Source organism: Microvirga sp. 2YAF29 (assembly GCF_052114605.1).
In the GTDB taxonomy this organism is placed as follows: Bacteria; Pseudomonadota; Alphaproteobacteria; order Rhizobiales; family Beijerinckiaceae; genus Microvirga.
In genome coordinates, this window is the sequence record NZ_JBFRFB010000002.1 from 388,769 (window position 1) to 446,439 (window position 57,671).

General features: G+C 58.3%; 46 protein-coding genes and 1 pseudogene (2 of these 47 running past the window's edge). 9 read left to right on the plus strand and 38 right to left on the minus strand.

From position 1 onward, the window contains the following. The 15 genes from AB4Y85_RS04245 to AB4Y85_RS04315 form a co-directional block, all read right to left on the minus strand. A protein-coding gene (locus tag AB4Y85_RS04245) for a peptide ABC transporter substrate-binding protein (protein WP_441983598.1) crosses the window boundary here: on the minus strand, positions 1 to 331 show its beginning. 1,355 nt of this gene lie to the left of the window's left edge; 331 of the gene's 1,686 nt are visible here — the first part of the coding sequence; its start codon is at positions 329 to 331; its stop codon lies beyond the left edge, outside the window. After that, entirely contained in the window at positions 331 to 540 is a 210-nt protein-coding gene (locus AB4Y85_RS04250; protein ID WP_441983599.1) for a hypothetical protein, read from the minus strand. The genes AB4Y85_RS04245 and AB4Y85_RS04250 overlap by 1 nt, the downstream gene beginning before the upstream one ends. A gap of 1,150 nt (positions 541 to 1,690) precedes the next feature. After that, entirely contained in the window at positions 1,691 to 2,938 is a 1,248-nt protein-coding gene (locus AB4Y85_RS04255; protein WP_441983600.1) for a D-amino acid dehydrogenase, read from the minus strand. 74 nt (positions 2,939 to 3,012) lie between these two features. Further along, the gene (locus AB4Y85_RS04260; RefSeq protein ID WP_441983601.1) at positions 3,013 to 3,759 is read right to left on the minus strand and encodes an amino acid ABC transporter ATP-binding protein; all 747 of its coding nucleotides are present in this window, start codon (positions 3,757 to 3,759) and stop codon (positions 3,013 to 3,015) included. A 74-nt stretch (positions 3,760 to 3,833) separates the two neighbouring features. Then, positions 3,834 to 4,583 carry an amino acid ABC transporter permease gene (locus tag AB4Y85_RS04265; protein ID WP_441983602.1) on the minus strand — a complete coding sequence of 250 codons (750 nt, stop codon included), beginning with the start codon at positions 4,581 to 4,583 and terminating at the stop codon, positions 3,834 to 3,836. Positions 4,584 to 4,613: 30 nt separating this feature from the next. Continuing rightward, positions 4,614 to 5,597: an ABC transporter substrate-binding protein gene (locus AB4Y85_RS04270; RefSeq protein WP_441983603.1), complete on the minus strand. Its 984-nt coding sequence runs from the start codon at positions 5,595 to 5,597 to the stop codon at positions 4,614 to 4,616. Between the two features lie 90 nt (positions 5,598 to 5,687). Continuing rightward, the gene (locus AB4Y85_RS04275) at positions 5,688 to 6,551 is read right to left on the minus strand and encodes a substrate-binding periplasmic protein (protein WP_441983604.1); all 864 of its coding nucleotides are present in this window, start codon (positions 6,549 to 6,551) and stop codon (positions 5,688 to 5,690) included. Between the two features lie 386 nt (positions 6,552 to 6,937). Further along, positions 6,938 to 7,999 (minus strand): ABC transporter ATP-binding protein, encoded by a 1,062-nt coding sequence (locus tag AB4Y85_RS04280; protein WP_441983605.1) that lies wholly within the window; start codon positions 7,997 to 7,999, stop codon positions 6,938 to 6,940. Continuing rightward, positions 7,996 to 9,003, minus strand: coding sequence for an ABC transporter ATP-binding protein (locus AB4Y85_RS04285; protein WP_441983606.1), 1,008 nt, complete (start codon positions 9,001 to 9,003; stop codon positions 7,996 to 7,998). The genes AB4Y85_RS04280 and AB4Y85_RS04285 overlap by 4 nt, the downstream gene beginning before the upstream one ends. Continuing rightward, complete coding sequence (locus AB4Y85_RS04290) at positions 9,000 to 9,830, minus strand: ABC transporter permease (protein ID WP_441983607.1); 831 nt, start codon at positions 9,828 to 9,830, stop codon at positions 9,000 to 9,002. Before AB4Y85_RS04290 ends, AB4Y85_RS04285 begins: the two co-directional genes overlap by 4 nt. An 11-nt stretch (positions 9,831 to 9,841) precedes the next feature. Continuing rightward, a complete protein-coding gene (locus tag AB4Y85_RS04295) occupies positions 9,842 to 10,759 on the minus strand; it encodes an ABC transporter permease (protein WP_441983608.1) in 918 nt (305 codons plus the stop codon). Next, on the minus strand, positions 10,753 to 12,183 hold the full coding sequence (locus AB4Y85_RS04300) for a M20/M25/M40 family metallo-hydrolase (protein WP_441983609.1): 1,431 nt from the start codon (positions 12,181 to 12,183) through the stop codon (positions 10,753 to 10,755). Before AB4Y85_RS04300 ends, AB4Y85_RS04295 begins: the two co-directional genes overlap by 7 nt. After that, positions 12,180 to 13,703, minus strand: a complete 1,524-nt coding sequence (locus AB4Y85_RS04305; RefSeq protein WP_441983610.1) for an ABC transporter substrate-binding protein — start codon at positions 13,701 to 13,703, stop codon at positions 12,180 to 12,182. Before AB4Y85_RS04305 ends, AB4Y85_RS04300 begins: the two co-directional genes overlap by 4 nt. Before the next feature lie 162 nt (positions 13,704 to 13,865). After that, positions 13,866 to 14,660: an HpcH/HpaI aldolase family protein gene (locus AB4Y85_RS04310; protein ID WP_441983611.1), complete on the minus strand. Its 795-nt coding sequence runs from the start codon at positions 14,658 to 14,660 to the stop codon at positions 13,866 to 13,868. A gap of 108 nt (positions 14,661 to 14,768) precedes the next feature. Beyond that, positions 14,769 to 15,938 carry a M20 aminoacylase family protein gene (locus AB4Y85_RS04315; protein ID WP_441983612.1) on the minus strand — a complete coding sequence of 390 codons (1,170 nt, stop codon included), beginning with the start codon at positions 15,936 to 15,938 and terminating at the stop codon, positions 14,769 to 14,771. Between the two features lie 294 nt (positions 15,939 to 16,232). Between AB4Y85_RS04315 and AB4Y85_RS04320 the strand changes: the two genes are divergently transcribed. Next, positions 16,233 to 17,144 (plus strand): LysR family transcriptional regulator, encoded by a 912-nt coding sequence (locus AB4Y85_RS04320; RefSeq protein WP_441983613.1) that lies wholly within the window; start codon positions 16,233 to 16,235, stop codon positions 17,142 to 17,144. A 761-nt stretch (positions 17,145 to 17,905) separates the two neighbouring features. On the opposite strand, the pseudogene AB4Y85_RS04325 reads toward AB4Y85_RS04320, so the two are convergent. Next, a pseudogene (locus AB4Y85_RS04325) lies at positions 17,906 to 18,649 on the minus strand (hypothetical protein). Positions 18,650 to 18,824: 175 nt separating this feature from the next. Here AB4Y85_RS04325 and AB4Y85_RS04330 point away from each other — a divergent pair. Then, entirely contained in the window at positions 18,825 to 19,832 is a 1,008-nt protein-coding gene (locus AB4Y85_RS04330; RefSeq protein WP_441983614.1) for a 3'-5' exonuclease, read from the plus strand. Between the two features lie 127 nt (positions 19,833 to 19,959). Here AB4Y85_RS04330 and AB4Y85_RS04335 read toward each other — a convergent pair whose 3' ends face one another. Then, a complete protein-coding gene (locus AB4Y85_RS04335) occupies positions 19,960 to 20,202 on the minus strand; it encodes a hypothetical protein (RefSeq protein ID WP_441983615.1) in 243 nt (80 codons plus the stop codon). Positions 20,203 to 20,307: 105 nt separating this feature from the next. Between AB4Y85_RS04335 and AB4Y85_RS04340 the strand changes: the two genes are divergently transcribed. Beyond that, positions 20,308 to 20,625: a hypothetical protein gene (locus AB4Y85_RS04340; protein ID WP_441983616.1), complete on the plus strand. Its 318-nt coding sequence runs from the start codon at positions 20,308 to 20,310 to the stop codon at positions 20,623 to 20,625. Between the two features lie 10 nt (positions 20,626 to 20,635). On the opposite strand, the gene AB4Y85_RS04345 is transcribed toward AB4Y85_RS04340, so the two are convergent. From AB4Y85_RS04345 to AB4Y85_RS04365, 5 genes are all read right to left on the minus strand, one after another. Continuing rightward, on the minus strand, positions 20,636 to 24,682 hold the full coding sequence (locus AB4Y85_RS04345; protein ID WP_441983617.1) for a PIN domain-containing protein: 4,047 nt from the start codon (positions 24,680 to 24,682) through the stop codon (positions 20,636 to 20,638). Positions 24,683 to 24,901: 219 nt separating this feature from the next. Beyond that, on the minus strand, positions 24,902 to 25,714 hold the full coding sequence (locus AB4Y85_RS04350) for a hypothetical protein (protein ID WP_441983618.1): 813 nt from the start codon (positions 25,712 to 25,714) through the stop codon (positions 24,902 to 24,904). 357 nt (positions 25,715 to 26,071) lie between these two features. Further along, positions 26,072 to 26,413, minus strand: coding sequence for a DUF6527 family protein (locus AB4Y85_RS04355; protein WP_441983619.1), 342 nt, complete (start codon positions 26,411 to 26,413; stop codon positions 26,072 to 26,074). Further along, the gene (locus AB4Y85_RS04360; RefSeq protein ID WP_441983620.1) at positions 26,410 to 27,801 is read right to left on the minus strand and encodes a ThiF family adenylyltransferase; all 1,392 of its coding nucleotides are present in this window, start codon (positions 27,799 to 27,801) and stop codon (positions 26,410 to 26,412) included. Before AB4Y85_RS04360 ends, AB4Y85_RS04355 begins: the two co-directional genes overlap by 4 nt. A 4-nt stretch (positions 27,802 to 27,805) precedes the next feature. Then, positions 27,806 to 28,525 carry a multiubiquitin domain-containing protein gene (locus tag AB4Y85_RS04365; RefSeq protein ID WP_441983621.1) on the minus strand — a complete coding sequence of 240 codons (720 nt, stop codon included), beginning with the start codon at positions 28,523 to 28,525 and terminating at the stop codon, positions 27,806 to 27,808. Between the two features lie 209 nt (positions 28,526 to 28,734). Here AB4Y85_RS04365 and AB4Y85_RS04370 point away from each other — a divergent pair, with 209 nt between their 5' ends. The 3 genes from AB4Y85_RS04370 to AB4Y85_RS04380 are packed head-to-tail and all read left to right on the plus strand — an operon-like array spanning position 28,735 to position 30,535. After that, positions 28,735 to 29,301 (plus strand): hypothetical protein, encoded by a 567-nt coding sequence (locus AB4Y85_RS04370; RefSeq protein ID WP_441983622.1) that lies wholly within the window; start codon positions 28,735 to 28,737, stop codon positions 29,299 to 29,301. Then, a complete protein-coding gene (locus AB4Y85_RS04375; protein WP_441983623.1) occupies positions 29,298 to 29,741 on the plus strand; it encodes a hypothetical protein in 444 nt (147 codons plus the stop codon). Before AB4Y85_RS04370 ends, AB4Y85_RS04375 begins: the two co-directional genes overlap by 4 nt. Continuing rightward, positions 29,738 to 30,535, plus strand: coding sequence for an ImmA/IrrE family metallo-endopeptidase (locus tag AB4Y85_RS04380; RefSeq protein WP_441983624.1), 798 nt, complete (start codon positions 29,738 to 29,740; stop codon positions 30,533 to 30,535). The genes AB4Y85_RS04375 and AB4Y85_RS04380 overlap by 4 nt, the downstream gene beginning before the upstream one ends. Before the next feature lie 258 nt (positions 30,536 to 30,793). Here the strand turns inward: AB4Y85_RS04380 and AB4Y85_RS04385 are convergent, their stop codons facing one another. From AB4Y85_RS04385 to AB4Y85_RS04400, 4 genes are all read right to left on the minus strand, one after another. Next, positions 30,794 to 32,527: a recombinase family protein gene (locus AB4Y85_RS04385; protein ID WP_441983625.1), complete on the minus strand. Its 1,734-nt coding sequence runs from the start codon at positions 32,525 to 32,527 to the stop codon at positions 30,794 to 30,796. Further along, positions 32,517 to 33,062, minus strand: coding sequence for a DUF2924 domain-containing protein (locus tag AB4Y85_RS04390; RefSeq protein WP_441983626.1), 546 nt, complete (start codon positions 33,060 to 33,062; stop codon positions 32,517 to 32,519). Before AB4Y85_RS04390 ends, AB4Y85_RS04385 begins: the two co-directional genes overlap by 11 nt. 2 nt (positions 33,063 to 33,064) lie before the next feature. Then, positions 33,065 to 33,661, minus strand: coding sequence for a DUF3489 domain-containing protein (locus AB4Y85_RS04395; protein ID WP_441983627.1), 597 nt, complete (start codon positions 33,659 to 33,661; stop codon positions 33,065 to 33,067). 108 nt (positions 33,662 to 33,769) lie between these two features. Continuing rightward, the gene (locus tag AB4Y85_RS04400; protein ID WP_441983628.1) at positions 33,770 to 34,012 is read right to left on the minus strand and encodes a hypothetical protein; all 243 of its coding nucleotides are present in this window, start codon (positions 34,010 to 34,012) and stop codon (positions 33,770 to 33,772) included. Positions 34,013 to 34,760: 748 nt separating this feature from the next. Between AB4Y85_RS04400 and AB4Y85_RS04405 the strand changes: the two genes are divergently transcribed. After that, positions 34,761 to 36,323: a calcium-binding protein gene (locus AB4Y85_RS04405; RefSeq protein ID WP_441983629.1), complete on the plus strand. Its 1,563-nt coding sequence runs from the start codon at positions 34,761 to 34,763 to the stop codon at positions 36,321 to 36,323. Between the two features lie 359 nt (positions 36,324 to 36,682). Here AB4Y85_RS04405 and AB4Y85_RS04410 read toward each other — a convergent pair whose 3' ends face one another. Next, on the minus strand, positions 36,683 to 37,081 hold the full coding sequence (locus tag AB4Y85_RS04410; protein ID WP_441983630.1) for a helix-turn-helix domain-containing protein: 399 nt from the start codon (positions 37,079 to 37,081) through the stop codon (positions 36,683 to 36,685). Between the two features lie 335 nt (positions 37,082 to 37,416). Here AB4Y85_RS04410 and AB4Y85_RS04415 point away from each other — a divergent pair, with 335 nt between their 5' ends. Beyond that, positions 37,417 to 37,998 carry a hypothetical protein gene (locus tag AB4Y85_RS04415; RefSeq protein ID WP_441983631.1) on the plus strand — a complete coding sequence of 194 codons (582 nt, stop codon included), beginning with the start codon at positions 37,417 to 37,419 and terminating at the stop codon, positions 37,996 to 37,998. Between the two features lie 236 nt (positions 37,999 to 38,234). Here AB4Y85_RS04415 and AB4Y85_RS04420 read toward each other — a convergent pair whose 3' ends face one another. The 5 genes from AB4Y85_RS04420 to AB4Y85_RS04440 all read right to left on the minus strand — a co-directional run bounded on the left by AB4Y85_RS04420 (position 38,235) and on the right by AB4Y85_RS04440 (position 48,483). Beyond that, positions 38,235 to 39,248 carry a LysR family transcriptional regulator gene (locus AB4Y85_RS04420; protein ID WP_441983632.1) on the minus strand — a complete coding sequence of 338 codons (1,014 nt, stop codon included), beginning with the start codon at positions 39,246 to 39,248 and terminating at the stop codon, positions 38,235 to 38,237. A gap of 382 nt (positions 39,249 to 39,630) precedes the next feature. Continuing rightward, positions 39,631 to 45,048, minus strand: coding sequence for a calcium-binding protein (locus tag AB4Y85_RS04425; protein ID WP_441983633.1), 5,418 nt, complete (start codon positions 45,046 to 45,048; stop codon positions 39,631 to 39,633). 20 nt (positions 45,049 to 45,068) lie between these two features. Next, positions 45,069 to 45,611, minus strand: coding sequence for a hypothetical protein (locus AB4Y85_RS04430; RefSeq protein ID WP_441983634.1), 543 nt, complete (start codon positions 45,609 to 45,611; stop codon positions 45,069 to 45,071). Positions 45,612 to 45,621: 10 nt separating this feature from the next. Further along, a complete protein-coding gene (locus AB4Y85_RS04435; RefSeq protein WP_441983635.1) occupies positions 45,622 to 47,385 on the minus strand; it encodes a hypothetical protein in 1,764 nt (587 codons plus the stop codon). Between the two features lie 723 nt (positions 47,386 to 48,108). Next, positions 48,109 to 48,483 carry a helix-turn-helix domain-containing protein gene (locus AB4Y85_RS04440; protein ID WP_441983636.1) on the minus strand — a complete coding sequence of 125 codons (375 nt, stop codon included), beginning with the start codon at positions 48,481 to 48,483 and terminating at the stop codon, positions 48,109 to 48,111. A gap of 534 nt (positions 48,484 to 49,017) precedes the next feature. Between AB4Y85_RS04440 and AB4Y85_RS04445 the strand changes: the two genes are divergently transcribed. Beyond that, positions 49,018 to 49,353 (plus strand): hypothetical protein, encoded by a 336-nt coding sequence (locus tag AB4Y85_RS04445; protein ID WP_441983637.1) that lies wholly within the window; start codon positions 49,018 to 49,020, stop codon positions 49,351 to 49,353. Between the two features lie 48 nt (positions 49,354 to 49,401). Here the strand turns inward: AB4Y85_RS04445 and terL are convergent, their stop codons facing one another. The 6 genes from terL to AB4Y85_RS04475 form a co-directional block, all read right to left on the minus strand. After that, positions 49,402 to 50,874: a phage terminase large subunit gene (terL, locus tag AB4Y85_RS04450; RefSeq protein WP_441983638.1), complete on the minus strand. Its 1,473-nt coding sequence runs from the start codon at positions 50,872 to 50,874 to the stop codon at positions 49,402 to 49,404. Then, positions 50,867 to 51,319, minus strand: coding sequence for a DUF5681 domain-containing protein (locus tag AB4Y85_RS04455; protein WP_441983639.1), 453 nt, complete (start codon positions 51,317 to 51,319; stop codon positions 50,867 to 50,869). Before AB4Y85_RS04455 ends, terL begins: the two co-directional genes overlap by 8 nt. Positions 51,320 to 51,330: 11 nt before the next feature. Continuing rightward, the gene (locus AB4Y85_RS04460; RefSeq protein ID WP_441983640.1) at positions 51,331 to 52,806 is read right to left on the minus strand and encodes a site-specific DNA-methyltransferase; all 1,476 of its coding nucleotides are present in this window, start codon (positions 52,804 to 52,806) and stop codon (positions 51,331 to 51,333) included. A gap of 651 nt (positions 52,807 to 53,457) precedes the next feature. Then, positions 53,458 to 55,245, minus strand: a complete 1,788-nt coding sequence (locus tag AB4Y85_RS04465; RefSeq protein ID WP_441983641.1) for a recombinase family protein — start codon at positions 55,243 to 55,245, stop codon at positions 53,458 to 53,460. Then, complete coding sequence (locus tag AB4Y85_RS04470; RefSeq protein WP_441983642.1) at positions 55,242 to 55,757, minus strand: DUF2924 domain-containing protein; 516 nt, start codon at positions 55,755 to 55,757, stop codon at positions 55,242 to 55,244. Before AB4Y85_RS04470 ends, AB4Y85_RS04465 begins: the two co-directional genes overlap by 4 nt. Before the next feature lie 827 nt (positions 55,758 to 56,584). Continuing rightward, positions 56,585 to 57,671, minus strand: the 3' portion of a protein-coding gene (locus AB4Y85_RS04475; RefSeq protein WP_441983643.1) for a UvrD-helicase domain-containing protein. It continues 338 nt past the right edge of the window; only the last 1,087 of its 1,425 coding nucleotides appear in the window; the start codon falls outside the window, past its right edge — the gene reads right to left on this strand; the stop codon is at positions 56,585 to 56,587.

The following is a 57,671-nucleotide window of genomic DNA, read 5'->3' on the forward strand; positions in this document are numbered from 1 at the left end:
GAATCTTGAACGTGATGGCAATGCCCTTTGAGCCGTCATCGCGGGTCTCGATCTTGGCGAGACCGTTCTCAATGGTCGGGTACTCGGTGCAGAGAAGGCAGACATTCTTGCCCTCGCCGTTGAACGCCGTCGACTGGCGATAAACGAAGCCCAGCACGTAATCCTTCGAGGTGATGGCCTCGTGATTGGGGTTGAGGTTCGAGGGATACTGCGTGGCGCCGATGACCAATTGATCCTTGGCGGCCAACGCGGTTCCGAACGAGCCCAGGGTTGCGACGACGGCAAGCGCCGTCCGCAAGCCCCTCTTGCCGGAGCGTTGGAAAGAAGACATCAGGATAGACCTTTCTTGGAGGGATAAGCGGAAGGCTGCTTGCTGAGCGTGTCGCGCACAGCGCGATTGGCGTGGGCGATGCTGCGGAATACTTCCCGGTCCAGGGACTGGAAGGCAGCCTCAGCCGCGAAGAAGCGAAAGCCGCCTTGGGTAGCGACGATGACGCCAGCGGCGATTTCCTCGATTTCGATGATGTGAGCGGTCGGCATGGCAAAGCTCTCCTGCCGCCGGCAGAGGGCCGGCGTTGTACGACGGTGTTGTCGGGAAAGGATCTCCTCGTTCAGAAGAGACAACACTCATGGCGGATGCGCATTCGGCGCATCGGGCGGAGAGGAGCCGGATTTGGCAGAATATCGATCATGACCAGCAATCCTTTGACTGCAAGTCACGAAGCGTTGGCACGCCCCGTGACGCTTTAGCGTTTGATGACGCGGCGCAAGCTGTGCACTTCAAATCACCGCGGTTCCCAATCTGCAGGAGCAGATTGGGAACTGTTACAGAGTGTCCCGGATAATCGGCCGAGTCAACTGAAATGTTCTTTTTTTAGAACGAAAATTCGGAAAACAATGCGCTTCCGTCTTCTGGAAAAATGAGAAAGCCCTGTTTTCTCTCAATTTTATAGGCTTGCCCCATTTGCCAGCCTAACTTTCTATACAGACAACCCACAGGCCGTTCTTTTTGAAGGACGAAACTGATGATTTGTAACGGCAGAGATTTGTGCTTTTGCTTAGCAGGAGATCGGACAGCATCCCCGAAGGGTGCCAGTGGGGGCTCTCTGCTAGGCGCCCCTCTTGGTGCGAACCTGTCTCATCAGCCGCACCCGGGAGAAATCTAACAAAATTTATCTTTATTTTTCAATGACTTATAGGAGTCTAGGAACCCAACCGTACTACGAGTTTATGTCGCCCTCGCTCCGCCATTATCTAAGTCTCTGAAATTGCAGTGTATTTTTCTTCGGGGCAAGTACTCGCAAGTCGCGGTATTCTTTAGACAATTTCAGGACAGTTATTCTCTGAGGCGCCCTTACTTCAGAGTCGAGTAAGGCATTCCGGGCTCCAACTTTGCCACCTTTCTCCGCCTTAAAACCACGCAGTCCGGTTGTGGTGTAACAGGCAGCTGCGCGTCTGATTGATCGGATCAATAACTGCATTCCACGCGAAAGCGGAACTTGGGTCAGTATCCGGCATGCGCCACTTGCTGACCTTACTAGGCTGGCGAGCGTCCTGCTTCGAGTGGTATGAAGACACTTACTCGATAAGTAACCTCCTACTCGGGTCACGGAGCATCCAGGACACTCACCTTTCAGCAACAGCCCATGGTTATCGGCAGGCTTCAAGCGGAAGCATATTGTGCACGAACTTAGGCGGCAGCGTTCATTTGACTGGATGATAAGCTCTGATGAACCATATCGGCCACGATCTCGGAGGTCGCTGCCGACAAGGTCCATCCGAGATGGCCGTGGCCTGTATTGTAGAAGATATTCGGCCGTTGTCCTGCTCTCACACAGGGCATCATGTTGGGCATCATCGGCCGCAAGCCAGCCCACGGCACGATTCTCGATGTTGCGATGCCCGGGAAGAGTTGCCGGACCCAAGAGACGAGTGGCTGGACGCGGTCGGTCCGAACATCCCTGTTGAACCCATTGAACTCCGCCGTGCCCGCGACACGGAAGCGGTCGATGCCCAGGCGGCTGGTGACGATCTTGGCCTTGTCGTCGAGAAGGCTCATCCAGGGCGTGCTGTCCCGGCTCTGAACATCGTCAAGATGGACCGTGATCGAGTAGCCCTTGACGGGATAGACGTTTACCCGGTCGCCTAAACTGGCGGCAATCTCGCGGCTCGCCGTTCCCGCGCAGACAACGACGGCATCCGTCAAGAGAGTTTCGTTCCCCATCGAGGCCGCGCCCCAGGTGACTGTGATTCCGTCCGGCCCGTGGACAATCCGCTCGACCGCCGCATCGTAGATGAAACGCGCTCCCTTCCGGGTGCAGGCCGCGGCCAAGCCCATTGTGAACTTGTGAATGTCGCCAGTGGAATCCGAAGGCGTATAGAAGCCTCCGTAGAACGAGCCGTGCAAGGCAGGCTCCAAGGTTGCGATTTCCTCGGGCGTTACGGCACGACGGTCTAGACCGCCTTCACGCAAGAGTTCATTGACGGATGCAGCATGGTCGAACTCCGCCTTGCTGCGGTAGACGTGCAGGATGCCGCGTCTCACATGATCGAAGTCGATGCGCTCCCGCTCGGCGATGGCGAACAGGCGTCGGCGTGCCTCGACGGCCAGACGGACCGTCTTCACCGTATTGGCGCGGTAATGCGGAATCTGACCGATGAACTCCGCGATCCATGAATATTTGTGCCAGCTGAAGGCCGGCTTCAGCAGCAGCGGCGCATCTTTCTGAATCATCCACCGCAATCCTTTCAGGATCGTCGAGCGATGGTTCCAGACTTCCGCATTGCTGGCGGAAAGCTGACCTCCGTTGGCAAACGACGTTTCCATGGCAGGATAGCGGTGACGTTCGAGCACGGTGACGTCATAGCCACGCTCCAGCAGAGAATATGCGGTGGTCACGCCGGCGATGCCGGCACCGATGATGGTAATGTGAGGCAAGGGAACTCTCCCTAAAACAGAGGACGGGTTGAAAGCGCGTCTTTTACAGGCTGACCGACCTGCCCGCCCACTTTCTAGAGCATCTGGGAAAGAAACTCCTTGAGACGCGGCGAGGACGGCGCGTGGAAGAGCTCTTCCGGTGGGCCGCATTCCACGAGCCTTCCTTTGTCGAGAAAGGCTACCTGGTTGGCGGCCTCGCGGGCGAAGCGCAACTCGTGCGTGACCACCACCATGGTCATTCCGGATGCCGCGAGCCGTTTCATGATCTCCAGAATGCCCTTCACCAATTCGGGATCGAGCGCGGAGGTGGCTTCGTCGAAGAGCATCACGTCGGGCTGCATCGCGAGAGCCCGCGCAATGGCCACCCTTTGTTGCTGCCCACCGGAGAGCTGCGACGGCCGGCGGTCCTTGAAGGCGCGCAGACCAACCTCGTCCAATTGCGCCTCGGCGACGACGGTCGCCTCGTCCTGCGACATCTTCCGCACCCGCGTCAGCGCGAGAGTGATGTTGCGCAAAACGGTCATGTGCGGAAAGAGGTTGAAGTTCTGGAACACCATGCCGACCCGCGAGCGAACGACGTCGATATTCGTATCCGCCTTGGTGATCTCTTCGCTGCCGATGAAGATGCGCCCGGACGTGGGCTCCTCCAGCCGGTTGAGGCATCTTAAGAACGTGGACTTCCCCGAGCCCGAGGGACCGATGACGCAGGTCGTCGAGCCGGGCTCCACGGCGAGATTGACGGCGTGGAGAACGAGGTGCCCGTCGAAGGCCTTGCTGACGCCCTCGGCTCGGATCCCTGCCCGCTGCTGAGATGAAACCATGATGAGCCTCCTGCCGCTAAAACGTTTTTGAGCGAAGTGAATACCGGTTCGCGTGAAGAAAACGCGATAGGGCTCTAAGCCTGTTGCGGCTGGAGCGATGCCGGTTCGATCGGACGGCGTGCGCCGTCGCGCAACCGCCTGTCGAAGGCATTCACCGCATAGGTCAAAGGAATGGTCAGGCACAGGTAGACGATCCCGGCCGCCACCATGGGCGAGAGCGTTCCGGAGATGTGCGAGGCATCGGATGCGATGCTGAAGATCTCACGCTGATCCGGCAGAAGCCCGAGGAGATAGACCAGCGAAGAGCCCTTGATGATATGGATGAACTGCCCCGTCAAAGCCGGCAGCACGCGCCGGATTCCCTGAGGCACGATGACCCATCGCATGGTCTCGAAATAGGACATGCCGAGGGAGCGCGATGCTTCCATCTGGCCGCGCTCGACGCTTTGAATTCCGCTCCGGAATATTTCGCTGATATAGGCGCCCTCGATCAGCCCGAGGGCAAAGGCCGCGTAGGCATAGCTGCTTTGCCCGAAGATGCGAATGCCTGCGATGGGAAGTCCTTGCCCGATCAGGTAGATGGTCAGGATCACGGGCAGGCCTCGGAACACGTCCACGAAGGTGCGGGCGGGCATCCGTAGGGCGGCATTTCGGCTGATCAGCATCATCGCCACGACGAGGCCGATGATCGTGCCAATCACGACAGCCACGAAAGCCAGGAGAAGCGTGTTGGGAACGCCGACCATGAGCATTTCGGGAAGGATGTCGAGAATCTGGTCGATGTCGAAGAACGTGCGCCACAGTCTCTGCAAACCGTCCGGCATGATGGTCTCTCCCTGATACTCGTTGCTGGCTTACCCCGAGACCTTGGCCTTGATGGAATCGAACCCAGCGAAAAGCTCTTCCGGCCGTGCCGCGGTTGGGATCAAACCTTGGGCGAACTGCTCATGGCAGATCATCGCCAGCATGCGCTTGTGCGCGTCCGATTCCGTGCCGAAGGGAGGGATATCGCCCGCGAAATCCCGCACCTGCGTCTCGATCTCTTCCATGGCCCAGGGCGAGCTTTCGGCGAACTTCTTCGCCTTCGTCCACCAGATGCTCCAGGATTTGCGCAAGGCATCGTAAAGGGTCATGACCGCCTGCGGATGCGCCTCGGCGAAATCGCGCCGGACGGCCACGATATGAAAGCCGGGATACACACCCGTGCGCTGATGGAATTCCCGTTCCACCTCGCGGAAATTCCGCACGAGACGACGGAACTCGCCATGCGGCTCGAAGACGGAATCGGGCATGAAAGCCGTGGTGAGCGCATCAATGCCGCCGTCGCGCAAGCTGCCCATGAGTGTCTGGCCAGAGCGCAGGAACTGCGTTCCCTGCGGCGGATCCACGTCCATGTGTGTCGGCGGCTTCAGAGGATTCGCCTCGTCGAGATCGCCGATGACCCAGTTCACGTCCGTCACCGCGACACCGGCATCCCGCATTGCGGCGCGCGCCCACATGGTTCCGGTATCGCTCCAGGAATTGGTGCCGACGCGAGCGCCGCGCAAGTCGCTTAGGTTTTCCAGCGGACTGTCGCGGCGGACGATGTAGTTCCGATGTCGGAAGCCGCGAAGGATGAAGGCGGGAAGTCCGATGATGCTGTCGTCGCCCTTGGCGGCGGCCAAAACATAGCGGTTGAACGACACTTCTGCGGCCGCCAGGTTTTCCGAAAGAGTGCTGACCATGGGCACGCGATGATCCAGGTTCAGCTTCAAACCCGGCGTCGGAACATCGCCGAGGAACAGCGGCACCAGATGATCGTAGGCGCGCAGGGTCATATTCACTTGGAGTTCGGACATGGCTGTCACTCACGGTTGATGTCGTTGGCGTTGCGTCGGCAGTGAAGACTGGCGGAGATGAGCCGTCCCGCTATTCGCGGGAAGCGAGGGCTATGAGGGGGGCGCCAGAATGCCGGGAGCGCGCTGCGCATCGAGACCCGGATAGTCCTTGTACATGGGCTCGGGCAGCGCATTGCCCGCGTGCCATTTGTCGAAGATCTTGACGTAGGTTCCGTCCCTGACGAGTTCGCGCAATCCGTCGTCCAAGGCCTTGCGCAGGGAATCGTTGCCTTTGCGAACCGGGAAGGCATTCGGATACGGAGTGGGCGTGCGGGCGACGACCGTGAGATGCGGAAAGCGCTTCAGGGTTTCCTCAAGCAGAGCGCTGGCGGTCAGAACGCCATCCACCTTCCCGGCATTGAGCGCGGCAACGGCGGCTGTATCGTTCGGGAAAGCCATCAGTTTGATCTCAGGGTGGTTGTCCACCATGTAGCGTTCCTGAATGCTTCCCTTGTTGATGCCCACGACCTTTCCGGCAAGATTCTTGTAGCCGTTCAGGCCGGAGCTCTTGTCCACCACCAACGGGAACCAGCCGTAGTACCAGGAGCCCGAGAAATCGACCACGGCCTCACGCTCCGGCGTTCTCATCAGCCCCATGGCGGCAAGATCGTATTGGCGGTTGGATACGGCCGGCAGCGCACCCGCGAGATCGGCATGAGCGCGGAACTCCGTCTTGAGGTTGAGACGCTTGGCGATCTCCTCCACGATCTCGACGGCCATGCCTGTCGCCTTCCCGTCCTTGATGAAGGAGGTGGGTGGCGAGGCCGGGTTGAAAAGGACCGTGAGCTGACCGGGCGTGACGGTGTCGAGGATGCTCTTTCCGGCATCTTGCGCCTGCACCGGCCCCAGAACGGCGGAGCCCAGAGCTAGGGCACAGGCTCCTATCAAACAACGAAGCGATTTCGAATGTCTCATCACGTCTCTCCCAAAGGCGAACCGATTGAGGTTGAGGACGCATGTCATGCGCCATCCTTCAGGCTTCGGATCTGGCGAGCTGCTTGAACATCATCGATGCTCGGCAACGCTGCCGGAATGGCCCGATATCCTGATCTCCGGTTATCTTACGCGGGGCCTGAATCGTGGAAAGATTGAAACATTTCGATGAGCTATAGGCCGACGCTATACTCTGCCGGGGCGGAGTTCGTTTCCATGCCATGCTCCATGACTGCACAGCTTCCAACAATCTGCGCATACGCCAAATCTTTCATGGGAATCGTGAGGATTGCCGTGCGCAACCGGATGCAGGGCGGGACTGTTTGAAAATCTCGTCCGCCTCGATGCTTGAAGCTTGACGAAAGCCGCTAAAACGATGCGTGGCTCATCGTCATGATTTGCGCATTCGCCGTGATGGATCCGCCATGCCGGGGCTGCGCCAGGCTCTCCGCGTAATGACAGGCAACTCCATGCAAGGCTTCGAGATCGCGCAGGAGCGGCTTGGTCGTCCGGCACATCTCGGTCGCATAAAGGCAACGGGTATGGAACGGGCAACCGGAAGGAATGTTCATGGGGCTTGGCGGATCGCCCTGAAGCTTCACGGCCTTGCGGCCGCGTCTCGGCCTAGGCATCGGCACGGCGGCCAGGAGAAGCTTGGTGTAGGGATGGAGCGGGTTCGAGAAGATCCTCTCAGTCGGCCCGCTCTCCACGATGCGCCCGAGATACATGACCGCGACTTGATCGCACAGATACCGCACAACGGACAGATCGTGCGAGACGAACAGGTAGGTCAATCCGAGCTGGCGCTGCAGCTGGATAAGGAGATTGAGGATCTGAGCGCGGACGGATACGTCAAGGGCCGAGACCGGCTCGTCGAGAACGATGAAGTTCGGACGAGACAGCAGCGCCCTGGCAATGGCGATACGCTGACGCTGACCGCCGGAGAACTGGTGCGGAAAGCGTTCAAGGGCCGCTTCGGTGAGGCCGACGGCCCTGAGACTCTGCGCGATCCGGTCGCTTCGCTCGGTAGCGCTTAAGCTCTCCATGGCTCGAAGGGGCTCGTTCAGGATCGTCTTGACCCGCAGGCGTGGGTTGATGGCAGAGTATGGATCCTGGAAGACGATCTGCATCTCGCGCCGCAGGGCGCGCAGCTTGCGCGGGCTCAAGGCCGTCAGGTCCGTGACTGCGTCCTCCTTCCCTTCCGCCTTGAACAGGATGCTCCCGCCAGTGGGTTTCTGCAGTTGAAGGATGGCGCGGGCGAGAGAGCTCTTGCCGCAGCCGCTCTCACCGACGAGCCCGAAGGTTGCACCGGTCGGGATCGAGAGGCTGACGCCGTCCACCGCCCGCACGGCACCGACGACGCGGCGGAAGACGCCCTTGCGGACCGGATAATGGACTTCAAGATTTTCGATACGCAGACGATCGCTCATGCCTGGGCCTCCACGACGGCGGGGTAGAGCCAGCAGGCCACCGCCTGCTCCGGCGAGATCGCCGTGAGAGCGGGCATCAGCTCGCTGCATTTCTGCATCGCATGAGGGCATCGGTCAGTGAAGGGGCAGCCGACGATGACTTCCATGATAGACGGAACCTGGCCTGGGATCGGCGTGAGCTCGACGCGCTCGCCGCTGGCGGGCGGCAGCGATGCCATGAGCCCCTGGGTGTAGGGATGCGCCGGATTGTCGAACAGGGCGTCGATGCCCGCCTTTTCGACCACATGGCCGCGATACATGACGATCACCTCGTCTGCATTCTCAGCCACGACGCCGAGGTCGTGCGTGATGAGAAGGGTCGCCATTCCGAGCTGTTCGCCAAGCTCCCGCAACAGTTCCAGAATCTGCGCCTGAACGGTGACGTCGAGAGCCGTGGTGGGCTCGTCCGCGATCAATACGCTCGGGGAACACGCGATCGCAATGGCTATCATAACGCGCTGGCGCATGCCGCCCGAAAGCTCGAACGGATAACTTCTGGCCCGCTGCTCGGGTGCCGGGATGCCGACGAGTCTCAAAAGATCGACGGCTTTGGCCCAGGCAGCCTTGTGGGACAGGCCCAGGTGATGGGACAGGCTTTCGGCAATCTGATTCCCAACGGTATAGACGGGATCGAGGGCCGTCATGGGATCTTGAAAGATCATGCCAATCCGCCGTCCCCGGATCTGCCGCATCTGTGCGCCGGACGGATCGAGCTGCGCGATGTCCCGGGTCTCGCCTTCCATATCGAGCAGAATGGAGCCCTCGCTGATCCTGAGAGGCGAGGAAAGCAGGTTCATGGCGGACAAGGCCGTCACGGACTTGCCGCATCCACTCTCGCCCACCAGGGCCAGAGTCCTGCCGCGGTGAAGCTCGATATCGACTCCGTAGGCGATCCGCCGCGCGGATGTCTTGTGGCTGCCGATGTCGATGCTGACATTGCGCATCTGGAAGACCGGGACATTCATCGCAACACCCCCTGCAGGCGAGGATCGAGACGATCCCGGAGCCAGTCACCGACAAAGTTGTATCCGATGGCGGTGACCATGATGGCCATTCCGGGCGCGGCCGTGAGCCACCAGGCGGTGTCGAGTTCGTTACGCCCTTCCTGCAGCATGCCGCCCCAGGACGGTGTCTCGGGGGGCGCGCCGAGCCCCAGGAACGACAGGCCGGATTCCATCAGGATCGCATAGGCCAGCTCCAGGGTGGCAATCACCATGAGCGGCCCCACCATGTTGGGCAGCACATGGACGGCGAGAGTGCGGGGAAGCGAGATCCCGGCGGCCTTGCAGGACAGGACGTACTCCTTCTCCCGAAGTTCCAGGGATAGCGAATAGGTAATGCGCGCGAACTGCGCCCAGCGCACGACCGCAAACGCGATGATAAGATTGGTCAAGCTCGCGCCCAGCACGCTCATGAGCACGAGGGCCAGAAGGATGAAGGGAATCGACAAAACGATGTCGGCCGCGACGAGAACCAGCGACTCGATCGAACGCCCCATGAAGCCCGCGGCAAGCCCGAGAGGAATACCGATCAATGCCGAGACGCCGACGGCCCCGAAGGCGACCGTCAGGGACACCCGCGTGCCGTAGATGATGCGGCTCATGACATCCTGCCCCAGCCGGTCCGTGCCCAGGAGATGAATGCCGCCTTCGCTACCCTCGGCCAGAGGCGCCGCGAGACTGTTGATGATGTCCTGCTCATTGGGATCGAACGGAGAAATCCATGGGGCCAGGATGGCCGCAACAACTACGATGAAGAGAATGCCTAAGCCCAGGATGCCTTTTTTCGCCATGACGCTTCTCTCTAGTTGAGACGGATCTGAGGATTGAGGGTCGCGCAGAGCACGTCCACGGCCATGTTCACGAGGGAGAACGTGACCGTCACCATGAGCGCCACGGATTGAACGAGCGGGAAGTCACGAGAATAGACTGCATTGACCGCGAGGCGCCCGATGCCGGGCCACGAGAACACGGTCTCGATGAGAACAGCGCCGCCGAGAAGGCCGCCCAACTGCAGGCCGATGAGCGCCACGATGGGCACCGCGGCGTTGCGAAGGCCGTGCTTGAACAGGATCGCGTATTCGGGAATGCCCTTGGCCCGCACGGTCCTCACATAATCCTGCCCCAGCACGTCGAGCATGGAGGAACGGGTGATGCGCATGATGCGGGCCATGGTGTTGAGGCCCAAGGTTACCGCCGGCAGGATCAAGGCGACCCAACCTTCCCCACCCATGGACGGAAGCCAGCGCAGGGTCGTGCTGAAGAGCAGGATGAACAGAAGGCCCGACCAATAGACCGGCATCGCCTGCCCTATCACCGCAAGGCCGCTGGCGAACGTGTCCACCCATGTGTCCCGCTTCAGCGCCGCGAGAATGCCGAGTGGAACGGCCGTGAGGATGCTGAAGGTCAGGGCGGAAGTCGCGAGAAGGATCGTCGCCGGAAATGCTTCGAGAACGATCGGCAGCGCGGGCTGGTTATACTTCCAGGACAGACCCAGATCGCCTGTCGCCGAATTCCAGAGGAAGGAGAGGTACTGAACGATGAGGGACCGGTCGAGGCCCAGCTGCCGCAGAAGGTTCAGGCGGTCCGCTTCCGTCGCCTCGGGCGGCAGGAGAAAGATCGTAGGGTCGCCTGCGAGCTTCTGCAGCCCGAACAGAATCGTCATGACGCCGGTGATGGTGACAATGACGAGGAGGCTTCTCCTGAGAAGATAGGTCAACATCGTCGTCCTCGCTGATAGCGGGCAAAGCGGTAGAAAAAACTGACTACGGATTTCATGAAAGGCACGATGTCATCGGCCATGATGTATTCGTTGGGCCCGTGGGACCCGGCTCCGTGTCCCAAACCTCCGAAGGCATACGGAAGCCCCAGAACCTGCGAGAACAGATACATGGGCGCGGCCCCCGCATGGAGCGGATAGACCCGCAGGTCCGCGCCATGGTCGCGGCAGGCATCGATCAGGGCACGCACCACCGGCTCGTCGGCGGAGCTGCTCGAAGCTGAGTAGGCGGACCGCACCAAGACCTCTACATGCCCGAAGCCGCGCCTCTCCAAATGATCACGGATCAGGCCCACGACGGCGTCAGGATCCATTCCGGGCAGCACCCGCAGGTCCGCGAAGGCGCTGGCCGTAGCGGGAATGAGCGTTGCGGGTCCCTGCCCGTCTTCGAGTTTCCCCGCCACAAGCGCATCGATATTGAGCGTGCACGAGAACATGAGGTCCGTCAGGCGCTCACGAGGAGAGGCGTCGGATTTCAGGCGGCGCGCACGCGTTTCCGCCCTGTAGACGTCAAAGTCGTGAACCTTGGAGACCTCGTCGATCAGCGCCGTCTCGAGCTCCGTCGGACGTGGCGTCATCGCGTCCAATCCATCGACGACGAGCCTTTCCTGACGGTCCGTCAGGGTAGCGAGAGCCTGAACGAGCTGCCAGGCCGGGCTCGCCACGAGAGCACCGTGCAAGGCGTGAAGGTCGCCCCCGATCGGACCGCCCCATTCCCCTCCCGTGACCTTGAACTCCAGGAGCACCAGGCCCTTGAACCCTAAGCGCAGGATCGTGCTGCCTGCGCCGGTCGTTCCGAAATACGGGATGAACGCGGCATCGCAGCAGGACAGGACCTTTCGGTTGGCCTCGATGTAGCCGGGCAGAGAGGGGCTGCCGATCTCCTCCTCTCCTTCGATCAGGAACCGTACATTGACGGGAGACGGGACCCCCGCGTCGCGAAACGCCTTCAAGGCGGCGAGCGTACCGAAGAGCGGTCCCTTGGAATTGAACGTTCCGCGTCCGACGAGCCGCCTTTTGCCCTGCCCATCGACAATGATCTCGCCCGCGAACGGATCGACAGTCCAGCCCGGCTGCCCCGCCGCGGGCTGGACATCGTAGAGGTCGTACAGGAGCAGGGTCGGCGCCTTCGGGTCGGCGATGAGTTCGCCTTCCACGATGGGAGCGTGGCTGCCGGGCACCTGCCTGGCCTCTGCTCCGAGTTCCTGCAAACAGGCCTGCGTGAAACGGGCCATCTCGGGGATCCCTTCCCCGGTGTGGCTGACGCTCGGCTGCCGGACCGCGCGGCGGATATCCTCGATATAGGCATCCGCCCCTTGCTCGATCCGGCGGATCACCCGCTCCTCATCGACCGTCAGCGGGCTCATCCGATCTCCTCGGCCACGATGAGATCGTCGGCACGCGGCCGCCACTTCAACGAGGGAGAGGCGCCATAGACGACCTCGTGCGCAAAGAGCGGAACAGCGGAGGCATCGTCCCTGAGCTTCTTGATCAGCTGTCCCACCAGCGCGACGCGCTCCAGCCCGTCCGCCTGGTTGGCCTTGTCGATCATGGCGTCGAGGGCCGGCTCCTTCCAGCCCGACCAATGTCCCTTGCTGTAGAAGAACGCGATGATCTGCGGCAGGGGATCGAGCCACACATTGCCGTGCGGCTGAATGAAGATGGGCGCGACCTGGTTCGACTTGATCTTGCTCGCGAAGGTCCCGTATTCCTCCGTGCGCACCTTCACGTCGAGGCCGACGCGCCGCAGCTGTGCGCCGACGGCGAGCGCGGTTTCGCGGTCGAGCGGGTAGCGTCCGGCGGCTCCGGCAAGCTCGATCTCCTTGCCCTTGAGGCCGAGATCCTCAATGATCTTCTTGGCCTCCGTGGGATTGTACGGAAAATCGCCTTCGGCATCGGCCGGAACGCCCTGAATCGATGAGGCGTAGATGGTCTTGACCGGGCTCGCATAGCCCTTCATCAGGCCGCGGATCAGCTCGTCGCGATTGATGGCGAGGCCCACGGCGCGGCGGAAGAGCGGATTGTTGGCAGGCTCCGCAAAGGGGTTGAACTGCACCACCATGACGCGGTTGCTCTCGACCTTGAGGACCTGCACGTCCTTGGAGCCGGACAGGCTCGCCGCCTGGTTGGGCGAAAGGGAGGTGACGAGATGCGCAGCGCCCGTCTTGACGGCGGAGATGCGGGCGATCTCTTCCGGCACCGGGCGGAAGACGACGCGCTTGTACTTGGGCTTCACCTCGCCGCGGTAGTTCGGGTTCGCGAGCAGAACGACCTCCTCGTTGCGCCGCCAGCGGTCGAGGGTATAGGGCCCCGACCCGATGGGAGCCTCGTTGAACTTCAGGCCCACTTCGGAGGTGTATTTCGGCGGGACGAGCTGGAGGTTCGTCATACGGGCCAGGAAGAGGGCGTCGGGAGCATCGGTCTCGATGGTCACCACATAGGGCGACTCCACCTCGACGGATTTCAGGTTGACGAAGAAGCTTCGGATGGGGGACTTCGTCTCTTCGGCATTGAGACGCGCGATCGTGTATTTCACAGCTTCCGCGTTCACGGGCTCGCCGTTGGAGAACTGCATGCCTTCCCGCAGCGGGAGGCGCCACTTGGTCGGCGACACGCGCTCCGCAGCCGTGGCCACGCCTGGGCCGACGCTCATATCCGGCATCCGGGTCATCACCGACGAATAGAGGTGCTTCTGAACGATCCCTGTCAGGGTATCCAGCCTGTAGGCCGGATCAAGCGACATGATGTCTCCCGTCTGGCCGATGACCAGCGTATCGCCGGCGGCTTGGGCCCAGGCCATGCCGGTGCCGCCGAAGCCTGCGGCGGCCATGAGGCCTCCGAGGCCGCTGAGAACATGACGACGAGTCAAATCTGGGTAGCTTGCCATTAGGTCTCTCCATCTTCGTTCAAGGGTGACCGTTCGAGGTCCTCTGTCGAGCGTCGGTGCCTTCTGGCGGCATCTTTTTCAGTCTTTGGCTTCATTCCCCCTTGACGGAGGGGGTGTACCCCCTGCCGCAACCCTATCGGCACCACGGCTCCGGTGCACGCTTCAAGCGACCGAGAGTTTGGTCTCGCGGTAAAGTTCGCGGAAGGCCTTGACGTCGGCCAGCGACCCGTCACGCAGGCGGGCCACGTCGCTGCCGGCGTTCACGAACTGGTAGCCCCGCGCGAACATATCCTTATAGGTGCAGCCGGGATGCGGAACGGTGCCCATCGGGATGCCGCTTTTCTTGATCTTGCTTTCCGCGGTCTCGATCAGGCCGGCCACCTCCGGGTGCTTCAAATTGCCCATCTGGCCGACCGTCGCGGACAGGTCGTAGGGGCCAATGAACATGACGTCGATCCCTTCCACCGCCAAGATTTCATCGATGTTCCCGACGCCCTTGGCGGACTCGATCTGGATCACGATCAACAGATTGTCGGCGCAGGTGGACACATAATCGGGCGCCATGCCGTAGCTCGAGGCGCGAACGGTGCTGGCGGCAGTGCCGCGGCGACCGAGCGGCGGGTAGCGGCAGGCCGCGACCGCAGCGCGGGCCTCCTCAGCCGTCTCCACGCTCGGGATCATGACGCCCTCGACGCCGGCATCGAGCACCCGCTTGAGATATACATGATCGTTCCAGGGCACGCGCACGATAGGCGTGGCGCTTGTGGCCGACACAGCCTGCAGCTGCAGGGACAGGGAGGTCGGGTCGCCGAGGCCGTGCTCCTGATCGAGAATAAGGTAGTCGAAACCTGCCAGCGCAAGGATCTCCGTCACATGCGGATTTCCCAGCATCGTCCAGCAGCCCAGGACCTTTTCGGAGTTCTGCAGGCGCTGCTTCAATGTGTTCGTTCTATACATCGGCTTATGCCTTCGCTTGTCTTGCTGATGACTGTGTTGGCCATGAAATTAGATGCCTGACGCAAACAATCGGCCAATACTGGTTTTGAAAGCTCCAATAAGTTCAGCCTATGGTTTCCCGGCAGGAAGCTCGGACTCCACGAGCCGCATCCAGAACTCCGCGCCCAGGGGCAGAAGCCGGTCGTTGAAGTCGTAGCGCTCGCCGTGGAGCACATGCCCGTCGGCGGTCGGACCGGCGCCGAGCCAGACGAAGCAGCCGGGCCTTTTCTGAAGCATGTAGGAGAAGTCTTCCGCCCCCATGGAGGGCAGCTCGTCCGTGACGATATGGGTCGGACCGAAGACGGTCGCGGCCACCTTCCTGGCGATTTCCGTGGCTTTCGGATCGTTCACGGTGGCTGGATAGCGCCGGTCATAGGCTACGCGGGCGGACAGGCCATGGGTCTGCGCAACGCCTGCCACGACCCGCGCCATCGTAGTCTCGATAGCATCGCGCACGCCCGGATCGAACGAGCGGACGGTTCCCCGCAGCACCACTTCGGCCGGCACCACGTTCCAGGTATGGCCACCGTGAATCTGGGTGACGCTGACGACGCTCGGGTCGGCCGGATGGATGCAGCGGCTCGGAATGGTCTGAAGGGCCCCGACAATGGCGGAGGCCGCCACGATGGCGTCCGAGCCCATATGCGGCATGCCAGCATGGGTGCCCTGGCCGGTCACCACGATCTCGAACATGTCGGATGCGGCCATGATCGGCCCGCTGCGCACGGCCACCCGCCCCACTTCGAGACCGGGCCAGTTGTGCATGCCGAAAACGGAATCCACCGGGAATCGATCGAACAGCCCCTCTTCGATCATGCGCCGCCCGCCGCCCTCGTTCTCCTCCGCCGGCTGAAAGATGAAGCGCACCGTGCCGCGGAAGCTATCGGAGGCCGAGAGATAGCGAGCCGCTCCCAGCAGCATCGCCATATGCCCGTCATGGCCGCAGGCATGCATTTTGCCGGGCTTGCGCGACCGGTAAGGCAGATCCCGAATCTCCTGGATGTCCAGGGCATCGAGCTCCGCCCGAAGGCCGATGGTCGGCCCCTGCCCTCTCTTGAGGGTTCCCACGACTCCGGTGCCACCCAGGCCCTGGCTGACCTCGATCCCGAATTCCTCCAGGAGACCCGCCACATAGGCCGAGGTCTCCAGCTCCTCGAAAGCGGTCTCGGGAATGGTGTGGAGATGATGCCGCCAGGCCTGCATTTGCGCCACGAGGCTATCAGAGGCACGTATGTTCAACGGTGGAACTCCCGAGATGAGGACGCATATGGCTTTCAAGCCGGTCCGATCTTCAGGGGCTTCTCCTTGAGCGGCAAATTGGAAAATGTCGCACGCCAATAGCGTGAGGCTATGCCAGAGCATGCCTCACGCTAGGCCGCTCAAGGGGGCCTTAGCTTGGCGTGAGGCCGCCATAAAGTGTACCGATAAAGCAGAGCTTGAGCATAGGTGGCTTAAATATGGTCTTTTCTTATGACGCTCACTTCGCCAATCTAGGAATGCGAGCTTAGATAGGGAACGGAGACACGCCACACCATGAATCTGCGTCAGATGGAGGTCTTCTACGCAATCATGGTCTCAGGCACCGTCACCGGGGCGGCCAAGATGCTCAACATCTCCCAACCCTCGGTCACCGGGGTGCTGCGCTATACGGAAGACCGCTTGAAGTTCAGTCTATTCAAGCGCGTTAAAGGCAGGCTCGAACCTACACCCGAAGCCCGGGTTCTCTTTACCCAGATCGAGCATGTCTTCGACCGGGTCGATGTCGTCAAAAGAACGATTGAAGGTTTGCGTGAGGCTCGGAGCGGCACTCTCCACATCGTTGCCATTCCAGCGATCGGTGTGACACTTCTCCCTTCTGCCGTGGGTGCGTTCCTGACCAATCGCAAAGACGTTGGCATCAGGTTCCACATGCATTCGCGGCGAGAGGTGATGGAACTGGTCTCGACAGGAGCGGCCGATCTGGGTTTCGGCTTTCTCACTCCCGAACTGCCAGGGATCAGAATCGAGAGTATCGTCAGCCAAAATCTGATCTGCATCATCCCTAAGGATCATCCGCTTGTAGAGCTTGATGCAGTATCCGTTCGTGATATCGCCCCCTATCCCTTGATCAGCTATACAAGCAGCCAGGGACTGGCGCCCATCATCAACGGGATCTTCGCGGAGGCGCGCATCAACTTCAAACCCGCCATGGAGGTCGGGCTGATCATCAATGCCTGGGCGATGGTCAACACGGGAGCAGGAATTGCGATCGTGGATCCTTACTCAGCCTCGTTCAGCATGTTTCCGAACGTGGTCGTACGGCCCTTCGTTCCGGAAACGCCCATCATGCTGGAAGCGATCCGATCCGAGCAGCGCCCTTCGTCACTCTTGACAGAAGCCTTCATCTCAGAATTCCGCGCCTTCATTGGCAGCGGCCCTGATCCGAAAGCCATTCCGGAGCCCTGATGCAATGGCTTCCAACACAATTTCAAGAGGGGGTTGGCTGCTGGCCTACCAAGCTTCATGAAGACGCCGTTGTTCACCTGAAGCTGCCGTAAAGTGAGTTGAGGTTGTCGATCCTACGTCGGCAATTTCGTTCATGCGGTAGTCTGAGACACGCCCGTCCCGCCTAGTGCCGGTCCCATCAGAGAGCCTTTCCCTGCCGCTGTACGAGCTCTGATGCTCAAGGTCAGAGGGCGACACAGAGCGGAAGCATCAGATGTCCGCTCTGCACTTCATTAGAGAAGTAAATCAGCCAAATGAAACTCCGCCGTTTCTCGGTAATCATCCGCCCTGCAGTCAGTCGACTATGAACCATTCTCTGCCTGTGAGCAGAGAATTTGTCAGCCAATTTTTATCAATTTTATCAGTATCTTAGTAAGGCAGAAATTCAACAACCGTACCGAAGTTTGTATCTCGCCCGCTCCGCCATTATCTAAGTATCTGAAATATCTATACTTTCTCCTTCCAGGCGCCTTCTCTTAAGTGCCCGAAGTCTTGTGCCAATTTCGGCACAGCCATACTCTGATGGGCACTCTCTCGCGACCAATTGTAGGTTTTTCGGCTCCAAATATACGTCCGTTCTCCGCCCCAAAATGACCCAGTCCGGTTGTGGCGTGACACACAGGGTCAGCCGCAATCGATTGGCCAATGCTCGCGGTCTACCCGAGAGGGAAATTGTGACCAAGGTTCGGTAGGCGGTAAGCGCAATCGAAGAGAGGCCATCGCTAGGATGACATTTCCTCTACCGCGCTCATTGAAGGGAGCATGGCGATCCGCCGCTTTGATCGTTGCGCCGCCTCCTCCGCACATTTTTCGACATGCGCGGTCCGATTGATGACTTGGAGATTGCCTGCTCCCCAGAAGGCCAGCAGATCCGGCCACGCCATCGCACGATGTTGGTACCAAACGGCGAAGAGCGGAATGCGATGGTCCACCTCCGCGGTCCTTAGCAGTCGCTTCCCAGTTGTCGTGCATTTCCGGTTCTGGCGCAGTTTTAGCGTCTTCAGGTGATCGGTCGGCGCTGTCCAGAGCTGCCAGGCGACCACACACGCCGCATGCCAGGTGGCATTCTTGTTGGGCCTGCCGTCACCCCATAAATCACAGTGCCACCCCAGGCGATAGACAGGTTGCTCGCAGACGCAGCAATGTCCAGGCCCACGCGAGAAGGCGGTCTCGCGATAAGGTGATGGGGGTGTGCGGAAGGACATTGGTAGTCCCTCATCCTTCGTGGATCCAAGCCGCCATTGCCATCCTGCGGGTTGCCCACTGCGGGCTGCGAGTGCCCGCGCCAGCCGATCCGCAAGAAGCGGACGGTGACGCCAATACGACTCCATAGCGCGACGCTGCGTTGGCGGGATCAAGGGCTGCCTGAGCGCGTGGGATAGAACACATGAAGGAAAGCGCTCGGAGAGGCGCTTCTCAAGTCGGGCACGGGCCTTCTGGTTTCTCTAATCTCTCCAGCCCGACATTTCAGGTCCACCCCCCTCACTAGTTTCATCGTCAGGTTCGAAGCGGCCGTTAGCAGCTCCAGAACCTATTGAAACAATGTCAGAGATGCGTTGACCGGCCCTTAACTTTATGGCGACCAGTTTAGTCCTATGGTCTTGCGGTCATGAACAGGGGCAGCATTGCTGCGAGGGCTGAATGCGGGGACAGGCAGATCTGTTTCTTGGATTAGACGAGACAGAGACACCAATTCAGAAACCTCTCACCTCTGACATCGAGGTGAAACGGTCGGAGCAGAGGCGTCCGTATCAGCTTGATTCCACTTATTTCGAGGCTGCAGCCGAGGCATTGGAGGCAAGTGGACAATATCGAATCCTACGCCGCCTCCATCCTCGTCCTGTGATGACTTCCCGCGTCGCGGTTCCAGGTGAAAAGCTAGCTATCATCGTTGACACCGAGACGACTGGCTTAGATCACTCCCAGGACGAGATCATCGAGCTTGGCATGGTGGCCTTCACATATAGTGAGGATGGGCGCATCGGGGATGTGATCGGGACCTTCAATGCTTTGCGCGAACCTTCCATCCCTATTACGGCTGAAATCACACGGATCACGGGGATCACGCCCGATATGGTAACGGGTCAAACGATTGATCTTGATGCTGTGGAGAATTTCCTCCAGCCTGCTCATCTCGTGATTGCTCATAACGCCCGCTTCGATCGTCCATTTTGCGAACGTCTCACCCAGGGCTTCTCCCTAAAGGCCTGGGCGTGCTCCCATGCCGAGATGTCTTGGTCCGATTTCGGCTTCGAGGGCACAAAGCTCGCATACCTACTGTCGCATTGTGGTTGGTTTCACCAAGGCCACCGTGCTGTCGAGGATTGTCACGCCCTTCTTGAGGTGCTGGCACGTCCCCTCCCCAGCGATGCGGGCTATGCCATGTCCCACCTTCTGACCTCCGCCCGAAAAACAGTCCTGCGGATCTGGGCCGAGGGTTCTCCTTTCGACATGAAGGATATGCTTAAGAAGCGTGGCTACCGTTGGAACGATGGTGCGGATGGGCGCCCTAAATCTTGGTTCATTGAGATTCCTGAGGCGTCGCACGAGATGGAATTGACCTTCCTGCGACAAGAGATCTATCGCAGGGATGTGGAGCCGTTCACTCAACAGATCACAGCCTTTGAGAGGTTTAGGGCAGCCTCATAGCCCTCCTGCAGCACGGTCATGCTGAAATTGTACCCGGTCTTCCGTCACTGCTCGGATGCGGAGTAATGAGGGTTCAGCTGACATCCGGCTCCAATATTGTGAATACGCCGAGGAATCATCGAAGCCATCATTCACATCGGATAAAGATACTGATGCTGTTCGCGGCATCCGCAAGGTCAGGCGGCGTGAGGCGTGTTGAGTTGGCCGTGGCCTGAAAACCAATTCGTGTACTCTCCAAAAATGTCACCGGCGCTCCTGCCTTGATCGCAAAATTCACATTCTGAGGCATATCCCCGATCGCAACGACCGCCTTGAGTGCATTGAGCTTTACCGCGTCGAAACCGATCAGGGTGGACGCTGGTGGATGCATGGAGTTCTCGCATGATCAATGTGGACCGGGATGCTCCGTGAACACGTTGAAATCGGACGTTGGCGATCACATGCGCCCTCCGAGGGACAAGCAAGGAGAAGCCTGATGCGCGCGATAGACGCGATGATCGTTTGGACTCCTGACCGCGAGCCTTGCCAGACCAATTCGAATGCCGGGAAAGTCGAGGTCGCGACGATCCCCGAGCCTCCCCGTTTGAAGGCCTTTCCGATGTCGGCCGGCGCTTGCGACCATGACTGGCGCGAAGCGGCCAATCAGGGTCGCATCGCGTTGATACAGCCATACTTCAGCCAAATGATCCACCGCGACGGCATTCAGGAGGCCGTAGCACGGGCAGCCCTTTCGCGCATCGACGAGTTCCGCGACTATCCGTTCTCAACCGACGAGCCGGAAGACGACGAGTGAGCGCGGCAGCCTAACGGCCGCCCTTGCTACGCCCTGCGGCTCGTCCGCGCCTCCTCCGCGGCGCCCGTAAGCGCCGATCGACCCGCTCCGTCATCGCCCGGAGCTCGGCCTCCCGCGCCACGACCTGCTCCTCTGGCAGGAAGTGGCCGCGAAGCCATTCGCGCGCGTAATCCCGGAACCCGGAGCGGGCGTCGACTCGCAAATAACCTACGACGAAGCTCCAGAGCTCGCCTTGGTTGCGGACGATCTGCTCCAGCAGGATGCCGGACGCCATGCGCTTCTTGGCCATGCCAACGTCGGACGCCTTCCAGAGAACCTTGAGGAACTCGTCCAGCACCGACAGGTGGGACATCATGTCGGCGTCCTCGGTTCCCAGGAACTGCGCCAAGGCCCTGAGCCGGTCGAGACGAGGCGTGTCGTCCTTCACCAGCACGCTGGCCAAGGTTTTCGGGTCAAGGAACAGGTGCCTGTGCCGGCACCACGCCAACTGGACCATGAGCTCGCCATAGCGTTCCAGGGAGATGATCTCCTTGTCTCGGGCGTAGGCGAGGACGATCTGGAGCCAGACGCCCGGATGCGCGCCGGTCGCCTCGGTCGCGACGCGCCGGTAATACAAATCCTCGGAAAGGAGCATGTAGCCGTCCGCGGCGAGATACGCAGCGTCCAGGACGTGGGGGTCGAAGCGAGCTAAGACGACCTCGGCCACCTCCGACGGCTTGTCGGGGATCTGGACCGGCAGCACGGCGCAATGCTGCTCGATCTTCGCGATCTGGTCGCGCACGTAGCGTACGCGCTCGTCGATGCTCTCCTGGGTGTGCTCCAGCTTGACGAATTCGCCGTCGTGCCAGGCGACCGTAAGCGATCCGGCGCGCAGGAGCTCGTCACGCTCCTTCTTCATCCGCAGATCGTCGATCGTGGCGCGCGCCAACACGAGCTTGCCGAAGACCGCCTCAAGGACGTCGAAGGTGTCGGTCATCGCGGCGAGCCAGGCCGCATAGGTGTCGAGGACAACTCCCGCGGCGCGCCGCTTGTCCAGGTCCGCATAGGCGTCGTTGCGCTCGGAGTGGAGGCCGGTGCACGCGACCACCGCCTTGTCGAGCGACCTGATGTAATCGGCAAACCCGGCCGTGTCGCCCCCCATGAGCGAGGCGACGAGAGCCATCGGCAGCCGCTGCTCAAGGTAGAAGTCGGCCAACGTCCTGTTCGTCTCGGCGAACTTGCGCACCTGCTCCAAGGTCTTCTCGATCTCGCCGTCCCGGACGGTCATCGTGTAGAACCCCTGCGCGTCCGGGAAGCGCGTCTCGAAGTTCTCCATGATGTCGTGGAGCGCGTGCAGGTACTTGTGCTTCAACTCCGCGACGCGCCAGGTCACGCCCTCGCCGACATGGCTCTCCTGCACGAACGTGTCGCCGACCTTGAGCCCGATTGTCTGCGCCGCTAGGGCGTGGCGCGGGCTGACGATGCCCTGCGCCGGCCGGTCCTTCCCCTCCTCGATGAGGAACGCGAAGGGCTTGCCCTCCTCTCTTTCCAGGCGGACCCAAGTGCCGACGCCCGCCTCCGTCACGGACGGGATCAGCCGTCCGGCCCGGTCGAACAGGATCAGGCCGAGATAGCGCGACGCGGCCTCCTGGTCATTGGGCGACCGGCGCAACACGTCATAAGCGTAGGCCATCGTCCTGTCGCTGAACCCCGCCTCGTGCATGATCTGTGCCAAGCCCATCTTCTGCCCGGGCGCGCCTTTCAGCTCCTCCACCTTGACGCTCGCCAGGAAGCCGGGGATCTGGTCCCGCCGTCCTTTCCGCCTCAACGTAGCGCAGAGCGCGAGGCAGTTCTCGACGTCGGGCGCGGCATCCGCCGCCTTGCGGAGCCAGGTCTCCGCCCGGTCCAAGTCGCCCCGGTTGAAATGGAACATGCCTGCGGCGTTCAGATAGTAGGGGTGGCCCATGACGGCTGCCGGCAGGCGCTCGAAAAAGCGCACCGCCTGCTCCCTGACGGGCATGACGTTGACGTAAGCCGCCGCCACGGCCCGCAGCATTTCGCCGTCGCTATCTTCGGAGATCCACCCGTCAAGCAGGTCCGCGACGCGCGGCCAGTCATGGCGGCTGATCGCCTGCATCGCCACCATCAGGCGGTCGGCGATGTGGGTGTCGTCACGGATGCCGGATACGGCGTGCCCGTAAGCCTCCTCCGACAAGTCGTCGAGGCAGTGCTCCCTGGCGTAGGCCGACGCGACGACGCAGGCGCGCGGGTTGTCCTTCGCCCCCGCGATGATCGCCGCGAGGAGCTCGCGCGGATCGTCGCCCGACAGGCGGATCCGGGCCAGCCTGGCCGCGACCTGGACCATCTCGCGGTCGCATTCCGGAATGTCTCCCGGCTGCAAGTCGGCGAAACGCGCCACATCCTCCCAATCGCCACGGGCGCTGTGGTGGCGGAACGCGAGGAGCCGGACGTCTGGGCTTGGCGGAAGCTTCGCCAGGAGCTCCCCGGCCCAATCGTCCTTGGCCTCCACAGCGGCGATCGCGGCGCGCAGCAGCAGGCCCTGGTCGTCCGGCGCGACGGCGAGGCCCTGGCGGGCCACCTCGAGCGCCTTTTTAAAGTTGCCGTCGATGGTGTGGGCCGCGATTAGGTTGGCGCAGGGGCCGAGCGCATAGGCCGCGACCTTCCCGTTCGGGTTCCGGGCCTTGTCCCAGAGCCGCGTCAGGATCCCGATCGCTTCGGCAAGGCGCGCCTTCTGGTCGGGGGTCAGCAGGTGCGTGCGCTGGAAGTGGCGGTCCTGGATGATGTCGTCGAGGTCGGCGTCCGCAGCGAACTGTTGCGCGTGCTCGTCGTCCGGAAACGCTTCGAGGGCCTTGCGCGCCGCATCGCGCCAAGCAGGATCGTCGCGGTGGCGCAGGAAGAAGACATGGGCGATGGTCACCGCCTCCGAGGCGCGCAGTCCTTCCGGCACCAGGGCCAAGGGATCGGTGACGGACGGGTCATGCCGCGCGCCCTGGACGAGGTAGCCCGCCAAGACCTCGTTCGTCGGATCGGCTTTCAGCGCCTCCGCACCGAAGGCCGCGAGCTCTTTCCATGCGCCGCGCAGGATGAGAGCATAAGCCTTGTTCGCGACCGCTTTCGGCTCCTCGGGCGCGTGCTCGTAAGCCTCCAGCAGGAGCGGAATGCCGCCCTCCTCGTCGCCCATGGCGATGCGGCAGCTCGCGATGTTGGCCGTGATGCGGAACAGGATGCGTCCGGAAGCGGTCTCACGGACCTTGTCGAGCAAGCTTTCCAACAGCGGCAGGGCGTCCTGCGGCTTGCCGACCGTGATGAGGTCGCGCAAGCCATCGACCTGCGCGTCGAGGTGCTCCCCGAACATCTGCACCGAGATCGTTGCGTCGCCCGGAGGCGCGTCCAAGGGTGTTCGCGACGCGCGGATCTCGGTCAGGATCGTCGCGACGCCGACCTGGAACTCGTCAGACAGCTGCACCTGCTTCTCAAACACCGCCTCGGTTTTCTCGACGACGGCCCGGCCGAAAGGGCTGTAGGCAGGGTCGAACTCCTCGATCGCCCGCTTGTGGCGGACGATATGCTCCTCGAGCGTGTTCCAGCCCCAGATGAAGACGCGCAGCTCGCGCTCTTGGTCGGCGAGCTCGACGTTGATCTGCCGCGCCAGCTTCTGCATCGCCGCGTCGTCGGCAGCCGTCGTCGTGATGTAGTATTCGCGCAGCGCCGGCTCGAAGCCGAGCGCCTTTCCCAGCTCCTCCCGCACCTCTGCGGCCGTCAACTTGCGGTCTCCGGCCTTCAGCTTGCATTGGACGCCGACGAGATGGCGCGGGTCGCCGTCGCGCATACCGACAAGGTCGACGCCGTCCTGGCCCTGGCCCCGCCGCCCGACTTTCTGCACGGTAGGGTCATCGAGGATACAAGACCACAGCACGACGGACGCGCGTTCGAACGCCTGTTCGTCAGCGGGCTTCGAGATTTGGGTGGCGGCAAGTTGGGACATGGCGAAGACGGTCGAACGGGTGGCAAGCAGTGCGCCGGAGCTACGCAGGATTTCATGCTGGCTACGCTGCACGTGATCCTTGCATAACAGCGCCCCACGATGGATCAAGTTGCTGTCGACAGCTTTTCTCACAGCTTGACGTGCCTGGCACTATGTTCTCTATTTGTTCATTTCGCGGGCCACTTGGCGACGGGTCCATGCTGAGATCTGAATCGCGTGATTTTCACTAGAATTTGCATGACTTGCACACATGTCGTTGAAAATTCGAAATGGACTGATCCTAGCGGCCTTTCAGATTCTGACCTCCGTCAGGTGAGGCCGGAAATCATGTAGTTCGACCATAGGCACCTTCTTTCGAGTCACCAAAGCTGTAAGGCGATGCCAAAGGCTGCGTCTGATGGTAAAATCCACAAGGGGCTTTCCGTCAAAATGGATCGATAAGAGGGATGCCGCCGCTGCAATGATCTCAACATGGAAGCCACTTAGGATTTCGGTGCTATCTGGCTCAACTACGAGATAGATCTCGCCAGGAGGCTCAGTCGCGATTTTGCTCGGCGGCCCACCGAAGGTCATGTACTCGGCAGCACGTTCCATCTGCGCTTGACGAGGATTGCGATCGAAGTCGAGGTGCACCCCACCGAGCTTGTTTGCGGTAAAAGTAATTATATCCTCGCAAGTAAAATAACCCCCCTCAAACAACACCCGCTTTTGGCGCAAAAACTTTCCCGTATTCATGAGACGAGTGATCATTGTATCAACCAGCAAAATCGGCCCATTCCCCACGGATTTTGCTGAATGATAAATTGCCATTATTGGAGTGCCATTGAAGTTTACTCCTCCTGTAAGAAAGAACGTCACACTCGGCTCTTCTGGAAGAGCATCAATGATCGCCTGATTGTCCAATACTGGAAAGCTCGGTGTTACACCGAGCTCGTTGCACAGCTGCCCTATCAGCCCCTCATTCGACCATCGCCTCAAGATTGCTGATGCTGCGCGTATATCCCCTTCTGTGACAGGCGTTCTATGGGTTATCACCAATCTTGAGAGGGTATGTAGATCACTCTCAAGCAGCTTCAGGCATTCGGCAGTTTGGCGCTTGATCACTATCAGGCCTCGCATCTTGGCTTGTCAGCTAAGGGGAGTGACATTTGGCCGACACGCTAACACTGAGGTCACGGGGATCATAAATTCAAATCACACCTTGTGAGAATTTTTCCTCGCGACTGCTCGGATGCTCCACCGGCATACAGGGAATAAGCAGGATCTCCGCCGTGCTTCTGTCAGCCAGGCGCTCCCCTCAACCTTGGGCCGCTTTGATAAGGACACTCTCATAGGATGGTAATTGTCATCCCATAGCGCTCCTCAAATGAAGCCTAAGCCCGCCTCCCCAATGAGGCGGGCACTCTGTTTATTGGGCAATCTCTACTCACACAACTTCGCGGAATTGATGTGTATGACGCTTCAGCACCAATCGATGCGGCCATCACGTACCCAGAAATGGCTCTTGCATCCGACCTTTCGCCATACGGACGGCTTTAGTGAAACCGTATCGTCCCAATGACGCACAAAGCTCCAGCGCGGTCGGCTGCCCTCGATCATCGCCAGCTTGAGGGTCTCTCCGCAGCCGCACGGACAAGCCATCGCGGCATACCAAGGGTGCCCGCCCTCCCCGATGACGTAGATCTTGCCAGATTCTACCTGCTCGGGATCCTCGTCAACGAAGGAAACCAGATGTCGGCCTCTCCATGCTGCGATACGCCGTCCGAGCGCGCGGATGATGTTCTGAGTCTTCCCGAGCATCATGCACCTTGCCCCTGATCGAGATATGGTTGATCGAGCGGAGGCGTCGCGTCGCCACGACCGACATACCGGGCAAGCACGGGGTCAGGATCTCCGTCAACCCGTTTCAGCCATGATCCAATCGTCAGACTGATAGTCTGGCTGGCATATTCCTCGTTCGGATCGAGCCTATAGGGATGGAGACGCGCCAGGAAATCCATCATGAGCAAACTCGAGAAGAACATGTTGACGCCATTGACCGCAGGGCGGTCCTCGTCGATGCCCCGAATATAGCCCCGTTCCACTTGGTCCCTGTAGTCGTCGGGATTGGTGCGGCGCAAACCCGCCGCCCGAATCTGCTCGTCCGTAATGGCGTCCCTGGTGATCAAGCTCGATCCGCCCGGATGGAGATAATGGACGCTGCCGCAGATCTGATCGATTCCACCCTGACCATCAGCATCGAGACGCACGCCGACATCAAAGTAGGGTTGGATGTAAAAGGTGGCCAAGCGATTGAGAAGCTGCCGCCCCTCGACACCGTCCATGCACCCGAAGACAATATCGCAGGACGCGACCGCTCTCAGAGCCACAGGTTCCGAGAGATCGCGCTCGATCGCTTCGACCTCAGTCTCCAGGCCTAGACAGTGGATGAAGTCCTTCAAGACCGCCACCTTGGGTCGGCCGATATCCTGCCGGACCGTGTTGAGGATGCGGTTGAGATTCTTCTCCTCCACCGTGTCCGGATCCACGAGGACCAACCGCCCTACGCCCAGACGAGCCAGCTGATCAACGACGACGCTGCCTGTCCCGGAACAGCCCACCACGGCGACGGACAGTCGACGCAGGCGCCGGAAGGTCCCCTCCCCGAACGCCTGCGCATGCCGGCGGGCGAACTCCGGCACCTCCTCCGCCACGTCATCGGCATGCCAGAAGGTCAGGTCGTCTCCAATGACACCGATGCAGTTGATTGGCGAGGGACTGCCGTCCTCGTGATGCGCCCGCGCGATGATTCGCCCATCCGGCAGCATGATCGCGCTTGCATGCGGAGCACCGCCATCGCAGGCGGCATGGATGGAGGGAAAGAGTGCTTCATCGGACTTATCGTCGATGGGGCTAAATCTCGGGTAGCCTCCGGGATGGCTATGGATCTTCATGATCGCCATCCCACGTTTGGCCGCTTTCCTCAGAAGCGGCAGCAGGAAGCTCGTCGGCCACGTCACCCGATCCTCGGTGCGGGTCGGGCAGGCCTCATGAGGGATCTCGATGATTTCGTGGACCAGGAGACGATGAATCTCGCTCCCGGCGGCGCGACCACAGAGAGCGAGGGCGACGGACTCACGGCCATCCCCTGCGAGGAGATGGTCCGAGAGTTGGGCGTGCTGCGCCCGCGTCAGGCTGAGCGTGACCCGCATGGCCTCAGCCCGTCGTCGCGAATTCGCGGACGAACCAGTGGTTTACCAGCGCGAGGTGTGTGGCGATATCGTCGATGCCCCGACGCCATGGATTGGCAGGGCTGCGGTGCCGGGACCATTGCTGCCATTCGGAGCCTGCAAAAGGCGTCATGGACAACGCGCCGATCCCCCGTCCATCGGCTCGGGCCAAGGCCGGGCTGACATAAACCATATCCAGCTGCGCCTCTGGATAGGCCGTCGGGATCCGCAGGTGAATATCCACCGCAGCATGGTTGTAACCGAGCGGGACTGGGTAGTTGCGGATCACCACCGCCGCCACCATGCCGTCCCGAATGGTCTCCCAGCGGAGCCCAAGACCATCCAGGGTTTCCATGTCGCTCTCGGACAATTGGAAGTCCCGCTTAAGCGGAACCTCCGGCATCTCGCCCTCGGTCTGGTCTAAGGGCAGCGTGACGAACCGCTCGACATTAGGGTTCTGAAGGTCGACGGTCGCTTCAAGCTTCACCTCCTCCAGGCTTCCGCCGGGAAGGCGCTGGAAGATCTGGAAACGCTCCGGCGGGTTCTTCTCCGCAAGGAGGAGCAGGTCCCGACCCATCGGAGTTGGGTTGTCGACGTCGTAATGCTTCTTGTCGATCTGGATATTGTAGGTCTTTGGCGGCTTCGAGTTGCCGGAGCCACGATCATTGTTGTGGTCGGGCGGATTGTCGTCTTTCGGCGTATTCATGTGCTTAAGCGCCTTTCGCGCGAGTTAGAGTTTCGAGGTGGGCCAACGCTTCGACCTGCCTTCACTTCCTATGGCTCAGCTTGAGGGGTGCCTCGGACACGCTATTGAAAAAAACTTTAGGTTGCGCCAGAAGGCGTCCTGCGTGCAGAAATTTTGGCGCCCGGTGTCCGATCTTGGATTTGGATGCGCCTAACAAAGTAGGGGGATCCGTGTCGAAGAGTGGCTCGAAAGCACTCACGAGGGAGGAGTTCGTTCAGGCCTACACCGCGCTTTCCGAGGCGGCGCAGGTCAGACTCCTCCGGCATGCGGAAGTCCTATCGTTCAAGACGAACATGTCCGGAGAGGATCTCCTATCCGAAGCCGTCCTGCGAACCATTGAGGGCGAGCGGAACTGTCCCGTCGGAACGACCCTGACCACCTTCCTGTACGGAGCCATGCGCAGCATCGCGGATGCGGAGCGCAGGTCCCTTGCGACGGAAGGAACGCAGATCGGGCTTGAAACTTTGGCTGAAGATGGCGTCGAGCCAGCCAATCTTGAACGAAATGCCGAGGAGGCAATAGTGGCCGGGCAGGATTACAGCGCCCGGGTCACCGCGCTCCTCGGCCTGTTTGCCGGCGACGACGTGGCGCTGCTGATTGTCATGGGCGATCTCGACGAGACGCCCGCCGAGGAGTTGCGCGAGATGGCAGGATTGGACAAAACGGGCTATGCCTCGGTTCGAAGACGAATTCGGCGCACGCTTGCCACTACATACCCTCAGGGGTGGAAGGCATGATGACACATACGAAACCCAACACGAGCGCCGAGCAGCTCGACCGGGCGCTGGACCGAATGGCCGAGGACATCGAGGCCACCTCGGATCAAGACATCTTGCGGGAAGCTGTGGAGGCCTATGGGAGCGTCAAGACTGCGGTCGATCGCGTCCAAGGTGCCCTGAATGCCGCCCTGAAGCGAAGCGGCCGCAAGAAGTTCGAGGCGGCTCGCGCAGGCCTTAGGGCCACGCGGGAGGCAAGAGCGGGCGCTACCGTGATCGCCCTGTCCTTTGCCGAAAAACGCGGAATTCTCGACAGGTTTGCGGGGAAGAACAATCCTGTGCGCGAGAAACTCACGATGGCGGCCCGTAACGGTATTCCCCTCGGAGAGTCCGAAATCGATGGGATGATCGAGGACCTCATCGAAATCGGAGCCATCGACGAGAAGGGCAACCCACTTTGACCCGCCTGACTGCTGCCGAGCACCTCCTGAAGGAGCTTGGCATCGACAATCCGGTCGACATCGATCTTGAGGCGATCGCATACTACCGCAACGCAACCGTGAGAATCCGCCGGCTCGACGGCTGCGAGGCGCGGATCCTGGGCTTCCGGGATCGGGCCGTTATCTCGGTCGATGATCGCTTCGGTCCACGTCGAGCACGGTTCTCGTTGGCCCATGAACTGGGGCATTGGCAGCATCACCGGGGGCGCAGCTTCGTCTGCCGCCCGGAGGATATCGGCCAGAAACGGGAGCGAAATGCGCTTGATCCCGAGTGGGTCGCCGACCAATACGCCGCCGACCTTTTAATGCCACATTACCTGTTTCGGACTCGCGCCCAGGAGCTGAAGCGCATTAGCTTCGAGACGGTAGAGACGTTGGCCCATGAGTTCAACGTCAGCCTCACCGCAACCGCCATCCGCCTTATTGAAACGGGGCTTGAACCTGCAATCCTGGTTTGCCACAGAGGACAGCGACGGGCGTGGTTCGTGAGTGGACCGGACGTGGAACGTAAGTGGTTTCCCAAGGATGAACTGGATTCCGACTCCTGTGCCCTGACCACTCTCTACGGACCATCGGGACGTAGCAAAATGAGATCGGTTCCTGCGGATACCTGGTTCGAGGGCTGGCACGCCGAGCGCGGAAACGTCCATGAGCAGTCAGTCAAGACGGCGGAGGGCCAGGTTCTCTCCCTTGTCGTCTTTCGCGACCGTCACCTTCTGGAAAAGCCAGAGCGCTCAACAAGGTTGGGGCGGTAATCGTTACTATTGGGTGTGCTTCTGACTCGAATCCCGGAGAATGGGTTGTTAGCTGAGCTATCTGGATTCATACCGGTTTTTTTCATACCACTAGCAAACATCCGTGTAATCAATCATTCGAGCACAATGAGAGTGCGCTTGTAAGCGTGCTGCTCCTTCCAGAAAGGCAGCTCCGAGAGGTGTCAGGTAGATCACTCCACCTAGAAGCAACCTTCATTAAGAAAACTTGGAGAGTAGTCATAAACTTTGGCTCTAAGCTCAGCACTGGAACGCCGACGCTATCCTAAACTTCTTAGGAACCTCAATGTTAAAAGTCTTGCCAGTCAGCAAGCTATGAAGCGTTAGCTGATCCGGCTGGCGTCCCTCTAGAATTCCTTCCTTTGTCTGGCCTGGCAAGAACACCAACGAAATCACTCGCGCCACATATCGTTCATCTGTGTCATACGCTGCCGCAATCTCTCTCATTGTGCTGTAGCGCTGATGGATAAGATCATCCCACCAGCGGTGAGCCTGCGCTAGCGCTTTGATCAGCGCAGGATCGGGTTCTGGGTCAGGCGTTCCCTGTCCTTCGATGATCAACCATGTTTCGACCGAGCGGCGTCGCAACGAAAGCGAACGCGTCACTGTCACCAAGCCCGAAGATTCCAATTTCTCTTCTAGGGTGGCTTGATCTACCCCATGCCCCTGCAGGATCGCTGGCCGCAACTGAAGTTCGATTAGATCCTCTGCAAGAACAATCCGCTCGACCAGTCCGAGAACCACGCTCCGCTTAATGACGGGGTCGAGGCTCGTCAGCTGCTGAGAAAGCTCCTGCCCACGTATCACAATCGTCTGCTGCCCCTGCAACGATTGGTCTACACTCCCGATTATCTCTAATAGCCACGTGCGATCGGTCAGGAGGCTTGTGAGAAAACGAATGATGGCATCTTCAACCTCCGCTGCAGGCAATCGCCAGCCCTGTCGCTTCGAGCCAGAAGCATGCTTTTCCTCTGGGCTCCTCTCTTTCTGCCTAGAGCCACTGACATAGTAGCGATAACGCCTCCCCTGCTTCACGGCGTGGGTCGAGAGGAACGGCGCGCCTTCTGTATCAAACAAGAGGCCTGATAAGAGGTTGGGCTTCTTTGATCTACTTTTGACCAGCTGATGATGGCTATTGGCAGCCAGCGTCGCCTGGACCTCGTCCCAAGTGCCAGGATCGATAATGGCTTGATGCTGCCCTTCGAACATTTTGCCTTTGTGAGCGATCCGCCCTGTATAAAGGGGGTTAGCCAGGATCCGATACAAGTGCCCTCGGGAAAACCTCACCCCACCCTTCATGTGCTCGGATTTTCCAGGGCGCATCTTCGTTCGTAAGCCTCGGCGCTCCAACTCCTCACGCACAGCATCAACGGCCTTGAGCTCCAGATAGAGCTGGTAGATGGTTCGGACTATCTCGGCCTCGGCTTCATTGACAATGAGAGTCCGTCCAGCCGCATCATAGCCAAGAGGCACGGAGCCACCCATCCAAAGCCCTTTCTGCTTGGAGGCTGCGATCTTGTCTCGGATGCGCTCGCCGGTGACCTCCCGCTCGAACTGAGCAAAGGACAGCAGGACGTTGAGGGTCAGGCGTCCCATGCTGCTCGTGGTGTTGAACGACTGGGTCACGGACACAAAAGATGTGCCCTGCCGGTCAAACACCTCCACAATACGAGCGAAGTCCGTCAGCGAGCGGGTGAGGCGATCAACTTTGTAGACCACCACCACATCGATCAGCCCTGAGGCAATATCGGCCAGAAGTTTTTGGAGCCCTGGCCGCTCCATGCTGCCTCCGGAAAACCCGCCATCATCATAGGCTGTCGGGATTACCCGCCAGCCCTCATGCTTTTGGCTCACGATGTAGGCTTCACAGGCCTCCCGCTGGGCATGCAGCGAGTTAAAGTCCTGCTCCAATCCTTCTTCACTGGATTTACGGGTGTAGATGGCACAGCGCACCTGACGCGATCTATCCCGCATGCTGGCTCTCCGGATGAGGAGCGGGAGTGGCTTGCGTTCGCAGTCGTGTGCGGACCTGCTTCACTGGAGGCTGAGGTGCGCCGCCAGTTTTCTTGACGCCAAAGAACACCCAGCCGTTCCAGCGTGTTCCGGTAATCAGGCGAGCGATCTCGGAGAGGGATCGGTAAGCCTGGCCATTCCAAACATAGCGATCACCGGCGACCAGCACCTCATGCACCCTCCCCTGCCACTCCCGGATCAGACGTGTGCCGGCTCTAATCTTCTTGTTCGGTTTAGGAGGCGGCTTTTCATGGGCTGGTACGATCTGCTTGACGAGCTGATCGAGCTGCTTCTGAGCGCTGGGTTTGAGGCCACCGAGAACATGCTCTCGGAGGGCGTGGGCTACGGCGCGCTGCATGAGCGTGCCGCGCATAAATTTCGGCAGAGGAATGCCTTTCAATTCAAGGAAGCGCGCTTTCAACTGCTCCGGTGTGAGTTCACCCAGACGCTCGAGTTCTGCCTCGAGCGCCTCCTCTGCCATACGGGTTCGAGCCATGATCAGGCAGCCTCGGACAGGGCCTGGGATGTGGCCATCTCTTCTGGCTGAGGCTTAATCTTATAGATCGCTTTGCCGTCAGGGCCTTTGATCTTCTCCAGCACATGGCCTCCCTGACGAAGCCCGGTGAGAGCCGCGCGCGTCGTGTGTGGCAGCCATCCGGTGGCAGTGATGAGATCATCGAGGGTAGCACCCTCCTCACGCTGAAGGAGTGAGAGGACAAGCGCTTTCTTCGAGCCCGCTCGTGGAGCCGTATCGGATGCTTGCTGTGGTGATGTTTGTTCAGCAGCAGGTGTGATCACGACTGGAGAGTCTTCTGCGGCTTCCGTTTCGCTCTCTGGCTCAACTCCTATGGCTTGCAAGCCATTGGGTGTGATCTTAAGCCCGATCCGGCTCTCCCATTCATCCGAGCGCCAGGCCGGCTGGTCCGGGTCGACCGTGACCTCTTCGGCCAGGCCGCCTTTGAGGAGCTTCTCCGCTGTGCTCTGCAGGGTGTTGCCTTTGAGGCGGGAGGCCAGATCGAGCAGGCCGTCATCACGCTGCGAGGCAGACGAGAGCAGCGTCAGCTGGGTGTCGGTGAGTTTGCGTGTGCGGGTCATGTGACCAATCCTTTGAGTTGTGAGGCGGCACCAGCGCCGCCACTGCCTCAAGCCCCGATGACGGGGCACACCACGTTTCCTGTCTGCTCTGACGGGCGGAGGGCTGGATTAGGTGCCGTCTTTGCTGTAGCCTTCCTGCTTCCAGCTCATGCGCTCCAGAAGCGTGATGGCTGAGAGCAGGGTCTGTGCCTCGCTCAGATACACCTCCAGATCATGCTCCAGCGTCATGCGGACCGCTTCCGTCTCCGCTCCGCCCTCAGCGCAGGTGAGCGCTCCTCGCGCAAGGGCGGCTGCCGTGTCGAGCCGCTGGCTGGCGGCCCTTATGCTCTCGCTGATGGGTCCCTTTTCCATGTATCCCTCCGCGTCGTTGTCGGGCTCCATGGATGCGTGCCGGAAACGAGAAGTCGAGCGGAATGAGAGCAAGAACAGTGCGTTGTTCGAGGCGCTTTTGTCCTGTTGTGATCAGGACCAGCTGAAGCGGCTATTTCTTAGGCGTCTTCGCCAGCTCGTCGAGCACCTCGTGCGGATCAAAGCCGATGATCTCGGCGAGCTCCAGCAGCTCACAGTAAGCCATGTCCAGACTTGGTACGTGTAAATCAGATTGTCTCAGCAGGCGTACGTGATCCAGCGAACGTCTGCTTGTGATCAATCTGAGACATTCAATGTGACTTTAGCAAGGTCTGCTCTCTGGCTGATTCCTGACATTCGCTTATCCTGGCAGTTAGTGCGAGTGAACCGTTGCTATAGTAGAGGATATCGCTCGCTTAGTTGAACTTGCTCCCAACCCGGCTTTGTAGGGAAGCAAGCCCAAATCTGATCGACGTCTAAATGCTTGAAAAGGCTTGGTGAACGCGCTGCGTCTCGAACCCAGGGATTTCTAGACAAACAAATTTTCCAGCCCAACTGCCCCCTCCTCGCCGACCGAGAGGAGTATTATACTTTAGTTTATGTAGCCTAACCCGTTCGGGCTACTACTTCTGATAGCAGCTATCGTAACGCTAGCTCAACTGTCAGCGGGCGGCCCAGTGATGTACACGCCGCTGCGCTCGCAGGAAATAATATCGCTGGATGGTGGGGGCCTCATGACGACGAGGCAACAATGTCTAACTACATCGGCACGAATGCCGGCGGCTTCGACTCAACAGACCTGTGGGTCCAGAATACAGGCGTGTCCGCCAACGAGCGCTTCGAGGGCCTAATCTCCTCAAACACGGGCTGGGGAACCCGGACAGAAACCTACTCACGGTTTGTCTTCGAGAGCGGTGGTCTGACCTATGAGTACGAAGGTCAGTGGACGCTCAATGCATCGACAGGCCTTGTCACCAATACAATTGCAGCCAGCGGCGTCTACAACTCTGTGACCGTCAGATCCGGAGAAGCTATTGTGGCGCGAGCCACAGGGCTCTCCCTTAATGTGGACTTCGGCACCAGAACAACCCTCACGCTTCTAGACCTCCTCAACCCGATCCTCGGCCCCGTCCTGACTCTGCTCTTCGGAGGCGGCACGACCGAGGGCTTTGCTAACCTGCACAAAGATGCGACCCCAAATATCGACGCACTGGCTTTCCAGGGTGCGGACTCGCTTCAGGGCGGATCACAAGCTGATGTCTTGGTCGGCTATGCCGGGAACGACACGCTCAATGGTGGAGCTGGTGCCGATCATCTCGACGGCGGCCTCGGTGATGACGTCTATTATATCGATGACCTCAACGATGTAGTCGTCGATGCCGGAGGCAACGACCGGGTGATCATCACCGTTGCCGGCTATGATCTCTCCAAGCTCTCCGGGATCGAGAATGTCGTCTTGCCGAGCGGTTCCGGCGGCAATGACACCATGACAGGTGGAAATGCTGATGATGTCATGAGTGGCGGCGCAGGAGACGATACCTTATCGGGCGGCGCTGGAAACGATCTCATCTCCGGCGGTGACGGCAATGACGTTCTCACAGGAGGCGATGGAGATGACCGCCTCGATGGCGGACCTGGCGCCGACAACCTGAGAGGCGAGGCCGGCAATGATACCTACATCGTCGATAACCCTGGCGACCTTGTGGTCGAAGGCCTGTCTCAAGGGTATGATACGGTTTACGCCTCGATCAATTACGCGCTCACAGATAATGTGGAGGCTCTCTTTCTCGACAGCGGTAAAACGGGTTCTGGGAACAGCTTATCCAATGTGATCTATGGCAATGCCGACCGGAACTCACTCTACGGCCTTGCGGGCGATGACGAGATCCATGGACGCCGCGGCAATGATAGGCTCTCCGGTGGAAGCGGCAATGATACGCTGGATGGAGGCTATGGTCGCGACGTCCTCTCCGGAGGATCAGGTCGGGACACGTTCGTCTTCAGAGACAAGGTGAGCAAGTCAGGAAGTCTTGATCGCATCACAGACTTCAATCCGAAGTATGACAGGTTCTTTCTCGATAACAGCGTCTTTACGAAGATCGGCAAAGGGTCAGAATCCAAACCCTTGAAGATGAACAAGGCGTTTTTTGAAATCGGTGACGCCGCCGATGATAGGAATGACTATGTCATTTACAACAAAGACACCGGCTATCTTTACTATGATAGGGATGGGTCGGGTGCCGCGAAGGCCGTAGAGATCGCAAAGCTGAAGCCGCATCTGAAGATCACCTCCGGTGACTTCTTCGTGATATGATTATTGTAGAGGGGTCTTGTCGGAAATGGACAAGGCCCCTGCTGCCTAGAATGAAAGAGCAACGAATACTCGTCATAAGGAAACCCGAAAATGAGCAGGTGAGTTAGCTCGGAGCTAATACGCCTTCGAGACAACCACAGAGAGGCCCAAGCCCGACGAGCCGAACTCATTCGTGGTCCGTAGCTTTGGCTTTTCCTCGTGCTATTCGTCTTCTTTAGCTACTCTGCGATGTACATGGCTAAAGCTGAGATTGGTAACGGCCTCGTATCGGCGCCATCGGTGGTAATATGATCAATGCACACCGCGAGCAGATATACACTTGGCCCAACAGTCGACCAGCTGTTTGATCAATTGGCGGGCTAGCTTGAACATTTGGTCTTCAGCTTGAGCACGGTCTCAACCAGATCCACGACTTTGCGCTGAACGTCGATATCATCAATCTCCGCGAAGGCACTAAGCAAACGCACACCTTCGGTTGATGTCATGACTTCGTAGAAAGTACTAAGGATAGGATCCGATCTGCTTGAGGCATCCTGCAATCCATCAAAAAAGAATTCGACCTCAACCTGGAGGATCCGGGCAATCTGTAAGAGCCTGGAGGCTGTAACGCGGTTGACGCCCTTTTCATATTTTTGGACCTGCTGAAAGGTAATCCCCAACGAGTCCGCGAGCTTTTCCTGACTGATGGCTAAGACGGTTCTTCTCGCATGAATGCGCGCGCCAATATGGCGATCAACATCGGTCGGTTGTTTCTGCATTTACATTAATCCACACGCTCTCAATGCAGAGCGCCGGGGCGAGAGGGGGCACAGAAGGACAGGATCCGGTCAACATCGGCTGTTAACCGCTTCCGTTCATCTCCAGGCAGGAGGGCGATTTTCTCAGCCACATAAGCCTGAATTCGAGGCCAGTCAGCGCCAAAGCGTTCTACTGCGTCCCGACATAAATCAGCTAAGGTGACAGGGGTATTACTGTTACGTTTGGTCATTTGCCCCCCGGTATAACACTGATGAAATACCGCCCTACACATTAGCACCTTCTGGCGCCCCTGTCCCTCGTGCTTCCTAGCGAAGGATTTTTAAGGGGGGATCACATGGAGCAGGATGTTCAATCATCGGTTCGACAAGACAATCTTATTCGGGTTGAGGTCGTCACAACGCCTGAACAGCTTCTTCATGCCCAAGCCATCAGGGCCATCTGCTTCATGGAGGAGCACGGCGTACCCGCCCGTCAGACGTTCGACGGCAACGACTATCAGGCGACCCATATCATCGTCTACGCCGGCGGTGAGCCTATCGGAACGGCCAGGATCCGATGGTTTAAGGATTTCGCCAAGATGGAACGTACGAGCTTCCGTCAGGCCTGGAGAAATCCCCGCACCATCAAGCGCGGCGCAGAATTCATTTTCGAGCATATCAGCCGCAAAGGGTATGACTGCGTCATCACACACGCGAAACCTCCCTACGCGAGACTCTGGCAGAAGTTGCTTGGCTTCAAACCCGCGACCGGGAAGGATCCTCTTCTCTTCCAGGGGCATGACGAACCTTACATTGAACTCGTCAAAGAGCTTACGCCATCTCAGGATGCGATCACACCGGCTTCGGATGCATCGATTCTGTTTCGGATTGAAGGATATTGGGACGCCCAATCTGAATTTGAGATGGTGGAGACATGAGCGCCATTCCACTCCCCACACCTCCGGATCTCGATCAGGCTGAGGCGGCCACAATCGTGGACTACTTTCGCTCCTATCTCCAGGATGTCGTTACCCTGCATACGGCTATGTTCAAGAAACTTCTGTTCGAGGGGGAAGGACTGCCTCTCGAATTGGCGGAACTCTTTGACGATGCGGCAAACACCTATCTCACCATTTCCGAGAGCATCAGCAAGCATCATCTTCAGCACAGGTTGTCAGAGATTGAAGAGCAACTTGATTCCCGTGTCGAACCTGCCTTGCGGTGGGTCAAGACGCAGCCTGGGGTTAAACCAAGGGTTCGCAGGTCCAAACATCTCGCTAAGCCAGTCAAACACAAGACGCACAGGACGCGAGTTTAGACGCTCGGTCAAAGCAATCGCGTAGAGCGGCACAGAGATATTTACGTCTAAGTCTAAGGGGACGGCGTTGGGTTCAATGACGGTGTAGCTGCCGAGAAGCCCGACGCCGAGACCAGCTTTGACAAGCATTCCATAGGCCATCGAGTTATCGCAGTAGTGTGAAATTTGCCCTTGAGAAACAGCTCTATTCCAAGAGTCCCATAAGCCGGTTTTGGCCATATAGAATTCTGACTGTAGGAATTGATGCTGCTTTAAGTTCACCTTGTTCGGGATACCGTGATGTTGGATGTAAGACTTTGCGACGATTGGGATGAAATGAAGAAATCCCAGCTTCTGGACAAAGATGTCTGATCCTTCGATGGGGCTGAAGCCGATCATCATATCCGTTTGATTGTCTCTCAGGCTTACGACATTGGCCGGGCTTTTGAGATGAAGCTGGATCCTAGGATATTCAGCCGTAAAGGTTGAGACGGACGGCGCCACGAAGAAGGTGTTCAAGCCATCCGTGATGCTAATTCGAACAATTCCTTCGGCTTCTTTGTTCTCGGCCTTTAGATCGTTGCTGATAGCGAAAAGCGAATGATCAAGGCTTGAGAGTGCTTGCGCCAGGGCTTGACCCTTAGCAGTGAGCTTGACTCCGTTCTGGGTGGGCACAAAGAGCTGCGAGCCCATCATGTCTTGAAGGCGTCTGACCTGCCGGCCTACGGTAGGAGGACTTGTGTTCAGGATCTCAGCGGCTCGATTAAACGATTTCGCCTTTGCGACAGCCAAGAAAACGCGCAGCTCACCCCAGAACTGCCCACTTAAAATGGTCTCATCGTCGAGCGGAGAGCGAATGAGCTCGCGCTGCTCGGGATCGAAAGGTTTCATAGCCATTTGACGACGGAACACACCTCTGAATTTACAACACAGTTACACAACCAGAGGAGTGCTGCAACGGCTCAACTTGTTCACTCTCGTTGTACAAAAGGGGTATAGAGGCCTTGAGCTGATAAACCCCGCGCGCCAATCAGGCCATCAGTCTCGCTCTGGATGCGACGGCGTTTCTCGGGAAAATTTCGAACAGGACAGAACGCTTGATACCAGCGGATACCATCATTTTCAGGATCACAAGATGCGGCTCGCTGTACTTTACTGAAAATACACTGAGCACGTGGGAGGCATCAGATTCTATCTGCCCCCCATCAAACCGAAATGTCGTAAAGCGTATGTTGACTGCATGTGACCAGATGACTTCGTAAGCCTGGGATTATCAGAACAAGACGTCTAATCCATTCCAAGCTTTGAGCTTTTGAACGCGGTCCGCAGCGATCACACCGCGGTTATCTGCCATGTCATCGTCTTGGACCCAACCGGCCCAATCGCCGCCCTGATCCACGCCCATGGCATACATTCCCACGCGCCACCAACTCATTACATCCGCACGATCATGGGATTCAAAATAAGCCTTGTAGGTTCGACCCCCTTCGGTCCTGGCTACATCGAACGTAATGCCTTCAAAGAAAGTAAGTCGCTGGCCGCCATACTCACGCGACTTTGAAATCTGGGTATCCCATCCTTCGCTGCCGAGATCCCATTGCTCTATGATCTGCAAGGAATCGGTGTATAGCGTCTCCTTCCAGTAGTCCTTCTCTACCTTATTGATAATGCGACCCTTGATCGAGATCGTGTCCCAATCCTTGCCCTCATAATCGACCTTGTCGATGGTGTAGGTCTCATTGTCTTTGATAATTTTGTGGTAGACGACGTCTTTGCCGTGGTAGTGCTTCTCATCGAAGTCCCACGTCTCATTCGCGAGATCCCACTTCCGCTCTTTGACCAAAGTCGCGCCTTTGTAGAACTTGTCATTAAGCTGTTCGTAGACCTTCGTTCCGCGCCATTCTTGCACACGATAAGTCCACTCACCCCCATCGTGGTCGAAAATCTCTACAATCTTTTTATCGGCATAGATCGTCTCAACCCTAGTGGTGATGCCGTTTTCGGTGGTCGTGGACTTCTCAACCCAATCATATGCATCAGCGAGATCCGTTTCGATAACGATCTTCCGACCACCCTTGATGAAGTGCTGATAATATAGATCGCCATTGTCGTTGTAGCGAGCTTCGGTCTCAGTCCAATCAGGGTTCGACCAATTGCGGAAGACATACGCCTTTGCGTTGATTTGGTCCCGCTGCGAGAGTCGTGTGTCGCCAAGATAGGCCGTCTCCTGCCACTCCCATGCTTTCCCTTGGACGCGATGATCCCAGGTCGTAATGGTATGCACCCCACTGTCGTAAAGCATATACTTCCACATGGATTTCAGCAGGCCGTCCATGTGCAACTCGTAAGATGTCCATTCCTTTCCGTTGTAGTCCCAACCACGCTGAACGGTGCGCTCCTCTGCTCGTGTCGCACCTTGGTAGAGATAGGTCTCAAACCATTTGTTCTGGTTCGCATCCCAATGCTCCTCGAAGGTCTTCCACTCCTGCTTATCGGCTTGTTGGGAATTCACTCCATCGCGGTAGTTGTGGCTATCGATGACATAGTCCCAGCCCTTGATGACCTTTGAGCCATTGTCGTTCCGAGTGATCTCGATCAACGTCTGCTTGGATTCGTTCATCTCCCTGACGACGGTATCCCAGGTTTCCACTGCTCGATCCCACAGACGCTCGATAAAATCGACTACACCGAGCTTGCCTTCGTCGATGGTGTCGAACTGCCTGGATGCAAGACCCTGCTCATAATTCGTCAGGTTTCTGTACGTTGTCTCGCGGTCGTGCCAGTTTTCGACATCGTCCGGATCCCACTGCCACAGCGTGAAGCTGCCGTCGTCATTCTCGTAGATTTGACTCACGAGTTCCGCATTTGCATCGAAGTTTTGGGTGTAAGATTTCCACGTCTCGCCCTTTCCGTCGGAGCTAACGTCCCAAGCCCGAGCAATGCGGGTGCCATCCGGTTTGAATACCGTCTCGCTCATCAAAGTCCCGGCGATATTGCGCCTCTGGATATATGCCTCAATCTGCGAGGGATCTTCTGCGCTAGGCCGCCAGCCGATCCTGCTCTTGGAACCGTCGCTGTTATCGACATTATAAGCGATCTCAGCATCCGTTTGCGTCATGTAGTTCAATTGCGCGACAGTCAGATCGCCGTCCGCAAAGCGGAAGATTTCGATATCGGCAAGGTCCGTACCGTCAGGCGAGTTGGCGCGTAAATCGACAATGGAGAAGCGGCCCAGCGCGGTATTGAAGCGGATCAGATAATCAGTGCGGTTGCCGGTGAGCACAATGACATCGGTGCCAGTGCCGCCATCGATGTAGTCAACATCCGGCCCTCCAACCAATATATCGTTGCCATCGCCGCCGAAAAGTTGATCGCTTCCGCCACCGCCATTAAGGGTGTCGTTGCCGAGGCCGCCAGATAGCATGTCGTCGCCTGCACCACCGTCGAGGCTGTCGTCCCCAGCATCTCCCGTCAGCACGTCATGCCCGAGGCCGCCCAGCAGAGTGTCGTTGCCTGCTCCTCCCCAGAGCTTGTCGGAACCTGTTCCGCCATCGATGCTGTCATCGTCATCGTCGCCGTAGGCTTGATCGTCCTGATCGCCCGCCAGGATGATGTCATTGCCGGATCCTCCAGAAAGATAGTCGGCTCCGGCTTCGCCATACAGGTAGTCGATGCCTTCATTGCCTTTGAGGAGATCATCTCCCTCATTGCCATAAAGAATGTCATCACCACCATGCCCAACAAGAGCGTCGTTGCCGCCACCGCCCTGTAGCGTGTCGTTTCCGGCTTCTCCGAGCAGCGCATCGTCGCCAAGGCCGCCCGAGAGGAAATCGGAGCCTTCACCGCCATTGAGATCGTCTCGCCCATCTTCGCCGGAAAGTACATCGTCTCCGGCCTCGCCGCGCAATTGATCGTCACCCGTACCGCCGTCGAGCGTGTCGCGGCCTCCACCGCCTTCAAGCATGTCGTTATCGACACCGCCGAGGAGATGATCGTTATCGTCACCACCGATCAGACGATCATCGCCCGCGTCGCCGTGGAGAACATCCTGCCCGGCTCCACCGACGAGCCAGTCGCGGTCACCGCCGCCTCGGAGCGTATCGTTGCCCGCCCCGCCTTGAAGCTCGTCGCGGCCATCGCCTCCTTCAAGGTGATCATGACCGTCTTCGCCGAACAGCATGTCGTCACCGGTGTCGCCATAGAGATGGTCATTGTCTCCACCGCCGCGCAATTCATCGTCACTGGTGCCACCGTTCAAGGTGTCATTGCCCTCTTGGCCGTCAAGATAGTCCCATCCCCCACCACCTTGGAGGACATCATTACCCGCGCCACCAGCCAAATCGTCGTAGCCTTCGCCGCCATTGAGAGTATCGTCGCCCGCTCCACCTCGCAGCGTGTCGTCGCCGTTCTGTCCTTTCAGGTCATCGCTGCCCTCACCGCCTGACAAGCGGTCATTACCCACGCCGCCATCAAGGCTGTCGGCTCCGTCCTCTCCATCCAGCTGATCCGCGCCACGCCCGCCATCAAGCGTGTCGTTGCCGCCGCCACCATAGAGATCGTCGTTACCATCCCCGCCGCTGAAAACGGACGTCTCGGCGCTGCCCCGGTAGATATTGTCCCACGAGTTTCCGACCATGCTCCAATAAGTGAGAGTCGCCTCCTTATTAAACTTCATGAGGGATTCTTGATCCTTAGTCCAAACTTCTGACCGAATGGTGCGTCCGTTAGCAGTATGATGCTGCAGGCTCTTAATTTTTCCTGCCGTATCATAATGTGCTGTCAGACGCGTCCCATCCGCTTTCTTGAGGAAGGCGGCGTCGTACCCGGACGTCCCGAGATCCATTGCCTTCGCGCGGCCGCCTGCGCCATTGAATATTTTTTTGCGAGTTCCATCGCCCGGAAGAATATCGATTCCGTCTTGCGCGACTTCTATGGATGCATTCTTTGTGCCTATGGAAAGGCCCACATCGGCAACAGTGATCTGCTTTCCGTTGGTGGTCTTTGCCGTCGCCGTCCCGTAGATGCGCGATCCGTCGGAGTATTTTACACCGGCCTTGTTATGGATGAGAGGGATCGCGTTCAATCCGAGGCTATTCAAGGTCTTCAACTCGCCCGAATCCGTGACGCCGTCCAGGTCGGCATCGACCCAAACCTTGAACTTCTCGAAATCAGTGTCTGCGGACGAGAGCACGTCATCCTTGTTGGTATCGAATACGGTACGGACGGCAAACATATCGCGCCCTGCAAGACGCGACCATTGCGTGAAGACAAATTCTCTTGCGCTATTGACGGTGCCGGAATCATCGGCGTCGAAAACGAGCAGGCCGTCGCCTTTACCGATCCAGGCTGTGCGTCCTACTGCACCATCGCCATTGTAGTCGAAATACGTCTGCGACTTGTTGAGCGGGACGATGTCGATTCCATCGCCGTCAAGGTCAAGAACAATTGGGTGCGTAGGGCCGATCCCTGCATATCCGTCCCCGCCAAAGCCCCCCTCGAAGAAGCCATCGTCATCGTTACTATTGACCGGGTTGAGGCCCCCGCTGCCCATCGGTCCGCTTCGATCTGGGACCCCCGAGTCGTCATGGCCATGGCCGCCATTGTTGCCTCCGCTCGGCCTATCGCTCTGACCTGGCATGTCTCGGTCATCGCGGCCATGACCATGGCTTCCGCCTCCATCGAGAGTACCGCCGGGACCGGGTTTACTTCCCCCATCACCGCCGCCAGATCCACCGCGCCCGCCAGAGCCACCACCGCCTTGGCCTTGATTGTCGCCTCCGCCGTTACCGGATGAGGATCCAGAGCCGCCGTATGACGGACCTACCTGATTCCCGCCACCTTCACCCGGCCCGTTATCGCTGCCTGAACGTCCCCCATTAGATTCATTTGGCGAACGTGAGGGATTACTGCTCGGTGAATCCGGCACATTGGAACCAGGGTCTCGGGAACCGCTGCCGGCTCCCTGCTTCGCGATGCCCATTGTGGCTGCCATGACTGAGGCTTGCCCACCTGCCTTGAGAGCAGCTTTAATGGCGTCACCCGCATTGATCCCGCGGCCCCCGAACGCAGAGGATGCATCAGATGCATCGAGAGAACGATCCAGATGTTGAGTCTGCTTATCGGGAGACGGCGGCTGAATGCCGGAATCAGGGGCAGGGCCTTTGTATGCAGGAGGCGGATCAAAGTGACGAGGACTTACACGGGGATCTTTGAACTCATTTGTTACTAATAATCCTTTATCTAAGGCCTCTTTAACGAGGTCATCCAGCTGATCACGTGTGTAGCCATTTTGCTTTGCGTACTCAGCAATAGCTCTGCCAACTACATTATTGTGAAGGTCTCGCTGCACATCACGCATTTGATTTAGAAATTGAGTTTGTGTTAATTTTCCAGTCTCAAGTTCTTTTTCCTTTTTTTTTACATCATTTATTTCTCTTAGAGTTCCTAACATTGATGCAATTGTACTACCGTAATCATAAGCAAGCAAAGCGCTTACATAAGCATGGAAATATGCATTTTTCTGCAAGTCGTTTTTAGGAATATCATTCTTGATGCCATACTGACGAGAAGACTCCTCAGCTTGTTTTTCATATGGCCCAAGAAATTCCTTAGCTTTTTCCTCAGACCAGTCTCTTGCATCTTTAATTCTATCATTAGACCAGTCTTTTAAAATATCAAGAACATCAGTCATAGCATTCTCCAACATATTACTTATGGGACTAAGATAATTCCGACAGGCGACTGCTGTAGATGGAATTCTTTTATAGAATTCCTTTCATAACAACTTGTGCCATTTTGATGTTCTATATAGAAGTTTGACGTAGGTATTTCTATAATCCTACATTTATTACTCCAAATTATACTTATCGCTTGCAGTCCAGAATCCCGATAATGACTATATGATCCTAAGCATGAAGAAAAATCTTTGCCGAGCTCATATTTGATATCGCTGAGGGGATGTTGGTATTCACCGCTGAAGCAAATGGCCTCCCAGTTTGATGGGAATAGTTTGATGAAATCGACACGCTTGTTCCTTTTGATGTATTCAATGACTTCTTTGTCTTGAGGCAGGCCACCTTGAGATACCTGCGCAGAGAGAAGTGAGACTGCGGATCCTAATTCACCTTCCGTTGCCTTGGCTCCGATACGAGATTCGGCGCACGCAGAAGAATTTTCTGTTGTACAATACATGCAGAGCATGGAGCCGAGTAGGAGCTTCGCGGCAGAGACCTTAGAATGTGAAATCGCGAACATTGCCGTCCTCCTAGATCACGAAGAAGTCTTTGTGTGAGATCGTATTGAGCTTTTTCAGCAGCACAGCGATTTTTACCGCCGAGCCAGCGCCTGTCCCATCCGGATCATAGGATAAGACGCCAGTCTTCGGATTGTAGATGATGCGGTCACTCTCATCGTGAGCCTTAGCGCCCTTCCAGAACATTGCGGATTTCAGCTTCGCCGGGTGATCAATCGTTCCTTTCGAGCCGAGCTTCTTGAAGGTTCGGTTGTCGAGATAGATCGTATCGTCTCTGACTTTAAAATCATTGACGCGGTCAACATTCATTCTCACGTTCGGCTTGGTGTCGAAGACGAAGATATCCTTGCCCTCGCCGCCAATCAGGCTGTCATGACTGTCTTTGCCGTAGAGAACGTCATCACCTAGCCCGCCGTTCAGCACGTCCCTGCCGCGTCCGCCGATCAGTGTGTCATTGCCGTCAGAGCTGGTCTGCGTGCTCGTGGGATTGATGATGAGTTCGTCACGCACGTCTTCGATATCGATCACGAAGCTCTGACGGACCGTTATGTTTCCGGGTCCTGTCGCCAGCACGACAACCGTATGCGACTTATGGCTTTCGTAATCGAGCCCCGATCCGCTCGCGACGAGAAGCTTATCGCCATCGATGACGAACCGTCCTCCGGCACTGTCCAGCAGCTTATAGGTGAACCCATCACCCACACCGGACGCTTTCGCGGTCAGGAAGCCGACCAGTTTACCGCCTTGCGACAGCTCCGGCACCGCCGCATGGCTCAGCGTCACATGCGGCGTTTCCGCCTTGATCGTCTGGTCGATGGTCACCGTCGATGTCGATCTGCGACCACCGTAATCTGTCAACGTTATCAGGATATGCTGCTGGACGCTTGTCTCCGGGATCGCATCCGCCATCGTATAGGTCAGGGACCGCAAGATGTCCTGCACACGATCCGGCGTCGCATTTGTGTTGAAGATGATGCTGAGGCCACCGTCGCCAGCAGCCCATAGCATTCCGACATCGACGCCTGCGACCCTGATGGTGCTGCCGGACGTATAGCCCCCATCGAGCGCGACGGATGCGGCCACATCAATGCCGAGACGGCCAGGCGCAGCGAGCCCAACAGGAGCGCTCACTTTAAGCAAGGTCAAAACCCCATCATCCTCCGACAGGACGGCGTTGCGCCCCATGTCCACGAAGACACGCTGTCCGGACTTGGCCTCGAACCGGTCGCCGTTCAAGCCCTGCATGACAGGAGCCGAGTTCGTATGTGTGCCATTGACATCGACGATGGTATCGATTCCCCGCTGGTGCAGGGCTTTAAGTTCAGAGGCCGTGAACGCGACAGTGGCCGCAACGAGCCGGTCGTTCTGGCTTTCACCGCCAGAAACCAGGAATGCTGTTGCCGCGTCAGCGACTGTGATGACGGCGCTGTCGGTTTTCAGCGAAAGCTGATCGATTCCGATCAAGGTCTTGTTGCGGAAATCGAACGCTTCGCCATGCAGGACGACTTCGTCCCAATGGATAGCATCCTGACTACCTCCATCGAGAGTGGCTACCCCACTCAATCTCTCCTGATCGAGGATGATCGTATCGTGGCTGCTCGATCCACGAATGATCTCAATGCTGGTGAAGACCTGCGCGAGCCTTAGATCAAAAGTGTTGCCGCCATCCAACTGGAGCGTATCTTCGCCTCCGGCGCCGTCGAACACCCCGCCTTCCAAGTCTGCAGCATCGACTGTGAATATGTCATTGCCGGCGCTGCCAGTTAAGAGTTTCATAAAGAAGGAAGCTTGTTGTTTTTTGGCGAACTCGATCATGACGTTAGGCAACTTACCAAGATTGTTCTTACGGAAGGAGAGACGCTAATCCGTCAATCAAGCGTTGTAAAGAAACTTTGTTATATATCCCTCTAGTCGCGAGGAATGTCCCTCCCTCGTGATTTACCTATTAGCAAGGTTTTCATGATGCGGGCGATTACACCTGGATCGATGGATCGATTGCCTAGGTGGGGCCGGATGAAACTTCAACGACCCTATCTTGCGAGGGAATAAAGCAACAGGTCATCTTTGGCAGACCGACCGATCCATAGACGGCGCTGCGGTTCCAGCGAAATCAGAAACTAGAACTGATTGTGGCGGAAGTTCCAAGTCCCAGTGTGGGTACCAAACTGACGAGGAGCTTGCCTAAACGCTCAGTGTATCTGCGGCGAAATATGGACCGAAAGGTATGTGCAGCAGTCTTAAAAAAATATCTTCGCCTACGTGAATCTGGCTCCAAGCAGCACTGCTTTAGAGTTCACGCTCAAGGGGCAAAGACCGGCATAGGCTTTGAGAACACCCCGGGCCACGGTCCTTTTGCCGTCACCCATGATCTCAGAACCGAGAAGAAAGAGGCCAAGGCTTTTTGGGTCGGTATCATGAACGGTCTTGATATCATCCGGACACATCCGGTCGACCCGCTTTCGCTGTCGAATGCTCAGAGATCCTGATCCATTGCATCAATCACTGCGAAGCGCCGCCCTTCAGGCGTGTCCGGCCTTTGGCCCTGGCCAGAACTTCGACGAGCTCAAGCGCGATCTTCAGATCCATGTCCGACAGACCACGGGCGGATTCGCGCAATTGCAGCTCGATCCGCAGTCGCTCCGGCGCAACATTGCGCTCGGTGAGGCTTTCGAACAGCTCGGGTAACGGAACACTGAGCACACGGGCGAGATCGGCCAGCGTTTCGATCGTCGGCAGCTGCAGTCCTCGTTCAATATTCGAGATACTCTCCGGCGTGCGTCCGATTTTCTCGGCGAGCGCCTCCTGGGTCAGCTTGGCCCGCCGCCGTGCCGCCTGAACCCGCAATCCCAAAGCCTGCTTCAATATATCGACCATAGGCCGGAACGTGACTTCGAAAGATGCTCTTGACCATGAACCTTACTTCGAGCAATGCATGTCATAACGAAACGGAGTTCGGGCTCGCAAAAGATCAGCGCTTATACGCAAACTGGTGGGTGTCCGATGGTTATAGGCCGGCAAGGCCACGAAAGAGAGAAGGTTGAGCGATGCGGATCGTTGTCTTCCTGGTGGGGTTCGTCCTGTTCCAGGGTGCGGGCTTCTACGGTTACACAAAATGGCAGACCTATATGTCTGAAGCTGCGCGTATCGCTTCTCTAAATGGATCTCTACGCCAGCTCGGTCAGTCCGGGCTGAGTCTGCCTAGACCGCCGAACCTCGGTCCTGCGGCTCTCACGGCGTCTGTCGGTTTCAGCATTATGCTGCTCGGATGTGCCCTGATCGCAGCAGGGCGGCCAGACAGCCGGATCCGGTTGAGCCAAACCTGACATGCTCGGCCATCAGATCTTATCGACGACGCTCCTCTTTTTGTCATCCCAGCCATCAACGCCCTTCCCAAACGGAGATCCTTGTATGCTACGCATGATCCCACTTGCCCTCACCACCTTCGTCCTCGCCGGATGTCAAACGGCTCTTCAGAAGGAGATCCAGGACAACCGGTTTGCACGCGCGGACGGAAGGCCCATCCGCTCTTCGCCCGCACTGCTCACACAGGCCCAGCTCGATCTAGATTACTGCAAGGGCGAGGCTAACAAGGCAGCGCTGTCCGCAGCGCCGATCTACGCCCGTGGAGTCGTCGGGATGATCGCGGCGGATCAGGTGAATCAACGACGGCAGGAGGCCGTCTTTGACGTCATGAAGGGATGCATGGCCGGGAAGGGCTATGCCTGGGGTCCTAAGGCGGTCTGACCGGCATCCATGTGGTTCAAAAACCATGAACAATGATCCGGCGCTCCGCTATTCCCGTTCAACTCCGGCAGGTCTCTTAAATCCCGCGGGTCGCCGCACGCTTTTGGGTCTTTCGCGAGGCTTCCCGGTTGCATGCAGCGGGTAGGTGCGGGCCGTCAGATAGTCGAGGGCCTGACTGGTCGAGTCGACCTGATCGTCATACCGCCCGTTCGGGAAGGCGAGCAGTTCATCGAGCCAACCGGCGAACCAGGGAGCATCCTGAGGCACATACACTTGGCCCGACTCGAACCGGGCCGATTGGGCGAGGAAGCGCGCCTGCTTGTCGAAGCGAGGCTTGCGCAGAATGGCCTGCCACTCTCCTGACCGGCGCAGATCTTGCGTGATGGCCCGTCCGATGTCGGTGTCCTCAATGATCGTCTGATCGGCTTTCCAGGCCTGCGACAGGCGCAGCACCTCGCGCCGCAGCTCCGGCACCTCGAACCTACCCCGATTCAGATCGAGCAGATAGAAGTCGAGACCCTTGGCACCCCAGACGGTGCCGACCGAATAGTCGGAGGTCTCCGACAAGGTGGACGCAGTATCCCAGCTGGCGATCACCATGTCGAAGGTTGACGGCCGCTCAGCGTAGGTCCGCAGCCATTCGCGTTTGACGATGTTTCCCTCCGGCGGCACCGGCGCCTGCTGATACTGGGCCGAGAAGGTCAGCGACCCTTGCGAGCGGCGCATTTGCTCCAGGATCTCGCGCGGCTCGCGGGCGGCATGGAGCACCTCGCCGGGATGCCTGATATAGACATCCTCCGGGTCGTTACTGAGCCGGTAGACTCTCTCCTCCGTCTCGATCGCCGGTATCGAGACGACTTCCCAATCGCCCTTCGCCAGCACGTGGCCGACCAGATCATCCTGATGCAACCGCTGCATGATGATCACGATGGCCCCGGTGCGCTTGTCGTTCAGGCGGGTGTAGAGGGTGTTGTCGAACGCCTCGTTGACCCGCCGGCGCTCCTTCTCGGAGAGTGCATCGGTCGCTTTGATCGGATCGTCGATGACGATGAGGTCTGCTCCGCGGCCCAGAATCGAGCCGCTCATGCCGGCGGCATAGCGATACCCCTGCCGGGTGGTGACCAGCTCCGTATTGCGGGGCCGTTTAGAGGCAAGCTGCATCTGCGGGAAGAGCTCCCGGTACCATGGGCTGTCGAGTATGGTGCGGGTATCGACCGAGAGTTTGCGGGCGAGATCGTCGGCATACGAGGCGCAGATGATGCGCCGTGTCGGATCGCGGCCCATCACCCAGGCGGTAAAGCCGACCGAGACCGTGATCGACTTCATCGAGCGCGGGGGCACGTTGATGATGAGCCGCCTGATCTCACCGCGGGCGACACGAGACAGTTGCCAGCAAATGTGATCGATGTGCCAGTTATGCCGGTAGGGCGTGCCGGGCTCGAGGGCAGCAAAGACTTTTTGGCTGAAGGTGGCCAGATCCTGCCGCAGCAGAGCCCGCAGGAGGCGTGCGCGATCAGTCATGATCCTGCCCCTCCTCAGTGGAGACGGTTTCCTTGGAGCCCGGGCCTGCGTTCGATACACTCTGCCGTCGGGACGGACCGAGCACCCGCTCCAGAAGCACAAGATCCTCCTCCGGCAGCTCATCTGAGCGCTCGGCCTCATGACCGGCATGTCGCTCGTAGCGGTCGAGCAGGCTATCGGTTGCTCGCAGCTGCCCGCGCAGGGCATCCTGGGCCTGACGCAGGATGATCGCCTCAAGCAACGGCACCTTGCGCTTGCGCCCGTTCTCGGTGAGCTCGATCTCGCTTTCGAGCACGGCCGTCATGACGGTCTTGAGATTGACGCTGCCTTTCCTGCGACCGCCCGGATTACCAGACTGGCCCGGCTTGAACTGGCTGGAGCGCGGCGGCCTGCCCCGGCCGACCACATAGGCGGCCGGGGCGTTGGTGTTCTTCTTCCTGGTCATGGTCCGTCACCTCACGCCGCACGCGACGAGCGCTGGCGGACCCGAACTGTCAGAGCAGGATCGGTCACGGAATCCGCTTGAGGTCCGGTCCGCTGATCAGACGACGCTGCGCGCTGTTCGGCTATCTCTGCGAAGGTGCGTCCTGTCTCGGCATGACGGGCAACTTCGCCGGACCACTGCTGCCAGCGCCGCACGCCGACATCGACATAGTGCGGGTCAAGCTCCACGGCATAGCCGCGACGGCCGACTTTGGCGCAGGCGATGATGGTGGTGCCGGAGCCGGAGAAGGCATCAAGCACGATGGCGTTACGGCTGGTGACGTCCCGGATCGCATCGGCAATCATCCGGACATTCTTCGGGGTGGGGTGCAGTTCCAGCTCCTTGCGCAAGCTGGTGGCCCCAGGGTAGTCCCAGACGTTGGTGCGGTTGCGTCCGAACTTACCCAGCTGCACATGATTGGTGCCTGGACTCTTCGGGTCCTTGAATACAAAGACCAGCTCATGCTGCGAGCGGTAGAGCGAGCCCATGGCCCCGGAGCCCTTGTTCCAGATGCACAGGTTCTTCAGCTCCAGGCCGGCCGCCCGGCCGCCGGCCAGCATCTCGGCCATGTGGCGCCAGTCCATGAAGCAGAATTGATATCCACCCGGCGAGAGAAAGGCAGAGCTCGCCTTCAGGAAATTAGTAAGGAAGGGAACAAAGGCCTCGCCCAGCTCGCCCGCACCCATAACGAATTCCTTATGCCGGCCCGTTTTGGCGACATGACCGGAGATCGGAACATCGTAGGGGGCGTCATGGATGCCCATGGCAGCGCGCTCGGTTCCGAGGAGCGTAGTGTAGGTAGTCTCATTCCGGGCATCGCCGCAGATCAGGCGATGCTCACCGAGAAGCCAGAGATCACCAAGCTGAGACACAAGGGGTCCATCACCCTCATCGGGGAGAACGTCATCCGGGTCAGGCTCCGTGACCTTCTGTTGGCCTTCGATGAGCTGATCAATCTCAGGCGAAGCAAAGCCGGTGATGGAAAGGTCGAAGGTGAGGTCAAGTGTGAGATCGAGTTCAAGCAGTTCCTTGAACTCGAGCGCCAGGAGTTCCTGGTTCCAGCCAGAGCTCTCCGCCAAGCGGTTCAAGGCAATGCGCAGAGTGCGCTTTTGGGCGTCATCCAGGTGGGTGAGACGCACAACTGGGACAGAGCTATAGCCCGCATTGCGGGCGGCCTCGAAGATCCCATGCCCGCCGACGATCTCACCGTCAGCATCGACTAGGATGGGCTGCACGAAGCCGAAGGCTTGAATGGAGGCTTCGAGCTGTTCGACGTGAGAGGTAGAATGGGTGCGCAGGGCGCGCCTGTAAGCTTTAAGGCTGTCGATCGGCACGTACTCGACTGCAAGCTTCAGGTCGCGATAAAGAGCTTTAACTTTGCGAGGGGCAGGGCAACCAGCAACCGCTTGCCGTGAAGCCGAGGAGGGAGTGCGAATTGGGTCGCTCATAGCGAGGTTCCTTTGAACAATAGGGGCCAACCCCGCTGCCGAGTCGCATCGGCAACGATCACCGTGAGATCAGACGATCTCAAGAAGTGGTTCGGCCGCTATGGCCGAGGGCTGTCCGCGAATGCTCCCAAAGGAATCTGCCGCTGAACGAATCAGGATGTAGACGAGTTTCGACCCGCTCGCAAGCCATTGATATTAAATGACAAAGAGAGTGTCCGAGGCTTGCGACCAGCAGATCTAGAGGAGACCGGACTCTCTGCGTGAAAGCAGAATTTTCCCTGCAGAATTCCCTCAGAGCAGTGAATGCTACCCAGAGACAGGTTCGCAGATGACTGCCTCCACCGCCATTACTTCTGATTGAATGACCTAGTCCGCCCCACCACTTAAGATAGTTGGAATTTTGCCGGCATTTCCGGGGTTTTTGGCTTCGAGGATCTGCTCGTCCGGCAGGCAGAGACGCCATCCGCGAGTTTCGGGTCGTATTTTCAGCTCTCCGTCTCGATTGACGAATTGGGCAGTACGGAAGTCTCCGGCCGGAGTGGTAGGGAGACTGAAAAGTGTCCGAGTCTCGCAGTCCACCATCGGCCAAGGAGAAAGGCTCCTCGTGCAAGGAGCCTGGGTACTACAGATATACTACACCTGAACTGATCGTCAGGCGGCAATGCCAAGCCTGATGCGCTGCTCCTGCCAGTCGAGCGGAAGTCGCGTATCCGCCATCAGCTTTGCGGCTGTCAGTTCCGGTGGCTGATCGCCGTCGAGGATGCGGGTCAGAATATCAGGTGCGAGATAGGTCAAGCGCAGCAGCCGGGTGATGTAGGAGGGTGTGAGCTTTTCCTGAAGCGCCACTTCCTCGATGGTCAGTCCGTCTTCCTGCGCAAAACGCTCGGCGATCGTATGAGCGCGGACGATGATCCGGATGAGGCTTTGATCAGGATCACGACCTTTCTCTCCTGCAACAACAAACCGCAGCTCATTGCCGGACCGGCGCAAGCTGGCAGGAATTGCGAGATGGATTGGATCGCCATGGTTGGCTCGCACTAAGCTGACCGCGGGCCCGCTTAGCGCATCGTTGTGCGTCAGCCATCCCAGCAATGCATCACGGTCGAGTTTCAGGTCCACGACGCTGGCTTGAACAGTGATGCGGATTACCGTTGCCATCAGAAATTGCCGCAGCAGATCATCGGTGCCGCGTTCAATCGAGCGAGCTGTCTCTGCCGCTTTCTGGATAAGCTCGCCAGCCTCAGCTGCATCTGGTGCTGCTTCAGCCAGCGCATCCATGATCCGTGTTGGTGAGGCGAGGAAGCTGACGATCTGGTCTTTGATCAGTCCTTCCAGCGCCGGAGCCGGGATGCGCCAACCGGTCTTGGCATTCTTTGACGGTTGCTTCGCATCTCCCAGGCTGCTCGTGGTCAGGGATTGGGAGATGTAGTAGCGATACCGCGTGCCGCGTTTGACCGCATGGCTTGGCGTCAGACGGTTCCCGTCAGCATCGAAGACAAGTCCGGCTAAGAGGCTAGGCGCCTGGGCGCTTGTTCCGCGCTCGCGCCTAACCCGATTGTCAGTGAGGATACTCTGAACCTCATCCCAGAGATCCTGCTCGACAATCGGGGGATGCTCTGCTGGATAAGCATCGCCCTTATGCGTAATCTCACCGCGATAGATCCGGTTCGCCAGCATGAGATAAAGTGCGCCACGGGCCAGCGGCTTGCCGCCGCGCTCTACTGCGTCATTCGCTGTTGGCCTGATCTTGCTGACGATCCCTTCGGCGGCGAGTTCAAGCTGCAATAGCCGAACGGATTTGAGATCGCGGTAGCAATCGAAGATATGACGAACCGTCTGGGCTTCGGTCTCGTTGACCACCAGCTTACGCTCTTTCACATCGTAGCCGAGCGGCGGCAGGCCGCCCATCCACATGCCCTTCCGTTTTGAAGCAGCGATCTTATCCCGGATGCGTTCTCCCGTCACTTCGCGCTCGAACTGGGCAAACGACAGCAGGACATTGAGAGTCAGGCGTCCCATGCTGGATGTCGTGTTGAACGCCTGTGTCACCGAGACGAATGACACCTGCTTCGCATCGAAGATCTCGACGATCTTGGCGAAGTCGGCCAGCGATCGCGTCAGGCGATCGACTTTATAGACGACAACCACATCGATCTTGCCATCCGCGATGTCCGTCAACAGCCGCTGCAATGCCGGCCGTTGCATGGTGGCGCCGGAGATGCCGCCATCGTCATAGAAGGTTGGCAGTACCGTCCAGCCTTCCTGTCGCTGAGAGACGATATAGGCCTCGCAAGCTTCGCGCTGAGCATTGAGCGAGTTGAACTCTTGCTCCAACCCTTCCTCATGCGATTTGCGGGTATAGATCGCGCAGCGCAGTTTTGAACGAGGGGGCTTGTTCTGGTCCGGTGAGTTGGCCCTTCGACCAGGAGATGTGCTCATACCGCCTCTCCGCTTTTCTGCTTGATCTTCGATGCGCCGACCAAGCCGAAGAAGCGGGGGCCGGACCAGTGTGCACCGGTGATCTGATTGGCGATGCGCGTCAGCGATGCGTAGGCTCGTCCGTCATAATCAAAGCCTGCCTCAGTGACCGTAACGACATGCGTTCGACCGTGCCATTCTCTGATCAATCGACTGCCTGGTTTGATCCGTGAACCGACTGGACCGGCTGGTTCAATACCGCCTTGAGCCTGCTTTTGAAGTGCCTTTATCCGCTTCTGAGCAACTCGCGATGCCCCCGGAGCCTGAAGCTCCTGCATGCGATAAGCGAGACCTCGGATGATCAGGTCACGGCTTAGAAGCGGCGGCGATGCTCGAAACAGACGACGCCATTCCGACCGCAATTCGGTGAGATTCAAGCCTTGCAGATCGGACAAACGATAGACACGACCAACGCCGGATGTGGATTGATCCACGTCCAACGCATCGAAAGACTCTGAATTCTTTGTAAGCATTTCACCCCCGCGCCAGCGCCCACAATGAAGGCCTGTACTGACGCAAGCCCGGAGGAGCTCCGGGCGACGGTGAATGGACCGAGAGCATGGCTCCCTATGCGCATGAAGTCCAGTCAGAAGAGCGAAAAATTACTACTGCCCAAGGTCGATGAAGGGCAGACCGCCGGCGCGTTTGCACCTTCACGCGAACGACATCTAAGGTTCAGAAGCATTAAGGGTAGTCAGATCAAGCTCTTGGTGCCTTCTCTCACTTTACTCGGATGCTAAGCAGGGGCTGTGGATCTCTGCTCCCCGCCCGAAACTCACGCCAACCAATGATGCTGGCTTCGACAGCCTCTCCTGATGTCCCCTTCCGCCACTCCCCGTTGATGCGCTCACAGGGGAATGGAAGGATGTAAGTTCCAACATGATCCTCAGCCAGAGCCTGCACCGGCAGCCCAGAGCCTGGATACCCGTCGGTCTTGAAGTCCTTCAAACGGGTAGTTCGTGTCACCATGCACCCGCTCCGACTTATTCTGATGCGCCGCTAAATCCATGCGGCAGTGTTACCGAACCTGAGGCGAAATGGGTCACATCATACTGACCGTTCTCGGCATGATGGCGCAGATGAAATGACGCTTCATTAAAAAGCGTCACGCGAAGGTATCGAGAAAGCAAAAGCAGAAGGTGCTTATCTTGGCGGTAAGCGTCGTATCAATCCCGAGCGGATTTTAAATTAAAAGCCAAGGGAAGCAGCCCCACGGCTATAGCTAAAACTTTGGGCTGCTTGGGAATGCAGGTTTATAGAATAATACGAAGCCAAAAAATTCTAGGACTATCGTTTAATCTCACCAAGGGGGCGTCAGCACACGGGTTGTAGAACAAACCAGTACATTCTTTGATCCCCTGGTCATTGCTACATAGAGATTTCTAGCATTAAGTGCATTTGCATTCAGGATCACTGACACTTCTGCCTCCAATCCCTTCAAAAGCAAAGTGCTTCCTACAGCCCTCTTCGGTAGCGGGCGGCCTTGAACTCGGCTTTGTTCGCGAACTTGGATAGATGCATCACGAAATAACATGGCACTTTGTCCACTACAGAGCTGCAGGGCACGAAGACATGCCCTAAGCACGGCAGGGCGATGAGCTCTAACACCAGCTTCCTTATTGATCTCTACAAGCATGTCCGAAATGCTTCTGTAAGTTCGCTCCCTTAGAAATGTAAGTGCTGCTCTCTCAACCATTGTAGCTTCTTTGCGGGCTGAGCCTTTGCTTAATGCTTCAACTCGACGAACAAGATCACTTGCTCCAACATTTGTCATAACACTTTGAGCAAAGTTGGCTATCTGTGTAAGCGCACTTTCAGAGTTTGGATCCAAATCGCGGGCGAATGTCACCAGATCGCGTAGATCCACAGCTTCAACAGTGATTGCTCCTGGCGTTTGCCCAGCAAATTTTTGCTGACTCGCCGGGTTAGTGCTGTCGCCAATGATGAGGACAGAACCAACTCCACCTGGAGGCTCCACTCTTCCAGCATTCATCCTTTTAGTATGATCTTCTGCTGAACCGTTAAGGGAAACCCAATTTACAGAGGCCGGAGCTGTTTGAAGATCTATGCTTTGGCGGTTCTGTAATTTGTCGCGCGCAAACAGAAGCCATCGTCCTAGGTCCTCTGCTTCGGCATTGATCCAACGCCACGGCTTCTGTAACTCACCTGCTTTAGGAAAGTGACCGCATACATGATCATCCCAGTTAGCAAGTGGATCATCGCCAAAGCCGAAAATTGACTGCATTGGATCTCCCAAAATGCAGGTCGGTAGAAACTTTGAAGCTTCATACACAATAGCGTGTTGCTGCAAGGAACAGTCCTGATACTCATCAACAATAAGACGGCAATAATTTGCCTCTATTATATCAGAGATATGACCCGCTTTG

Bases quoted from the DNA above. Each gene is read 5' to 3' on its own strand.
- AB4Y85_RS04400 (WP_441983628.1), bottom strand. From the start codon at position 34,012: ATGGAAAAGGGACCCATCAGCGAGAGCATAAGGGCCGCCAGCCAGCGG.
- AB4Y85_RS04340 (WP_441983616.1), top strand. From the start codon at position 20,308: ATGCGCGCGATAGACGCGATGATCGTTTGGACTCCTGACCGCGAGCCT.
- AB4Y85_RS04270 (WP_441983603.1), bottom strand. From the start codon at position 5,597: ATGTCCGAACTCCAAGTGAATATGACCCTGCGCGCCTACGATCATCTG.
- AB4Y85_RS04300 (WP_441983609.1), bottom strand. From the start codon at position 12,183: ATGAGCCCGCTGACGGTCGATGAGGAGCGGGTGATCCGCCGGATCGAG.
- AB4Y85_RS04465 (WP_441983641.1), bottom strand. From the start codon at position 55,245: ATGAGCACATCTCCTGGTCGAAGGGCCAACTCACCGGACCAGAACAAG.
- AB4Y85_RS04280 (WP_441983605.1), bottom strand. From the start codon at position 7,999: ATGAGCGATCGTCTGCGTATCGAAAATCTTGAAGTCCATTATCCGGTC.
- AB4Y85_RS04405 (WP_441983629.1), top strand. From the start codon at position 34,761: ATGTCTAACTACATCGGCACGAATGCCGGCGGCTTCGACTCAACAGAC.
- AB4Y85_RS04390 (WP_441983626.1), bottom strand. From the start codon at position 33,062: ATGGCTCGAACCCGTATGGCAGAGGAGGCGCTCGAGGCAGAACTCGAG.
- AB4Y85_RS04385 (WP_441983625.1), bottom strand. From the start codon at position 32,527: ATGCGGGATAGATCGCGTCAGGTGCGCTGTGCCATCTACACCCGTAAA.
- AB4Y85_RS04360 (WP_441983620.1), bottom strand. From the start codon at position 27,801: ATGCGGGTCACGCTCAGCCTGACGCGGGCGCAGCACGCCCAACTCTCG.
- AB4Y85_RS04435 (WP_441983635.1), bottom strand. From the start codon at position 47,385: ATGAAACTCTTAACTGGCAGCGCCGGCAATGACATATTCACAGTCGAT.
- AB4Y85_RS04395 (WP_441983627.1), bottom strand. From the start codon at position 33,661: ATGACCCGCACACGCAAACTCACCGACACCCAGCTGACGCTGCTCTCG.
- AB4Y85_RS04265 (WP_441983602.1), bottom strand. From the start codon at position 4,583: ATGCCGGACGGTTTGCAGAGACTGTGGCGCACGTTCTTCGACATCGAC.
- AB4Y85_RS04305 (WP_441983610.1), bottom strand. From the start codon at position 13,703: ATGGCAAGCTACCCAGATTTGACTCGTCGTCATGTTCTCAGCGGCCTC.
- AB4Y85_RS04330 (WP_441983614.1), top strand. From the start codon at position 18,825: ATGCGGGGACAGGCAGATCTGTTTCTTGGATTAGACGAGACAGAGACA.
- AB4Y85_RS04415 (WP_441983631.1), top strand. From the start codon at position 37,417: ATGGAGCAGGATGTTCAATCATCGGTTCGACAAGACAATCTTATTCGG.
- AB4Y85_RS04460 (WP_441983640.1), bottom strand. From the start codon at position 52,806: ATGAGCGACCCAATTCGCACTCCCTCCTCGGCTTCACGGCAAGCGGTT.
- AB4Y85_RS04260 (WP_441983601.1), bottom strand. From the start codon at position 3,759: ATGGTTTCATCTCAGCAGCGGGCAGGGATCCGAGCCGAGGGCGTCAGC.
- AB4Y85_RS04310 (WP_441983611.1), bottom strand. From the start codon at position 14,660: ATGTATAGAACGAACACATTGAAGCAGCGCCTGCAGAACTCCGAAAAG.
- terL (WP_441983638.1), bottom strand. From the start codon at position 50,874: ATGACTGATCGCGCACGCCTCCTGCGGGCTCTGCTGCGGCAGGATCTG.
- AB4Y85_RS04335 (WP_441983615.1), bottom strand. From the start codon at position 20,202: ATGCATCCACCAGCGTCCACCCTGATCGGTTTCGACGCGGTAAAGCTC.
- AB4Y85_RS04410 (WP_441983630.1), bottom strand. From the start codon at position 37,081: ATGCAGAAACAACCGACCGATGTTGATCGCCATATTGGCGCGCGCATT.
- AB4Y85_RS04365 (WP_441983621.1), bottom strand. From the start codon at position 28,525: ATGAATACGCCGAAAGACGACAATCCGCCCGACCACAACAATGATCGT.
- AB4Y85_RS04295 (WP_441983608.1), bottom strand. From the start codon at position 10,759: ATGTTGACCTATCTTCTCAGGAGAAGCCTCCTCGTCATTGTCACCATC.
- AB4Y85_RS04375 (WP_441983623.1), top strand. From the start codon at position 29,298: ATGATGACACATACGAAACCCAACACGAGCGCCGAGCAGCTCGACCGG.
- AB4Y85_RS04285 (WP_441983606.1), bottom strand. From the start codon at position 9,003: ATGAATGTCCCGGTCTTCCAGATGCGCAATGTCAGCATCGACATCGGC.
- AB4Y85_RS04430 (WP_441983634.1), bottom strand. From the start codon at position 45,611: ATGTTCGCGATTTCACATTCTAAGGTCTCTGCCGCGAAGCTCCTACTC.
- AB4Y85_RS04355 (WP_441983619.1), bottom strand. From the start codon at position 26,413: ATGATGCTCGGGAAGACTCAGAACATCATCCGCGCGCTCGGACGGCGT.
- AB4Y85_RS04455 (WP_441983639.1), bottom strand. From the start codon at position 51,319: ATGACCAGGAAGAAGAACACCAACGCCCCGGCCGCCTATGTGGTCGGC.
- AB4Y85_RS04250 (WP_441983599.1), bottom strand. From the start codon at position 540: ATGCCGACCGCTCACATCATCGAAATCGAGGAAATCGCCGCTGGCGTC.
- AB4Y85_RS04470 (WP_441983642.1), bottom strand. From the start codon at position 55,757: ATGCTTACAAAGAATTCAGAGTCTTTCGATGCGTTGGACGTGGATCAA.
- AB4Y85_RS04425 (WP_441983633.1), bottom strand. From the start codon at position 45,048: ATGACTGATGTTCTTGATATTTTAAAAGACTGGTCTAATGATAGAATT.
- AB4Y85_RS04290 (WP_441983607.1), bottom strand. From the start codon at position 9,830: ATGGCGAAAAAAGGCATCCTGGGCTTAGGCATTCTCTTCATCGTAGTT.
- AB4Y85_RS04320 (WP_441983613.1), top strand. From the start codon at position 16,233: ATGAATCTGCGTCAGATGGAGGTCTTCTACGCAATCATGGTCTCAGGC.
- AB4Y85_RS04440 (WP_441983636.1), bottom strand. From the start codon at position 48,483: ATGGTCGATATATTGAAGCAGGCTTTGGGATTGCGGGTTCAGGCGGCA.
- AB4Y85_RS04420 (WP_441983632.1), bottom strand. From the start codon at position 39,248: ATGAAACCTTTCGATCCCGAGCAGCGCGAGCTCATTCGCTCTCCGCTC.
- AB4Y85_RS04275 (WP_441983604.1), bottom strand. From the start codon at position 6,551: ATGAGACATTCGAAATCGCTTCGTTGTTTGATAGGAGCCTGTGCCCTA.
- AB4Y85_RS04445 (WP_441983637.1), top strand. From the start codon at position 49,018: ATGCTACGCATGATCCCACTTGCCCTCACCACCTTCGTCCTCGCCGGA.